This is a genomic window from Streptomyces sp. NPDC002787 (assembly GCF_053592095.1).
On sequence record NZ_JBSFVC010000043.1, the window covers coordinates 1 to 56,303 of the forward strand.

Below are 56,303 nucleotides of genomic sequence, written 5' to 3' on the forward strand. Positions count from 1 at the left end.
CCTTTATATGTTGTGTCTCGTTGCTCTATTTCCTCGTCCTCATCTGTTGGTTGGGGTGGCCGTGGCCCCCCAACACGCACCGCACCCCCCGAAGTGTTTGTATCAGATCATTCGTGGCCGTCTTTTGTGCGAAATCCGTTGATCCAGCGCTCGGAGTCCAGCGTGTACTCGTGGATGGAGAACCCGTCGGGGGCCAGGCTGAATCCGGGAAGTTGTCGCGCGCTCTCGATGCGCTGTTCGGCCAGTTCCCTGCTGGAATAGAGCCCCATAATCATGTAGCTGTCGTCGCGGTCATCCCAGAAGAGCGGTTCGCCGTCCTCCATGAAGTCGCTCGTGACCTGGTCTTCTTCCGACATGTGATGCCTGTGGACCAGGAGATGTACGGTCTTTTCCATGCCAACCTCTTGCCAGCGTGCGGTCCGGACGGTGTATGGGATCAGTCTTCCGTCGAGCCATCCGGACGCTCGGTGAAGTACCCGTCGGTCCACAGGTCCTCGTCGATCTCCAGAGGAGATATGGTGAAACAGTCCGGCTCTTCACAGAACCCTGGAAGCCGCCGCGCTCTTTCGAGGTGGGCCTCGGCCGCCTCCCGGCGGGAATAGATACCGAGAATCCTCCATTCCTCCTCATCCAGATGCAGGCTTCCGTCCGCGTCCCGGTGGATGATCCGGCCGTCCTCCTCCACTGAGAGGTGGCGGGCATGCCAGAGGACATGCGTCTCGATTCCGCTCATCAGCTCACGTCCGCTTGTTCTTCTGTATTGCATCGGCTTGGTCTTTTGACGCCCAGGATCTCCATGAACCCGAAGTCGAATCTTCCCAGGTACCGATCTTCCGGGGCAACCGCGCTGGCAGCGTGGACCCGATTCGGCGTGCCGTGTTCGGGGACCGGTCCCGAGCGGCCGTGGCTACCGTCGCCGGGACGACTGCGGGCGGGTACGCGGCGTGCCGGTTTCACGGGGAGAGTGGTGACATGGGCGAGCGAGCGGCTCACCCAGCGGTGGAGAACGACCCGTCACGGGGCGAGCAGTTGCGAGCCGAAGTAGATGGCCTCCGCGAGGAGGTGGCGCGGCTCAGGCTCCGGGCGAAGGGATCGCCGCCCGGTCCGCCGCCGGGTCCTGGGCGCGGCGTCTCCCGCCGCGGCCTGCTCGTTGGTGGGGGCGCTGCCGTGGTCGGCGTGGGCTTGGCCGCCTTCGCCCTCCTCGACCGCGGCGATGGCAAAGCCCCGAAGGAAGACGCCAAGGATGATCCGAAGGGCGTCGCGCCTTCCCGTTCCCGCCCCCCGGCGAGCATCCCCACCCGTCCAAGGCTCCGCCGCCTCGGAGTCCTCAAGGGTCACGCCGGCGGCGTCAGCGGGCTGTGGTTCAGCCCCGACGGGCGGACCCTCGTCTCCAGCGAGTTCGGTGTGGGGAACCTGCAGTTGTGGGACGTCTCTTCCCTCAAACCCCTCGGCGCCCCGCTGATCTCGCCCTACGTCATCTTCCTGTCCGCAGCGGTCAGCCCGGACGGTGGAACGCTCGTCACCGGCGGCGGGGACAGGGCGGCGTTCTGGAGCATTCCGCCTCGGCGCCCGAGCGGCACTCCGCTCACGCTGTCGTACAGCCACGACATGTTCAACGTCGTCGCCCTCAGCCCCGACGGCAAGACCCTGGCCACGGGTGGCGCGGGCGAAAGGGACATCACCGAAGGAGTGGCCGACGGCCAGGTCCGTCTGTGGGACATGGCGTCGCGCAGGCAGGTCGGCGGGGCGCTCACCGACCACGAAGGCGTCGCCACCGGACTGCGCTTCAGCCCGGACGGCCGGACGCTTGCCGTCAGCAGCGAGGTGCGCGAAGGAGCGGTGCGGTTGTGGGACGTGGCGTCGCGCAGGCCGCTGGGCCGGGCGCTGAGCCACGAAGGCGGCATCACCGACATGACGTTCAGCCCGGACGGCCGGACGCTGGCCACGGCCTCAGGAGGCGTCTCGGAATACGGAGTTCCAGGCGTCGTACGGTTCTGGGACGCGGCCGCCGGCGCCGAGCGCGGCAAGCCGGTGCCCCACGACAACTGGGGCGTCACCGCGCTCACGTACAGCGGGGACGGCAGGACCGTCGTCACAGTCGGCGCCTACGACACCCCCAGGATGCGTTTCTTGGATGCGGCCACGCACCGGCAACGCGCCAAGCCCCTGGATCCCCCATGGCCGAACGCGGTCGTGGCCTTCGCGCCGGACGGGGTGAGCCTGGCGGCCGAAGAGGCAGACGGGTCGATAAGTCTCTGGCGGATCGAGTAGGCGCGGCACGAGGGGCAGGCATGGACGATCGGGAGACCAAGGAATCAAGGGCCGAGGAAACAAGGGCCGAGCAAACAAGGGCCGAGGACCTCGACCGGCTCCGGGACGAACGCGACCGGCTGCTGGCCGAACGCGATCGCCTCCGCCAAAAAGTGATCGAGCCGGACCCGTCATCACCCTCCCGCCGTCGCCTGCTCATCGGCGCGGGCGCGGCCGTCGCCGCCACCGCCGTCGCCGTCCCCACCGGCATCGCGCTCCTCAGCGGCACGGACGACGGGAACAACGACGACGAACGGAAGGGAACCGCCCGTACGGGACCGGGCACCCCCACCCCGCTCCGCACACCCCCGCCTGTCACCATCCCCGCCAACCCCAGGCTGCGCCTGCTCACGACGCTCAAGGGGCACCAGTACGAGGTCGTCACGTTCCGCTTCAGCCCTGACGGCACATCTCTGGCCTCCAGTGACGGGGACGTGCGGCTGTGGCATGTGGCCACCGGCAAGGAGCGGGCAAAGCCCTTGTACTCCGGGACGGTCTTCATCGAGAGCCTGGGCTTCAGCCCCGACGGCAGGACGTTGGCGACCGGTGGCGGGGACCGGGTGCAGTTCTGGGACGCGGCCACGCTGCGTCCGCGGGGCCGGCAGATCACCAAGTCCGACGATGTGGCGGGCGCTGCCTTCCCGGAGGTCGCCTTCAGCCCGGACGGCAGGACCCTGGTCACCCACGGTGACCTGGGGGGCATGGGGATCCAGCTCTACGACGCAGCCACCCTCAGGGAGGACGGCAAACCCCTGGAGTGGGACGCCGTCGGCACGCTGGTGTTCAGCCCGGACGGCAGAACGCTCGCCGGCGTCGACGACAGCGGGTCGGACGGCGTACGGCTGTGGGACCTGACCAGCCGCAAGCAGCGTCCCTGGCAGGCGCACGATCTCGGCGGCGTCGAGGTCCAGGCCATGGCGTTCAGCCCCGACAGCCGGACGCTGGCCGTCACCGCCAACTGGACAGAGGTGTTCTTCTTCGACGCGGCCACCGGCAAGGAGAACGGCAGACCGCTCACCGGGCACTCCGTCGCCGTCACCGGCCTCGCCTACAGCACGGACGGCAAGAGCGTGCTCACCGCCGACTACGCGGGCTTCCGCGTCTGGAACGCGGCCACCCACGACAGCCGGGCCATCCTCAAGACTCCTGCGGAGGTGGACGCGATCAGCCAGTTCGCCTTGAGCCCCGACGGCCGCACCCTGGCCACCACCGGCTTTCAGGACCGAACGATCCGCCTGTGGCGCCTGGAGTAGCCGAGACCATGCGATGGATCTCAGAGCTGACCGGCTACTTGAGGTCGATCATTCGGACCGGCTGCCCGGTAGTGCGGGCGATGGTTTCGAAGTCGCGGTCGTAGTGCAGCAGCGTGAGTCCTGCTTCTTCCGCAGCTGCGGCCACGAGGAGGTCGACGGCTCCGGCACTGCGGTGCTCGCCCTTGGCGGTGAGCTCCCGCTGGACGACGCGGGCGCGCCGGTGGACGCCGTCGGGCATGGGGCACCAGGTGAACTGGTTCAGTCGTTCCTGGATGGCCTCACGATCTTTCGCGGACCGTGCGGAGTAGAGGAGCTCCAGTTCGGTCAGGTCGCACAGGGCGATCAGTCCTGCACCCATCCGCTGTTCCCAGTCTTCGGTTGCCTGGCGTAGCAGAACGCGAACCAGGGCCGAGGTATCGATGAGGTAGTCGGCTACGCTCACCGGGCGGAACCACCTCGATAGTTGCGCTTGTCCAGGAGAAGTTCGACATCGAGGGCGCCTTCGTCCGCGAGATCCTGCAGTTCATGCAGGGCGCGCAGGCGACGGTTGCGGGCCACGATTTCGCGTAGCGCGGTGTTGATGGTGTCCCGCTTCGTGGAAGTGCCCAGCTCCTTCGCTGCGGCTTCCAAGGCGTCGTCGTCGAGATCGATGACTGTTCTGCTCACGAGCCCCGCCTTCCATATACACCAGACAGTGTATCACTGTACATGATCGAATATATCGCGAGGGAGGGTCGGACCGTCCTCACCCAGTGGACCGACGGGCACGCCATGGCAGCAAGAACACGCAAGGCTCGGCTCAGCCTCATTACGACGGACCGCAGAGCGCGGCCCGCGTCGGCGACCACGTCGAGTGGGCTGCGGTCTCCCTTTTGAGACACGAGGTGATCACGATGGACGGACAGAGCCGGGCCTACCTGCTGTGGCATGTCAGGCACGCCGAGCCGGCCGATGGGTCGGAGATCCAGCACTTCACCGCGGACGACGACTTCTGGGCCGACGAGGAGGAAGGAGACGACGTCAAACTCCTGGGCGTCTACTCGAGCCGCGACAAGGCTCAGGCGCGCATCCTCCGGGCACGCCCGCTCCCGGGCTTCCGTGACGAGCCGAAGTGCTTCTACATCGAGGAGTTCACGGTGGACGCCGACGAGTGGAAGGACGGCTTCACGACCGTCATGACCGGTGGTGCGGGTTCCGAGGAGCCGGAGAAGACGGGGTGACCCACCTGGGCCGGGGTACAGCCGAGCGCTGCCCTGGGTCACTCGCGTGGCCCAGGAGCGAGATCCGCTGATGGACGAGCCGGGCAACTTGCCGCGGCTCGCCGATTCCCGAAGCCGGGTCAGCCTCATGCGCTGAAAACCTCATGCCGCAGCCGGGCTGAATCCGAGGGAGCCGCCGCAACCCCCCGTCACTGACCCGAGGTCGCTTGCCCTGACCTTGCCGCGCGCAGCCCCAGGAACACCAGCAGCCCAAGCGGTGACAGCAGGATCGTGAGGATCAGCAGCGGTCCCATCAGCAGGGCGGGGATCTTCAATCGCCTGGCCTCCCGGTACATCCACTGTCCGATCAGCAGATCCCACGCGATGACCTGTGCCCAGACGGCCCCCGCGCCGTCCGCGAGGGCCGTCAGATCGCGGAAGGTGCCGAGATCCGGGCTGCGGACCGCGGTCCACAGCTCGGGGAACACCGGGACCGCCAGTGCGAGATGGACCAGCAGGACAGGCACCACGGTCCACGGCGACCCGGCGATACGGACAGTCGGACCCCACGCCGGCGCGAAGATCATGAGCAGCCATACCGGCGCGGCGAGCCAGAAGGAGAGCTCGAAGAGGAATTCGGTCATGCCGCGAGATCCTTGGAAGCGCCGGCGTCTTCCGCGCCATTCGCTGTGAGTGGAGAGGGGGTCGGAGCCCTCAGGGATCCGTACGTCCCGAGAGCACCGGCCGCCAGAACCAGTCCGGCCGCCCCCAGCGTCGCGCTGTCCGGGTGGATCAGCGACTGGCCTCGCAGCGCCTGCCAGAGGACCAGTGCGAAGGCGGCGCCGTACGTCCCTGAGGCGAGCAGTACCAGGCGCAGCCGTATCCGGCCCTCGGCAAGGCGGGCGAAGCGTGGCCCGAGGGCGGTCAGCACCATGACCAGCAGCGGCAGGAGTTGCAGCGCGTGCATACCGACGAAGTGCGGGATCCGTAGATCGCCTCCCGTCGTCGACCAGCCGGTCAGCGGCATCGACGGACCGCCGTCCGGCACGCCCACGCTGTGCGCGCCGACCACCTTGGAGACGCCCCGCCGCTGCCCCGGCGCGGGCTGGGTCATCAGGAAGCCGACGCCGGCCCCGGCCAGCGCCAGGACGATGCCGGAGCGCATCGCCCAGGCGGATGCCCGGTCGGCGATTCGGGCGCGGAGCAGCAGCACGGCGACGGCGAGGGTGCCGAGCCACAGGATGACGACGGTGACGGCCATGGCGTTGAACAGCGCCTCGTCGAAGGGTGTCTCGTGGTTGAAGTGACTGCGTTTCCCGCGCACCACCTGCCCCGTGATGATCACCATTTCAACGAGGCTCGCCAGCGCGACGACTGTCCCCGCCCACCAGCCCACGCGTCGTCCGCTGGGGAGAAGCGACAGCATCCAGGCCAGGGAGAGGCAGTACGCCACGAACGAGACAGAGAACTTGAACGGCTTGAACCAGATGGGCGCACCCGCCAGGACGCGGTCGTCGATGGCGAGTCCCACCGCGGACAGGACCGCCAGCAGCGCCATCGCCGCCGAGAACAGCACCAACGGCCGGTGCCACGACCGCCACGGCGCCGACGACGACCACAGCGGCGCGGGCCAGGAGGACGGACGTGAAGAGAACTTGGCTACCAACGTGGCTACCCCCTCAGGAACGGATAGCGGCGCTATCCGCTATCCGATAGCCCAACTATCTATGATGGGGGCCGGGTCGGCAAGCGTCGACCGGCCTCAGAATGAAGACCGAGGGGTGAACCGGCAGTGCGCATCGGAGAGTTGAGCCGCAGGACCGGAGTGCCGGTACCGACGATCAAGTACTACGTCCGGGAGGGCCTGCTGCCTCCGGGTGAGCTCACGAGCCCGAACCAGGCGAGCTACGGCGAAGCACACGAGCGTCGGCTGCAGCTGATCCGAGCCCTGCTCGACGTGGGCGGCATGAAGGTCGCCGAGATCGCGGACGTACTGGCGGCCCTCGACGACCCGGAACGTCCGTTGCACAAAGTGCTCGGCGCGGCCGCGGACCGTCTCAGCAGCGGGGACGTCGAGCACGACGACGTCGAGTCGGCGGCCGCCCGGGACGTCGTCGCCGACCTCGTCGCCCGGCGTGGCTGGCGGACACACGAGTCGAGCCCCGCCGCCACCGACCTGGCCAAGGCCCTTGCCGCCATGGGCCGGTTGGGCCACGGGGCGTTCGTCGAGGTGCTCGACGAGTACGCCGACGCAGCCGAGCGGGTCGCCCGCGCCGACCTCCGTTACGTGGACCGGCGGGTGGCGGTCGAGGGCATGATGGAGTCCGTGGTGGTGGGGACCGTCCTGGGTGAGGCGGTGTTCAGCGCGCTGCGGAGGCTGGCCCATGTGGACGCCTCGGCAAAGCTGTACGGCCCGGACGGACCACAGGAGCGGAAGAGGAGCTGAGCGGTCCGCAGCCGACGAAGCGCGCGCCGTGCGGGGCGCGGTGATCCCCCTGATCGGCCGACCGGGCTCTTCTTGAAGCCCCAGGTCAGCGGCCTGAGGCTTGTTTATCGGTGAGCCGCTTCGACGGTTCGCGCGGCCGGAGCACGCAGCCTGCCATTCCCCGACGGGCGTTGACACCCGCCCGTGGTCACATCTCGGCTGGAGAGGGCCAAGTGACCTTGCGAGAGCGGCTACCGGCAGAGGACGTTGGTGTCAGCGCGGGCGGCTGTCGGGCAGGCGTTCGGAACGTCCTGTGGCGGCCGGAGGGACGTACGGCCCGGAAGCCCGTCGGTCGACGGTGAGGACTGCCGCCCTCCCCGACCTCACCACCCAGCAACTCTTCGACGACACCCTGCTCTTCGGTGCTGGTTTCGGCCAGACCCTCGCCCACGACCAGAAGCGAAAGGAGTCACACCGGGCGGGCGGTCGTGGCCGCAGCGTCCAGTTCGTGGTGGCCGTCGCTCTCGTCACCCGCTCCATGCGAAGCCCTCGGGTCAGAGACCTGGGGGTTTGGGGCGACCCTCCCACATAGGTGGCATAGGCCGCCTCCTCCTGTCAGTCGTACTCGGGCTGCCACATGGCGTCCTGGATCTGCTGTATCACGTCGTCAAGGCGGGTCCGGGCGACGCCCTCCTCGGCCGCGCGGCGGGCGACGGCCGCGGCGACCACGGCCGAAGAGGTGCGCAGGTTCTCCACCTCCGGCAGCAGGGCGGCGCCGGGCTCCGACAGTTCGGCGAGGCCGGCGACGGCCTCCGCCGCGGCCTGGAGCATGCCGTCGGTGATCCGCTCGGCGCGAGCGACCACGGCGCCCAGCCCCAGCCCCGGGTAGAGCAGGGCGTTGTTGGCCTGGCCGATGACGTACGTGGTGCCGTCCAGCTCCACCGGAGGTACCGGGATGCCGGTGGCGACCAGGGCCCTGCCGTCGGTCCACCGCAGCACGTCCGCCGGCATGGCCTCGATCTTCTCCGTGGGGTTGGACAGCGGCAGGACGACCGGCCGGTCCACGTGGCGGGCCATGGAGCGCACCACGTCCTCGGTGAAAGCCCCGTGCTGGGTGGACGTTCCCACCAGCACGGTCGGCCGTGCCTGGTCCACCACGCCCGGCAGGTCGGCCGGCCTGTCGTCGGGCCACTCGTCGTCGGGCCGCGCGTACGGCTGCTGGTAGTCGCGGAGTCCCTCGGTGGACTGCCGCAGCAGGCCCTGGCGGTCCACGCACCAGATGCGGCGGGTGGCCTCCTCGTGGTCCAGTCCGTCGCGGACCATGGCGTCACGCAACTGGTCGGCGATGCCCACGCCCGCCGTCCCGGCGCCGAAGACCACGATCCGCTGATCCCGCATGGGCGTGCCGGTGACTTGTGCCGCGTTCATGACGCAGGCCAGCGTGATCGCGCCGGTGCCCTGCATGTCGTCGTTGAACGTGCACGTCTTCTCGCCGTACTGCTGGAGGATACGGCGGCCGTTGCCGGGGCCGAAGTCCTCCCAGTGCAGCAGCGCCTGCGGGAACAGCTCACCCACCGCCTCCACGAAGGCGGCGACGAACGCGTCGTACGCCTCGCCGCGCACCCTGTTGTGACGGTTGCCGACGTACAGCGGGTCGTTGAGCAGCGCCTGGTTTCCGGTGCCGACGTCGAGCATCACCGGGATGGCCCGCCCCGGGTGGATGCCCGCGGCGGCGGTGTAGACCGCCAGCTTGCCGACCGAGAGCTGCATGCCGCCGACGCCCCAGTCGCCGATGCCGAGGAGTTGCTCCGCGTCGGTGGCCACCAGCAGGTCGACGTCGTCGGGGCCCAGGCCCAGCACCTGGAACGCCGGGCGGATGTCCTGGGGGCGGTCGATGGACAGGTAGACACCGCGCGGCCGCCGGTATTCGTGGCTGTAGCGCTTGACCGCCTCGCCCACGGTCGGGTCGTACACGATCGGCAGCAGCTCGGTGAGGTGGTCGCGGAGCAGCCGGAAGTAGAGGACCTCATTGCGGTCGTGGAGCTGCTCCAGGTACACGTTCTTCGCCAAGTCGTCCGGCTGCGCCCGCAGTTGCTCCCAGGCGCGGCGCGCCTGGAGCTCCAGCGAAAGCACTGCGGGCGGCAGCATCCCGACCAGGCCGTGGCGTTCCCGCTCCTCCTGGGTGAAGGCGACGCCCTTGTTGCTCAGCGGGTCCGTGAGCAGCGCGCGGCCGCTCAGCGCGCGACCGCTCGGTCCCTCACGGCCGGTGCGGCCATTTCCCTCTGGCTTGCGGGTGTCTTGTGCGCGATTCCGGGGCGGGGCCATCGGGTCTCCTTGCGTCGGGCGCCTGCCGTCAGGACTCCTTTGTCATGTCAGGACTTCTCAGTCCCGTCAGGACTCCTCAGTCCCTTCAGGACTCGTTTTTCCCCACGCACCCGGGTAACCCGCCCGACAGGACAGAGGCACCGTCGCCCTTCCTTTTTGCCGCTCCTTTGACGTGGCCGCCCCCTCACGTCCGACGGCACAACCGCCTGCTCCACGCGGAGACCGCCCCGCCGTCGGGCGGTGGGCAGCGTGACGGTGCCGTCGGCCTTCCCGCGGGGGGCGGGAGGGCCGACGGCACCTCATGGAGCCTCGTACGGGACGGGCGCTCCGCTAGGCGGCGTCACGTACCGTGCCGGTGAACTCCGGGCCCTCGACCGGTGCTCCGTCGGCGTCGTAGGTCCACAGGCGCAGGCGCAGCGACTCCGTGTCCTCGCTCAGTTGATCGGTGACGGTGGGCACGGACACGTCGACGCTCAGGCCGCCCGCGGGCACTTCGGACATGAGCAGCGCGCCGTCCGGCAGTGCGGACAGGGGGCGCTCGGGATCCGGCGAGGCCCCGAAGGTCTCGTCCAGCCACGTCGCGGGGACGTCCTTGGTGGACAGTTCGGTGCCGGCGGAGACGGGCAGCATCTGCAGGTCCGTCCACATGACGACGTCGGCGGCCTCGGAGAGGCTGATCCGCCAGACCAGTGGTCGGCCCTCGATGACCTGGTCGGCGACCGGTGTCACGGTCACCGCGGGCTGGGGGTCGTCGTTCTGCGCGGTGACGCCGCCCAGGTAGGAGCCGACCACCGCGCCGCGTACGGCCTTGACGGCCACCCGGTGGGGATCGTCGGAGCCGTAGCGGGTGTTGCCCTCGACCGTCACCGGCACGTCGACGCGGGCGCCCGGCCGGACCTTCACCGTGCGCGCGACCGGGTGGTCGCTGCCCGGCTCGTCCACGAAGAGCCGGACCTCGCCGCTGCCCGACCCGGAGACCTGTACCGGCACCTGGTAGGTGCGCGTGCCGGAGTCGCCTTCCTTGACGGTCAGGTGGCCGACGTCCACGCGCGCCAGCCGCGCGGGCTCGACGACGGGGGTGCCGGGGCGCCAGCCGTGGGCGTCCATCAGCCATGCCGTCCCGGATGCGGTACGAGGGGTCAGGCGCAGGGTCTTGACGTGGCCGAGGTCGAGGCGCTCCCGGGTCTCGGCGGACAGCGGTACGCGGACCTCACGCGCCCAGTAGGAGGAGGTGCGGGAGGTGCCCGGCAGGCCGTCGACGCGGACCCGGCCGAGGTCCGCCCGCTCGCCGGAGGTGTCGGTGAGGGCGACGTCCAGCTCGGTGCCGGTGGTGTTCGGCGGGACGATCACGCGCAGGCTCAGCGCCTTCGCGCCGGACAGGGAGACCGGGCGGGCGGGGCTGAGTTCGGTGGCGGTGCCGGCGCGGCTCCAGTTCATGGCCAGCGCGTACCGGTCCGGCTCCTTGCCGGGTGTCACCCTGCGCCACTGGGTGAAGTGCGGGGAAGCGGTGGTGAGTTCGGGGTCCAGGCAGGAGACGTTCGGGTCCGGGTCCACCTGGGCGCACAGCCGGCCGCCGCCGACCGTGGCGGAGGGAGCGGGGAGGAACGCGCCCGAGCGGGCGGCGCCGACGGCGTGGGTGAGGACGCGGGCGGGTCCTGCGGAGGCGGCACGGGCGGGGGACCCGTCGAGCAGCGGGCGGGCCCGGTCGTCACCGGCGACGAACAGCCGGGCCGCGGTGGCTATGTACGTCGAGCCCGCCTTCTGCTGCTGCTCGGCGGTGAGCCGGGTGGCGGTGCCCGGCGAGCACACGGGGTCGTGCTCGTCGCCGCCGTAGGAGAAGTCGTCGTCGGCCGGTGCCGTGGCCTGGCCGGGGGTCCACTCGCTGTTGAAGTAGTTGTGGTTCGCGCCGGTCATGTAGACCGCGCTGTGCAGGGCCTTGCCGCGGCTGACCCCCCGGGTGCCGTCGACGTAGTACTCGCCCTGCAGGTCGATGACGTCTCCGTCGCAGCCCGGCAGGATCGTCACGGACGGAACGTCGGGGGCGGGGTTCTGGCCGAAGATCGTGGGGCCTATGAGGACGGTTCCGCGTATCGTCCAGCGGGTCTCGCCGTGGTAGCCGTCCTGGTCGGCGGGCGGCGGGGTGAGGCTGTCCAGCGCGGCCCTGTCGGCGCCCTCACCGCCACGGGAGTGGCCCACCAGCAGCACCCGGCCGAGGTCGGCGCGGGGCGCCCGTCGTACGACGTCGGGGGCCGTGGAGGGGTCGGCGGCCCAGTCCGCCCAGTGGGCCAGGTGCAGCCGTATCAGCGAGGAGCGGGCCTGGGCGCCGGCGTCGTCGGCCTGCCAGTCCTGGGCGTTGACGGAGTTGGCCGAGATCGAGACCGTCACATAGCCCTGGGAGGCGAGGAGTTGCTGGTCGTGCAGGTAACCGCGGTAGCTCGGCACCGGCTCGTGGCCGGCCGGGCAGGGCCACTCCAGGGTCAGGTCGTCGCCCTTGAAGCAGGTGGCGTGGCGCCCGTGGAGGAACAGTGCCAGCGGGCGGCTGCCTGTGGCGCCCTCCGGCGCGACGACCACGGCCTTCATCTCCACGTCGGTGTCGTAGCCGGGGAGATGGACCGACGGCAGGGAGTACTCGCCGCTGGTCGTGCGGAACGAGCCGGGCACGCCGGGGTCGACCTTGTTCACGGTCGCCGCCTGGGGCAGGCGCGAGGGATCCGGCGAGCTGTCCAGCTCGCGGCGCGCACGTGCGTCGGCCTTCGCTCCGGCCGCGTCCAGCCGGCGTCCCGCGGCCTCGACCCGCAGGTCGTCGGTCCTGCCGAGGCGCACCCCGTCGAGCGGAAGCCGGAAGGTGCGTCCGTCGGCGGCGGGTCTGGGGGTTCCCAACAGGCGTTCCCCGCTGCGGAATTCGATCTGGGCGTCGCCCACCGGCACCTTCTCGGGCGAGCGCCACACCAGCTCCGCGGACTCCCCGGAGCCGGTGGTCAGCCAGCCCTCGGGAAGCCCTGGGGACGCGGGGGCGGACGGCCGCCCGGGCGCCGGTTCCGGCGCGGCCTGCGCCGCCCCCGGTGACGCGAGCGCCAGCGCGAGGGCCGCTGCCACGGCGGCCGTCACGCGCGAGACATGGATCACTTCTGTTCCTCCTCATGGTCAGTGCCCCGAGAACCCCACGGGCCCCGGGCTCCCCCGACGCACCAAATGCAACACGTCCGATCACCCTGTCACCCCCTCGCACAGCATTCGCACAACTCCCGCCCCTTCCGCACAACAAGACACGTGCAACCAGGGGGAGTTGGTCTGTCGGTACGCCAACGCCCGTGCACGTGACGGTTGTTCACTGATCACAGCGTGCGATAGCACCGCCCAAGCGCCGTCGCTTCCCAAGCTGAGAGCGCGAGTTCGATTCTCGTCACCCGCTCCAGCAGAAACCCCCAGGTCATGGACCTGGGGGTTTCGAGGGCCGGGCGTAGACGACAGCTTGCTCGTGCCGCGTTTCCGCCGGCGGCGGATGTGGTGAGTTCTCCGAGGGCCGTACCGAGGACGCCGCCCCGAAGCCTGACCGGCCCGTTCCGCCTCCGGGCCCCGCGTTCCGGGCGACGGCTCACCCGATCGGACCGCCTGCGATGCCGCTCGCATCCGCGCCGCCGACGATCGGAACATGCCGGAAACCACATCCAAGGCACGTCTCGTCGGTGAGCTTTCGGCCGAGTTCGCCGGCACCATGATCCTCCTTCTGTTCGGCTGCGGTGTCGTCGCGCAGGTCGTCGCCGGTGGTGCGCTGACCGACGGCGGCCTGGGCGACCACGACAGCATCGCGTGGGCCTGGGGCCTCGGCGTCGTCCTCGGCGTCTACGTGGCGGCGCGGGTCAGTGGCGCCCACCTCAACCCCGCGGTCACCCTCGCGCTCGCGGCCTTCAAGGGCTTCCCTTGGAGCAAGGTCCTGCCGTATGCGCTGGCCCAGACAGCGGGCGCCTTCGTGGCCGCCCTGCTGGTGCGCTGGAACTACACCGAAGTGCTGGCCAAGGCCGACCCCGGGCACACGGACAAGACGGAGATCGTCTTCTCCACCCTGCCGGGCAACGGCGGCCTTCCGATCAGCCAGCTGGGGGCCTTCCGTGACCAGATCATCGGCACCGCACTCCTGGTGCTGCTGATCTTCGCGGTCACCGACCTGCTGAACACGCCGCCGGGCGCGAACATGGCCCCGTTCATCATCGGCCTCATCGTCGTCGCCATCGGCATGGCTTGGGGAACCAACGCGGGCTACGCGATCAACCCGGCCCGTGACCTCGGACCCCGGTTGGCCGCGTTCCTCACCGGCTACGGAGGCGCTTGGCGTGATCAGTACGGCGACCTCTACTTCTGGGTGCCGATCGTCGGACCCCTGATCGGCGGCCTGGTCGGTGCGCTGCTCTACCGCCTGTTGATCAGCCCGCACCTGCCGGTCACCGAGCAGGAACCCGGCCGGGTGCCCGCGCCGGACGAGTGAGAGGGAAGACCATGCCCGAATTCGTCGGTGCGGTGGACCAAGGCACCACCAGCACCCGCTTCATGATCTTCGACCACGACGGCAACGAGGTCGCACGCCACCAGCTCGAACACGAGCAGATCTTCCCCCGCTCGGGTTGGGTCGAGCACGACCCCGTGGAGATCTGGGAACGTACGAACTCCACGATGCAGAACGCCCTCCGCCAGGGCGACCTGTCCGCCGCCGACCTCGCGGCCATCGGGATCACCAACCAGCGAGAGACCACGGTCATCTGGGATCCCAGCACGGGTCAGCCGTACTACAACGCCATCGTCTGGCAGGACACCCGCACCGATTCGATCGCCGCGGCGCTGGAGCGGGAGCACGGCGACCTCATCCGGCGCAAGACAGGGCTGCCACCGGCGACGTACTTCTCCGGCGGCAAGATCAAGTGGATCCTGGAGAACGTCGACGGGGTCCGGGAGGCCGCCGAGGACGGCCGGGCCCTCTTCGGGAACACGGACGCCTGGGTGCTGTGGAACCTCACCGGCGGTCCGAACGGCGGCATCCACGCCACGGACGTCACCAACGCCAGCCGCACCATGCTGATGAATCTCGAGACCCTCGACTGGGACGACGAACTGCTCGACGTCTTCGGCGTACCGCGCGCCATGCTTCCGGCCATCAACCCGTCCTCGCACCCGGAGGCGTTCGGGGCCACCCGCACCAGCCGTCCGCTGCGCACCGCCGTACCCGTCACGGGGGTCCTCGGAGACCAGCAAGCGGCCACAGTCGGCCAGGTCTGCTTCCGCCCGGGCGAGGCCAAGAACACCTACGGCACCGGCAACTTCCTGGTCCTCAACACGGGCACGGAGATCGTCCGGTCCAGCAGTGGCCTGCTGACCACGGTGGCGTACCAGTTCGGGGACGCCCCGGCGGTGTACGCGCTGGAGGGGTCCATGGCGGTCACCGGGTCCGCCGTGCAGTGGCTCCGCGACCAGATGCGGATCATCTCCTCCTCCTCCGAGGTCGAGACACTGGCCCGGCAGGTGGAGGACAGCGGCGGCATCTACTTCGTACCGGCCTTCTCCGGCCTGTTCGCGCCGTACTGGCGTTCCGACGCCCGGGGCGCGATCGTCGGTCTCGCCAGATTCCACACCAACGCACACCTCGCCCGGGCGACCCTGGAGGCAATCTGCTACCAGAGCCGCGACGTGGCCGATGCGATGGAGCAGGACTCCGGTGTGACACTCGACGTGCTGCGGGTCGACGGCGGTGTCACCGCCAACGACCTGTGCATGCAGATCCAGGCCGACATCCTCGGCGTACCGGTCAGCCGCCCGGTCGTCGCCGAGACCACCGCGCTCGGCGCCGCCTACGCGGCGGGGCTCGCCACCGGCTTCTGGGAGAGCACCGACGAACTGCGCCTGCACTGGCACGAGTCGAAGCGGTGGGAGCCGCAGTGGAGTGATGAGCAGCGGGAGAAGGGCTACGCGGGATGGAAGAAGGCGGTGGAACGCAGTCTCGACTGGGTGGAGGTCGAATAGCACGGGCGGCGGGCTCTCGCGTGTCCCGCTACTCCGATGGGTAGGAGCCCTTACCGGTTCGTTGTCGAGTCTTGGGAGAGAACAAACATGGCCGGTCTGATGAATCGGATCAGGGCGTTCGGGCGCAGCCCGGAGGGGCGCCGTCTGGTGGCTCGGGGCAAGCGGATGGCGTCCGACCCGAGGACGAGGAGCGAGGCCAAGCGGCTGTTCGGCAAGCTGCGCAAACGGCCGCCGCACTGAACGAGGGCGCCGCGGCCGCAGGCACCGACGCCTTCCGTGTAGTCGCGCAGAGCAGGCGAGGCGGTTCACCTGCCGGCGTTCTCGGCAAGCGTGTGAGCCACGAGCGCGTTGGCGTGGCCGTGCCCCAGGCCGCGTTCGCTCTTGAGCCAGGAGACCAGGTCCATGTACCTGGTGAGCGGCGAGGCGCGGATCCCTTCCTTCCACTCCGCAATCGGACGGCCGTACTTTTTCGAGCACCCTTGGGAACTCCCACGCCGTGCCCCCAGCGTGCCCCCGCGCCTTGCGCCGCTTCCGCCGCTTCCGCCGCTTCCGCCTGAAGGTGCTGCGCCGGAAGGGCGCCCCCTTCTCGCCGACGAAAGAGCAGACCGTCAGGGCCCGGCTCGACTCAGCTCTCGTCCACGGCGGTCTCCGTGATGGCCTTGAGGAGCCGGTACGCCTTGGCCGTCATCGTCTTCGCCCCGCCTGGTTTCAGCCCACGCATGTTCCGGCTCGCGAATCCTGTGAGAGGTATTGACGCCTTTCACCGGAACCTTATGATCCAGTTGATCGACACTTCGACCCTTGTTCGACATAGCGAACATGCCAGGGCCGCACCACACCGGCATCCGAGCAGCCTCCGACGGGGCAGGCCGGAGCCGCTTGCTCAAGGATGACGAGGTCCTTATGCGCAGACGCAGTTTCAGCCGCAGACATCCGTCTGCGGTGCTCGCCGCCTCGGTTGCGGCCCTGGCCGCGTTGGCGGCGATGCTCGTCACCGGCCCGGCTCAGGCGGCCACCACCAGCGCCGTGCGCGGTGTCGCTTCCGGCCGGTGTCTCGATGTGCCGGGCGCCAACCAGACCGACGGCACGAACGTGCAGATCTGGGACTGCCACGGCGGGACCAACCAGCAGTGGACGCTGACGGACAACAACCAGCTCACCGTGTACGGCAACAAGTGCCTGGATGTTCCGGGTCACGCCAACACGGCCGGTACCCGGCCGGTGATCTGGTCCTGCAACGGCGGTACCAACCAGCAGTGGCGGGCGAACGCCGACGGCACGATCGTCGCCGTGGAGTCCGGGCTGTGCCTGGACGTCAGCGGCGGCGCCACGGCCAACGGCACGGCGGTGCAGCTCTGGAACTGCAACGGCGGCAACAACCAGAAGTGGACAGGTCTCTCCGGGACGCCGACCACGTGTGCTCTTCCGTCGACGTACCGCTGGACCTCGACGGGTCCGCTGGCGGAGCCGGCGAACGGGTCGGCCGCGTTGAAGGACTTCACCACCGTGACGTACAACGGCCAGCACCTGGTCTACGCGACCACCGCGAGCGCATCCGGGTGGCGCGCGACGGGGTTCCGTCCCTTCACCAACTGGTCGGACATGGCGACGGCCCCCCAGACCGCAGTGAGCGGAGCCCCCATCGCGCCCACGCTGTTCTACTTGGCGACCAAGAACATCTGGGTGATGGCCGCGAACGGGTGGGACACCGGCTGGGCCTTCACCTACCGCACGTCCACCGACCCGACCGACCCCACCAGCTGGTCCGCGCCGCAGCCGCTGTTCACCGGCAGCCTCCCCGTCGGCGGCCCGATCGACCCGACCCTGATCGCCGACGACCAGAACATGTACCTGTTCTTCGCCAATGACAAGGGCAGCATCTTCAAGTCGACCATGCCGCTTGGGAACTTCCCCAGCAGCTTCGGCTCGTCGTACACGACGGTCATGAGCGACACGGAGGACAACCTGTTCGAGGCGCCGGAGGTCTACAAGGTCCAGGGCCAGAACCAGTACCTCATGATCGTTGAGGCGAAGGGTAGGAACGGGCGCTTCTTCCGGTCCTTCACCGCCTCCAGCCTGAACGGTTCGTGGACCGTCCAGGCCGGCAGCGAGAGCGCCCCCTTCGCGGGCAAGGCCAACGCCAACGCGACGTGGACCAACGACATCAGCCACGGTGACCTGGTCCGCAACAACCCCGACCAGACCAAGACCATCGACCCCTGCAACCTGCAGTTCCTCTACCAGGGCAGGAACCCCGCATCGGACGGCACCGACTACCTGTTGCTGCCGTACCGGCCGGCCCTGCTCACCCTGCAGCGCTGACCCGCCCTCCCCTCACCGCCTCGAGGAACCCCAGCCGCGCGTCGCCTGGGGTTCCTCTCTGTCTCGCCGGGGGCCCGCTTGCCGTTCGTCCGCTCCGGCGCCGCGACGCGGACGGCAGCGGGGTGGGAACCGTCCCGGAGCGGCCGGGTCTGCACCCCGGCCCTCCGTGGCCGAGCCGAACAGGCCGCCCGCGACTCCGCGAGCGGCCTGCTGCCTGAGTCGGCTTTACTGACTATCCGTCAGCTCTCCTCGCTCGTACGGCGCCTGCGCGCGAAGTAGACCGCGGCGGTGCCGACCGCCACGACCGCGAGGCCCGCACCCGCGAGAACGGGAGTGCTGCTCGACCCGCCGGTCTCGGCGAGATCACCGTTCGTGGTCGGGTCGTTCGCCCCCGTGTCCTCGCCGGGCTCGGGCGTAGCCGACTCGCTCGGGGACGGGGACGGGGTCGGGGACGCGTCCTCACCGGGCGCGTCGTTCTTGGCGAGCACCGCCGCGAAGGCACCTGCGATCACTTTGTGGCCTTCGGCGTTGGGGTGCGGGTCCTTCTTCGTGCACGCCCAGGTCAGCTGACAGATCTTGGCCACGTTCGCCGGCACCTCACCCGCGCCGGGCACGTTCACCATGGTGGTGAAGTCGTCGGAGGAGAAGACCCCGGCCACGTCCGCCACCTTGAAGCCGGTGGACTTGTACACCTGGGTGATCCCGCTGTTGGCGGCCGCGAGCAGGGGTGCCGACTCCTTGGCGGCCTGCTGCCCCGCGGCGCCCTGCAGCCAGGCCCCCAGGAACGGGTTGTGGTACGTCGAGCCCACGAACTGGGTGTTCTCCGTGCCCGCCTTGCGGAGCGTGCCCGCGATCTGGGCGAGGTTCTTCGCCATGGTCTGGCTCGAGCTGTTCAGGCATGCCGCGTCGAGGGTGCCGGCCGGGCTGACGCAGTTGAGCAGGATGTCGTTGGCACCCACGCTGAGGGTGACGTAGGCGACCTTGCCGTTGTGCTCGGCCATGGCCTTCAGGGCGGCGTCCAGTTGGGACTTCGCGTTCGGGTAGTCGCACTTTCCGCCGTTGATCAGGGACTCGGTGGTCTCAGCCGTGCAGCCGAGACGTATGTGCTTCAGTCCGGGGGTGCGCTGCTTGAGCTGCGCGTACAGCTGGTCGGTGTAGGCGAGGTCGGTGTCCTTGTCGACGTCCGGCTGGTAGCCGGTGGTCATGGAGTCGCCGAGCGAGATGTAGTACGTGGTGTCCTTGCCGTTGGCCGCCTCGTCGGCGGCGGCAAGTCCGGGCGTGCTCAGCACGATCGCCATGGCGGAGATGGCCAGCGGGGGGCCGAAACGCTGAAGGGATCTCATAACTTACGTAGGCTTTCCAGTTGTTGGGGGTTGGATGCCGAAAAGCATTGGCGTGAGAGGTGGTTGGAAGCAGCGAAACTCGTCCGCAGCGGTTTCCGGGCACCCGAAGAAGGCCTTGGTGAAGGCATAGGGGGGTTTCCGCCTCCGTGAGACTGCGGGATTCGCCCGACTTCGCTTCGGAGACGCGGGCGCCAATTTAGCAGGATGAAAACCGACTTGGGTGTGGGAGGCCCACAAAACGACGGTCACGACGACACGTGTAAGCATCAAAAGGGCTCGGTCGGTCGGGAATTGGTGACCGGACCCGTTGGTAGTCATTCGCTGAGTGATCAACAGGGTTGAAGGGGCAAGTCCAACTGCCGGTTGGGGCGGGTGTTGAGCGCAGTAGTTGGCTTCGTGTTCGGCGGGCCGAATAGCACCGGGCCTCGTGTTCGGCGGGCCGAATAGCACCGGGCCTCGCGTTCGGTGGGCCGAATAGTGCCGATCGCAGAATGCAGAAGCTGGACGCTAATCCGGTCCACCCATTCTGCGGAGTTGGACAACACACGGCACACGGCAGATCGGCTCCGACCCATGTGCTACCCGGCGGACCCACCGCGCTTTGAAGGTTCACCGCGCCCCTGGCAAGCCGCACCGACAAGCGCGCCTGACGCCCGCCCGCCGACGAAGTACCGGCCCGGCGGGCCCGAGCGGCCGTCGTCTCAGTCGAAGAACTTCGCGTCCGTGAAAGCCGCGACCTGCTCGGTGCCGCCTTCGAGCACCCACCATCTCGACGGCCCCGTGCCGCCTCCCCACTCTCCTTCGGGGGACCAGCCGAACACGACCTCGGCGCGCCCGTCCCGGTCGAAGTCCCGGACAGCCGTGAAACGGGCCGGTCGTGCCGAGGCGGGCACCTCCTTGCCGGCGCCGTCGTGGCGCAGGGTGGCGGAGCGGTCCGTCGTCAGTCCCTCGGCGCTGCCGCGCAGGATCCTGACGCCCCCCTCGGAGGAGATCAGCAACTCGTCGCTGCCGTCGGCGTCGAGGTCCGCGGTGGCGTAGTCGCCGGCCGCGCCCGGCTTAAGGCGCCTGTCCGGGCGGTCGCCGCCGTAGTGGACGGTGACGGTGTCGTGGACCGTGGGGTCCTGGGCGTCGGCCCCCGGCTCCCCGTTGCGCGTGCCGTTGTCGCCGACGGCTGTGTCGCCCTTGCCGTCGCCGTCGAAGTCGCCGAACGCCACCGCGCTGCCGGTCCGCAGGTACGGTGCCCGCGCCGCGAATCCACCCGGCCCGCCCCCGCCGCGCAGGAGCACGGCCGGTTCCTGCTCGTCATCGCCTTGGGGCGAGGCGACGAGGTCGGTGGCACGGTCGCCGTCCGCGTCACCCGCGGTGAGCGAGAAGTCGGAGTTCTCGTAACCGAGCCCGGCCTCGACGATCGGGTTCGGGCGGGCGGCACCCGTACGCCGGGGCTTCCCTTCGCGGGTGAACGGCCCGTACAGCACCCGGAGTTGGTACCGCTCGGCGTACTTCTCCCCTACGGCCTCGGTCACCGCGAGATCCTGTCGGCCGTCGCCGTCGAAGTCGCCCGGCACGCCTGCCTGCTCGGCCGCGGGCACTTGGTCGCGCGGACCGGCGGGGCCGCCCCAGATGACGTGCCCTGCGGCCAGGATGTCCGCGTAGCCGTCGCCGTCGAGGTCGGCGGAGGGGAGGGTCCCCGGGGTCAGGTACGGGGGAAGGCGGCTGTCGTCGGGCTCGATGACGGTACGGGTGGCCGGGTCGAGCCCCCGCGCGGAGCCGTAGACCACGCCGAGATAGACGGACCGCTCGTCGTCCCCACCGGCGCCTCCCGCGCCGATGGCGGGCGCCGCGAAGACCAGGTCGGCGTAACCGTCCCCGTTCACGTCGTCGGCGGCTCGGCTGCCGCCGCCGCGCGGCACGGGCGCGGACGCCGTCGGTGTGGTCACCGGACCCAGCGCGGGTGTGGCGGGCGGGTCCGCCGAGGAGGAGCCGGATCCGTTCACAGGGCGTAGAGCCAGGGCGGCGATGAAGAGGAGCACACACACGGCGATCGCCACATTGGCTTTGACCATGTTCCGGTTCTCGTTCAAGCTCCCCCTGGTGCACCTCAAGCTCCGGGCTGTGGCGGCACAGCCTACGGTCAGGTGCGCGGCGGATCATCCCCGCTGTCGGCAGTAAAGGGCGTCGGGGGTGCGCGACGAGCCCACCCGGCCCGTGAAGGCGATCCCCGCCGCGTACTCGTCGTCGGCGCACTGGCCCTTGTGGTGGCCGTGCGCGAAGTCGCCGCCCTTGGGGGCCGAGCCCCTGTTGTCGCCGCGGTCGAACCAGACGGTCCGGCCGCTCGTGCCGACGATCGAGCCGGGCGGGGCGGCCGCGCACAGGACGGCGGAGACGGCCGCGCCACGGACGCTGTAGCCGGTCACGAAATGGCCGCCGGGGCACTGGAGTTTGGTGTACCCGCTCGCCCAGTCCCGGCCCGGTGTGACGTGCCGCTCGTCGACGACCACCTCGTGTCCGGCGGCCGGGTCCCACACGGGGCCGGCGGACACGTTCGAGCACAGGCCCCGGTTGCCGGTGTGGCTGAGGCCGAGGAGGCGCTGACCGTCGGAGCAGACGGCCTTGCGGGCTCCGGAGTCCCAGTCGGGCAGGGCGCGCATCCGCCGCGACTGGACGAAGTCGCCGTGGTCGGGGCTGAGCATCGACCAGGCCGTCACCGGGGCCACGCGGCCGGTGCGGCCCTGGGCACCGATGAGCCGGGTCCAGGCGGAGGCACGCCAGTCGTCACCGTCGTACAGGCCCATACGACGGCCCGCCGCGTCCCAGTGCAGCAGGGCCCAGCCGTTGCCGGTGCGGTCCTCGTGCCAGCCGACGAGCGGCCAGTACGCGAAGTCGGCGTCGGTGCGGATCAGGTGGTCCACGAAGTTCCCGAACCAGGCGCGCTGCCGGGTGCCGGTCTCCTCGCGGCCCCCGATGCCGAACTCGCTGATCCAGACGGGCGCGGTGAAGTGCTGGTCCTGTTCGGCGGTGACGAAGAACGCCTGGCGGTTGAGTACGTCGATCAGTTCGGCGGGGGTCAGGTCGCGGTAGCGGGGGTCGGTGGTCTCGCCCGTTCCGGTGGCGCCGCTGTGGTGGGGGCCCGTGTAGTCGTAGAAGTGGGCGGAGTACACGAGCTTGCCGGAGTCGACGAGTGTGTGCGAGAGGCGGCGTACGGGTTCCAGGGTGGGACGTTCGTGCGCGAGGCCGTCGACGGGGATGCCGGTCCAGTTGATGCCCTCGACGATGATCAGCGAATCGGGGTTGGCCTCCGCCAGGATGCGGTCGCCCACGTGCTGTGAGGCGGTGAACCAGTCGTGGTCGTCGCCGAGGCCCCAGTTGGGGTCGTCCCAGATGTCGCGGCGCACCTCGTTGTAGAGGTCGGCGCCGACGACGCGTTTGTTGTCCTTGTAGCGGCGGGCCATGAAGAGCCAGTCGTTCGCCCAGGTCTCGGTGGTCCGGCTCGCGTTCCAGCGTTCGTTGCCGTCGACCGAGCAGCACCAGCGGGTGGTGTTGGTGTGGTTGTTGAGGATCACGGCGAGGCCGGCGGCGGTGAGTTCGCGGACGACGGCGTCGTACACCTGCAGTGGGGTCCTGCCGCGCAGGGAGGGGTTGGCGGCGACGGCGTCGGCCGTGACGGGGACGCTGTCGTGGATCATCTCGTTGGAGAAGGGCAGTCGGATGCTGTTGATCCCGATCTCCCGGAAACCGGCGATGATCTCGGCCATGGGGGCACGGTCCAGGCCGAGCGGTATCCGGCCGGAGTTCTCGCCCGCGTGGTGGTTGGCGTCCTCGTCCACGCTTCCTGAGCCGTTCCAAGTGCCGCTGGCTCCGTGCCAGTTGCCGGACCGCAGCTTGAAGCGGTCGCCGTCCGCGTCGACGATCCAGCGGCCTCGCGTGCTGAGCGGTGCCGTCCAGTCCGCTGCGGGCGCGGCCGACACGGCCTTCTCGGACGGAGCCGCGGCCTCGGGGGCGGGATCCTGTGCGGCTGCGGGGAGCGGCGTCAGGGGCACCAGGAGGAACACGACGGCCAGCGTGGCTCTGGTGAAGGATCCGCGCACGGTCACCATCCAGGAGACAGTGGTGCATTGCAGTGGCGTCATGACAGGGGCGCCATGGCAGGGGCGCCATGGCAGTTTTGTCATGGCGGCGTCATCATGGCGGATGGTGCGGGAAAGGTCCAGTCCTGCACGTACACGTACACGTACCGCACCGGTCCCCGGTCATCAACGGCCCGCGGACGCCTCCGGGATCGAGCAGTCGCGTGGCAGGATGTCGGCCGTGACCGGATCGTCGTCCTCGCCCGTCGCCGGGAGCACGCCCCGCGACCACGGCCTGGGTCCCCGTGCCGCTGCCGTGCTCGTGTTCGGCTCCTCGGCCGCGGTCCTGGTGGTCGAGATCGCCGCTCTGCGGCTGCTGGCTCCCTACCTCGGCCTGACCCTCGAGACCAGCACCATGGTGATCGGCATCGCCCTCACCGCGATCGCCCTCGGCTCCTGGCTGGGCGGGAGCATCGCCGACCAGGTCGACCCACGCCGGCTCCTGGGCCCCTCGCTCGGGGTGTCGGGAGCGGTCGTGGCGCTCACCCCGGCCGTGCTGCGCACCACCGCGGAGTGGGCGCCGGCGATGCTCTTCCTGACCGCGTCGCTGACCATCCTCGTGCCGGGCGCGCTGCTCTCGGCGGTGACGCCGATGGTGACCAAGCTGCGTCTCACCAGCCTCGCCGAGACCGGAACGGTGGTCGGCCGGCTGTCCGGCGTCGGCACCGTCGGTGCCATCGTCGGCACCGTCCTCACCGGTTTCGTCCTCGTGTCACGGTTACCGGTCAGCGGCATCCTGATCGGCCTCGGCGTCCTGCTGGTGGTCGGCTCGGCGCTGGTCGAGTGGCGAACGCGCGGGTGGAGCGGCACCCCTGCCCTGACACTCGTGGTCGTGGCCGGCGGCCTCGCCACCGTGGTCGCGCCCGGTGGCTGCGACGCGGAGACCAGGTACCACTGCGCACGGGTCGTCGCGGACCCCGACCGGGGCAGCGGCCGCACACTCGTTCTGGACGGCGTGCGGCACTCCTACGTCGACCTCGACGACCCGACCTTCCTGGAGTTCGCGTATGTGCGCGCCATCGCGTCGGTGGTCGACACCGCCTTCCCCGAAGGTGAGCCACTCGCCGCCCACCACCTGGGCGGCGGCGGACTCACCTTCCCCCGTTACCTCGCGGCCACTCGGCCCGGGACGCGCAGCCTCGTCTCCGAGATCGACAGCGGGGTCGTACGCATCGACCGCGACCGACTCGGTCTGAGGTCGGAAGCCGGTATCGACGTACGCGCCGAGGACGGCAGGCTCGGCCTGCGGCGACTGGACACCGGCAGCCGTGACCTCGTCGTCGGCGACGCCTTCGGGGGCGTCAGCGTGCCGTGGCACCTCACCACGGTGGAGGCGATTACGGACGTACGGCGGGTCCTCGACGAGGACGGTCTCTACATCGCCAACCTCATCGACCACGGTGACCTGGCCTTCGCACGTGCCGAAGCGGCCACCCTCCGCGAGACCTTCGAGCACGTCGCCCTCGTCGGCGAACCCACCGATATCGGCCTCGACCCGACCGCCACGCCCGAGGGCGGCAATCTGGTGGTGCTCGCCTCCGACCGACCGGTCGACCTGCGCGCGGCCCAGAAGGCGCTGGACGCCCGGCGAACCGGCTGGAAGATCGCCACCGGCGACGACCTCACCTCCTGGATCGGCGACGCCCGGCCGCTCACCGACGACTACGCACCCGTCGACCAGCTCCTCCAGCCCTACAGCCCACCCGGCGGCCGGTGAGACGTCCTGGCCCGGCCGAACCGCGCTGCCCTGCGCGCCTGCCGCCCGGCCTGCGGCAAGGCGGCGGCCTGATCGTGTCGGGGAGCGGGTCGGTGGGAGCGGTGAGGGGGCCGCTGCAGAGGGCCCCGGCGCCACTGGGTGACGCGGTCGCCGCTGCCACGGGCCCACTCCGGTTCCGGGTCGGCGGAGGTCGGCTGAGTTCCGCGTGGACGAGGGCGGGATGATGGGCGGTATGCGCATCCGCATCGACGCCGTCGACCTGCCCGGCCTCACCCGCCCCGCCCCTGCCGACGGCAAGGCGCCCGCCTACGGCAACATCCACGTCGCCGTGCAACGCCGTGACCGTCCGGCCGAACTCCTCGCGCCGCAGCCCGGTGACGCACCGTCCGCGACCTGGACCCTGGAGTGCGCCACGAGCGTCTCGCCGACCGGCGTCGAGGTCAAAGGCCCCTACGTGCAGGACCGTCTGGGCCGGCGGTTCATCTACCTGTCGTGGGGCACGGTCGACGAGTCGGGCACCTTCACGATGTTCCGCCGCGCCAAGCTGATGCTCGACGTCATCCCCGTCGACGTACTCGCCGCCGCCGCACGCGACGGACTGCTGGTCGGACGCCTCGGTCTGACCGACGCGCAGGGCGGGCCGCTGTGCGCACGAGTCGAGCCCCCGGACATCACCTGGACCGCCGAACGCGCCGACGGCCACTGACCAGCACACCCACCACGGCTGCTTCCTGCCGAGTGAGGGTGACAGGGACATCGCCGACGTGAACTGGGGGCTCGTGACACCCGCTGCGTCAAGCGGTCGGGAGGTGCGGGGTGCGACCCCACCGCGCGGCTGTGCGCAGTGCCGCGACGACGGCCGTGGTCGTCGGGTTCGCGGTCTCGGTGTGGCGCGTCGCGGCGAACAGCAGGCGCAGGATCGGGCGATCCTCGATGGGCGCTGTGCGGATTCCGGGTGTGGCCGGATCGATGGCCGTCCGGGGGACGAGCGCGGTGGCGAGGCCGGCCCGTGCGAGGGCGAGCTGGGCGGCGATGTCCGCGGTGACGTAGCGCGTCGTGGGTGTGAAGCCGGCCTGGTGGCAGGCGTGCAGGACGGCCTGTCCGCAGTCCGTGGTCGGCGGCGGCACGGCGAGGCTGTGTGCGGCCAGTTCCCGCAGGGCGACGGGCCGCTCGTCGCCCCGGTCGGCCGCGGTGACGACGAGCAGCGGATCGTCGAGCAACGGGGAGACCTCGACGCCCCGGGGTGTGGCATCGGGCAGGTGGTGATACCGCTGCCCCAGCACCACGTCGACCGTGCCGAGCGTGAGTTCCCGCAACTGCGCCTGGTCGGTGACAAGACAGGTCACGGTGAGCTGCGGATGGTCCGATCCCAGTGCGGTCAGTGCGGGGGCCACGATCCGGGTGACGGTCGACGGCAACGCGGCGAGGGTGGCGGTGGCTCCGACGGTGCCCTTGACCGCCGCGACGGCGCTCTCGGCCTCCCGTACGGCGGCGAGGATCCGGTCGGCGTGTCCGAGGAGCACCCGGCCCGCCTCCGTCAGTGCCACGGTTCGCCCGTCGGGGCGCAGCAGGTCGACCCCCACGTCGTGCCGCAGCGCGGAGAGCTGTTGGGACACGGCGCCGGCGGACAGCCCCAGTGACTGGGCGGCCGCGGCGATGGAGCCGCGGGCGGCGACGGTCCTGAGCATGTGCAGACGGCGGACATCCAACATGACTCGATAGATTACCTAAAGGGTTTCATCAGAAATCATCCCCTTGACCTGTTGAGTCCCGGTGAGCGACCTTCAGCGCATGGAGATCTTCGACTGCATCGCCGCGGTTGCCCGGCCCATCCACGATTTCGGTGACGAGTTCATGTCCGACGAGGCGACCGCCGCCGAGGGTCTGCGGGCCGGGTTCGCCCCAGGACGCGGCTTCTACTGCCGCGGCCGGTTCGGAGTGCTCGGCGAGGCACCGGTCGAGGTGGTCCAAGCCGTGCAGGGCTTCCTCAGCCCCCGTCTGGTCGCCACCGGCTGGCTGGCGGGACGCCCCGTGATGCCGGCCGGGGAAGCCGCCGCCCGGTATGCACGGGCCGTCCGGATGTGGGGGCGCGCCCACATCCCCGCGGACGTCGACGTGGAGCACTTCAACCGCCTGGCGCAGCAGCTCATCGATGCCGCCGACGCCGACGCACTGCCGTTGTTCGCCGGGTGGCGCGCGCAACCCTGCCCCGCCGACGACCCGGTCGGTGCGGCCATGCAGCGCCTGCACGTACTGCGGGAACACCGTGGCGCCAGCCATCTGGCGGCGGTGCGCCTGAGCGGGCTGAGCGCCCGGGAGGCGATGGTCGTCAACCTCGGCGTCGAGCAGGCGGCCCACTACGGCTGGCAGGAGCCACATCCCGTTGCCGCGTCGCTGATCCCCCGATGGCGGCGTGCCGAGCACCTCACCGACGAACTGCAGGCGCCGCTGTACGCCACGCTGGCCGGCCGGCAACGTACCGAATTCGCCCGGCTCGTCGACGTGTTGACCGCCTCCCCGACCCCGTGAGCGGACGCCGACGGCACGCCTGTCATCCGGGAAGGCCACGCCGCGCCGCTGCTCGGGTTGGCCGAGGTGGATGCGGAGCTTGGCGCGTGCCAGGGTCATCCTTCGAAGCGGTAGCCCATGCCGGGCTCGGTGATGAGGTGGCGGGGGTGGGCGGGGTCCGTTTCGAGTTTGCGGCGCAGCTGGGCCATGTAGACGCGCAGGTAGTTGGTCTTGTTGCTCCGGGAGGCGCCCCAGACCTCCTGGAGCAGGTGCTTCTGTGTGATCAGCCGTCCCGGGTTGGTGACCAGGATCTCCAGCAGGTGCCACTCGGTCGGGGTGAGGCGTACGTCGTGACCGTCCCGCACGGCCTTCTTGGCCAGCAGGTCGACGGTGAACCCGTCGGTCTCGACGAGCGTCGTCCCGGGGGCGAGCGGTACCTCCTCGGTACGGCGGACCGCCGCCCGGAGCCGCGCGAGCAGCTCGTCCATGCTGAACGGTTTGGTGAGGTAGTCGTCGCCGCCGGCGTCGAGCGCGGCGACCTTCTCCTCGGACGCCTGGCGGGCGGAGAGCACCACGATCGGCACCCGGGTCCTGGCACGCAGCGCCTTGATGACGTCGATCCCGTCCATGTCGGGCAGCCCGAGGTCGAGCAGGACCACATCGGGCTGCCGGGTGGCGGCCAGCCGGAGCGCGGTGGCACCGTCGGGGGCCGCGTCGACCCCGTACCGGCGTGCCTGGAGATTGATGATGAGGGCCCGTACGAGCTGTGGATCGTCCTCCACCACCAGCACCCGTGTCATGGGTGTGCGCCTTCCTGTCGTACGTCGGGCCATGAACGCCGGGGCGCCGTGCGATCGGCGCCAGGACGGCGGGAGCCGGCGGCCTCCGGCTCCCTCCCGGACCGCCCGGCTCCCGGCTCCCTCCCGGACCGCCCGGCTCCCGGCTCCCTCCCGGACCGCCCGGCTCCCCCGTGGGCCGGGCGCTGCCGTCAGCTCCTGGTCAGGAGGTCCTTGAGCGCGATGTTGAGTTCGAGGACGTTCACGCGGGGCTCCCCGATGAAGCCGAGGGTGCGGCTCTCCGTGTGCTCGTCGACGAGCTTGCGCACCTGGGCGACGGACAGGCCGTTCCGCTCGGCGACCCGGTGCACCTGGATGTCGGCGTAGGCCGGGGAGATGTCCGGATCCAGGCCGGAGCCGGAGGACGTCACCGCGTCGGCCGGCACCTCGGACGGTCTGACCTCGTAGTCGGTGGTCGAGTTGTCCCTGACGACCGCGGCCTTGGCGGCGGTCACCCAGTCGATCAGCTCCTTGTTGTCGGCGGACCGGTTGGTGGCGCCGGAAAGGATCAGCTTGTACCGGGTGTTGACGCTGTTGGTGCCGAGGCCGTTCTGGGGGCGGCCCTGGAACCACTTCAGGTCGGGCTCCGGGGTCTCCTGGCCCTCCTTCAGCGGCAGGTGGTACGCCTGCCCGATCAGCGAGGAGCCGACGACCCTGCCGGTGTGGTCCTTGATCTCGGAGCCGTTCGCCTTGTCGTTGAACAGCGCCTGGGCGAAGCCGGTGACGGCCAGCGGATAGAGGACGCCCGTCACCAGGGTGAGGACGAGGAGGGCGCGCAGGCCCGCCCCGAGCAACCGGGCGGTGTTCGTGACGGAGTTGTTCATGGTCCCTTCACCCGATCCCGGGGATGGCTGAGATGAGCAGGTCGATGAGCTTGATGCCGATGAAGGGGGCGATCAGTCCGCCGAGGCCGTAGACGGTGAGGTTGCGGCGGAGCAGCTTGTCCGCGCTGACCGGCCGGTACCGCACGCCCTTCAGGGAGAGCGGTACGAGCGCGATGATGATCAGCGCGTTGAAGACGACGGCGGACAGGATCGCGGAGTCCGGTGAGGACAGGCCCATGATGTTGAGCTTGTCGAGGCCCGGATAGACGGCGGCGAACAGCGCCGGGATGATCGCGAAGTACTTGGCGACGTCGTTGGCGATGGAGAACGTCGTCAACGCGCCCCGGGTGATGAGGAGTTGCTTGCCGATCTCGACGATCTCGATGAGCTTGGTCGGGTTGGAGTCGAGGTCGACCATGTTGCCGGCCTCCTTGGCGGCCGACGTGCCCGTGTTCATCGCGACGCCGACGTCCGCCTGGGCGAGGGCCGGCGCGTCGTTCGTGCCGTCCCCGGTCATCGCGACGAGCTTGCCGCCGGCCTGCTCCCGCTTGATGAGGGCCATCTTGTCCTCGGGGGTGGCCTCGGCGAGGAAGTCGTCGACGCCCGCCTCCTCGGCGATCGCCTTGGCGGTCAGCGGGTTGTCGCCGGTGATCATGACGGTCTTGATGCCCATGCGCCGCAGTTCCTCGAACCGCTCGCGCATGCCTTCCTTGACGACGTCCTTGAGGTGGATGACGCCCAGCACCCGGGCGCCCTCGGAGTCCTCGACCGCGACCAGCAGCGGGGTGCCACCGGCCTCGGAGATCCGGTGGGAGACCGTGTCCGCGTCGTCGGCGGCCGTGCCGCCCCGCTCCCGCACCCACGCGATCACGGAACCGGCCGCGCCCTTGCGGATCCTGCGTCCGTCGACGTCGACACCGGACATCCGGGTCTGGGCGGTGAACGTGATCCACTCGGCACCGACGAGCTCGCCCTGGTGGCGCTCGCGCAGGCCGTACTTCTCCTTGGCGAGTACGACGACGGAACGGCCCTCGGGCGTCTCGTCGGCCAGCGAGGAGAGCTGGGCGGCGTCGGCGACCTCGGCCTCGGTGGTGCCGTTCACCGGCACGAACTCGGCGGCCTGACGGTTGCCGAGGGTGATCGTGCCGGTCTTGTCGAGCAGCAGCGTCGACACGTCACCGGCGGCCTCGACGGCACGGCCCGACATGGCGAGCACATTGCGCTGCACCAGGCGGTCCATGCCCGCGATGCCGATCGCGGACAGCAGGGCGCCGATGGTGGTCGGGATGAGGCAGACCAGCAGCGCCACCAGCACGACCATCGTCAGATGCGTGCCCGCGTAGTCCGCGAACGGTGGGAGCGTGGCCACCGCCAGCAGGAACACGATGGTGAGCGACGCCAGCAGGATGTTCAGCGCGATCTCGTTCGGTGTCTTCTGCCGGGCCGCGCCCTCGACGAGGTTGATCATCCGGTCGATGAACGTCTCACCGGGCTTCGTCGTGATCTTGATGACGACGCGGTCGGAGAGGACCTTCGTACCGCCGGTGACGGCGGACCGGTCACCGCCGGACTCCCGGATCACGGGGGCCGACTCACCGGTGATCGCCGACTCGTCGACGGAGGCGACGCCTTCGACGACGTCACCGTCGCCGGGGATGATGTCGCCGGCCTCGCAGACGACCAGGTCGCCGATCCTCAACTCGGTACCGGGGACGCTCTCTTCGGAGTCCCGGACGAGCCGCCGGGCCACGGTGTCGGTCTTGGCCTTGCGCAGGGTGTCGGCCTGCGCCTTGCCGCGCCCCTCGGCGACCGCCTCCGCCAGGTTGGCGAAGACGACGGTCAGCCAGAGCCAGGCGCTGATGGTCCAGCCGAACCAGTCGGTCGGGTCCTTGAAGGAGAAGACGGTCGTCAGCACCGACCCGACGAGGACCACGAACATCACGGGCGACTTGACCATCACGCGCGGGTCGAGCTTGCGGAAGGCGTCCGGCAGCGACGTCAGCAACTGCTTGGGGTCGAAGAGGCCCGCGCCCACGCGGCCCTCGGCGGGTTTGTGCCCGGTGGGGACGTCGCTGTGCGGCGCCCGGGCCGGAGTGGTGGCTGTGGACATCGCGTCCTCTTGCTTCTCCGTACGGGTGGTCATGACGCCAGCCCCTCGGCCAGCGGGCCCAGCGCGAGCGCCGGGAAGTAGGTCAGCCCGGTGATGATCAGGATCGCGCCCACCAACAACCCGGTGAACAGGGGCTTCTCGGTGCGCAGGGTGCCCGCCGTGACCGGCACCGGCCGCTGCTCGGCCAGCGAACCCGCCAGCGCGAGCACGAACACCATCGGCACGAACCGCCCGAGCAGCATCGCGATGCCGAGGGTGCTGTTGAACCACTGGGTGTCCGCGTTCAGGCCGGCGAAGGCCGAACCGTTGTTGTTCGAGGCCGAGGTGTAGGCGTAGAGGATCTCGGAGAAGCCGTGCGCGCCGGAGTTCGTCATCGAGTGGCCCGGTGTGGGCAGCGCCATGGCCGCCGCCGTGAGGACGAGGACCAGCGCCGGGGTGACGAGGATGTAGCAGGCAGCGAGCTTGATCTCGCGGGTGCCGATCTTCTTGCCCAGGTACTCGGGGGTGCGGCCGACCATCAGCCCGGCGATGAACACCGCGATGACCGCCATGACCAGCATCCCGTACAACCCGGAGCCGACGCCGCCGGGCGCGATCTCGCCCAGCATCATGCCGAGCATGGTGATCCCGCCGCCGAGGCCGGTGAAGGAGGAGTGGGAGGAGTCCACCGCGCCGGTCGAGGTGAGCGTGGTCGAGACGGCGAAGATCGACGAGGCGCCGATCCCGAACCGGACCTCCTTGCCCTCCGTCGCCCCGCCGGCGATCTCGAAGGCCGGGCCGTGGTGGGCGAACTCGGTCCACATCATCAGGGCGACGAAGCCGACCCAGATGGTGGCCATGGTGGCGAGGATCGCGTAGCCCTGCCTGACCGAGCCGACCATGACACCGAACGTGCGCGTCAGGGCGAACGGGATCACCAGCAGCAGGAAGATCTCGAAGAGGTTGGTGAACGGGGTCGGGTTCTCGAACGGGTGGGCGGAGTTGGCGTTGAAGACGCCGCCGCCGTTCGTGCCGACCTCCTTGATGGCCTCCGTCGACGCGACGGCGCCGCCGTTCCACTGCTGCGAGCCGCCCATGAACTGGCCGACCTCATGAATCCCGGAGAAGTTCTGGATGACCCCGCACGCGACGAGCACGATCGCGGCGACCACGGAGAGCGGCAGCAGGACGCGGGTGACCCCGCGCACCAAGTCGGCCCAGAAATTGCCGAGTTCGCCACTGCGGGCGCGCGCGAAGCCCCGTACCAGGGCCACGGCCACGGCCATCCCGACCGCCGCCGACACGAAGTTCTGCACGGCCAGCCCGGCGACCTGCACCACATGGCCCATGGCCTGCTCGCCGTAGTACGACTGCCAGTTGGTGTTGGTCACGAAGGACGCGGCGGTGTTGAACGCCTGGTCCGCGTCGATGGAGGCGAAGCCGAGCGAGCCGGGCAGGACGCCCTGGAGCCGCTGGAGCAGGTACAGGAACAGGACACCGACCGCCGAGAAGGCCAGGACGCCGCGCAGGTACGCGGGCCAGCGCATCTCGGTGTCGGGGTTGGCGCCGATGCCCTTGTAGATCCACTTCTCGACGCGCCAGTGCTTGTCGGAGGAGTAGACCTTGGCCATGTAGGTGCCGAGGGGGACGTAGGCGAGCGCCAGCGCCGCCATGAGGGCCAGCAGTTGGAGCACGCCGGCGAGTACGGGACCCATTTCCTGTCTCAGAACCTCTCCGGGAAGAGCAGGGCGAGGACGAGATAGCCCAGCAGGGAGACGGCCACGACCAGGCCGACGACGTTCTCGACGGTCACAGCTTCGTCACCCCCTTGGCGACGAGAGCCACCAGCGCGAACACCGCGATCGTGGTGACGACGAAGGCCACATCGGCCATCGCGAACTCCTGGAGTGAGGTTCGGAAACAACGGACGAAAGAACTGCCGAAGGATCGGACGAAGGAACGAACGGACGGACGGGCGGACGAAGGAACGGACGATTCGAGGAGACCGCGCCTCCGGCCGGATCCGGCCTCCCGTTGACGGCTCCCTTACGGCGGCCCGCACACCTTTGACGGGATCCATACGGCCCTGATCCTCGACGGCGGCGAAGGCCACGTGACGATGCGGAGCGTCGTGCGGATCCCCGGGGACACGGCCCGGGACCAGCCGCTCGCCGGTGCGGGCGCAGGCGGGTCGAGGAGGTCTCTACCGGATGGTGAGAACTGCGCCGTACTCATCCGGCCGGCGGCCTTCACGGGCTCCACCCCGGCCGCCGCCTCGGCCGGCCGGGCCCGCTCCACGACATGAAAGCGGCGTGCCGGGAACCCCCGGCCGGCGGGGTTTCGCCGTGGCTGCCTCGTAGTCCTGGGGGCGGCATGAGGCCGGGTGTCCGGCGCCGGCCTGGTCTTAACGGAAGTTTGACGCCGTCGCGTGACCTATCCCATGGGCCCCGGCGTCACGCTCTGCTTACGTTGACGCGGCCGTCAAGGTGATGGCTCGAAACCAACGCTGAGCCGCACACCGGGAGAGCACGTCGATGGCCACCACCGAGCACCCGCCGCCGAGCCGACTGCGGACCTGGATGCTTCAGGGCCTGTCCGACATGGGCAAGCCCGGCGGCCACAAGGGTCCGCACGCCGAACCGGAACCGCCGCACAAGGGCCAGCCCTGGTGGCGGGTGATGTGCCTGACGGGCGTCGACTACTTCTCCACCCTCGGCTACCAGCCCGGCATCGCCGCCCTCGCCGCCGGCCTCCTCTCCCCCGTGGCGACCATCGTGCTCGTCGTCGTCACCCTGGCCGGCGCCCTGCCGGTCTACCGCCGCGTGGCCGAGGAGAGCCCGCACGGCCAGGGCTCGATCTCCATGCTGGAGCGCCTGCTGACGTTCTGGAAGGGCAAGCTCTTCGTCCTGACCCTGCTGGGTTTCGCGGCGACGGACTTCCTGATCACCATCACCCTCTCCGCCGCGGACGCCTCCACCCACCTGGTGGAGAACCCGCACCTGAACAGCGCCCTGCACGACAAGCAGCTCCTGATCACCCTGATCCTGATCGCCCTGCTCGGCGCGGTGTTCCTCAAGGGCTTCCTGGAGGCGATCGGCGTCGCGGTGGCCCTGGTGGGCGCCTACCTCGCGCTGAACGTCGTCGTCGTGGCGGTCGGCCTCTGGCATGTGCTCACCGAGGGTCACGTGGTCACCGACTGGACCAGCGCGCTGACCGCCGAACACGGCAACGTCCTCGTCATGGTCGGCGTGGCGCTGATCGTCTTCCCCAAGCTCGCGCTCGGCCTCTCCGGCTTCGAGACCGGGGTCGCCGTCATGCCCCATGTGCGGGGCGACGAGGGGGACACGGAGGAGCACCCCAGGGGCCGTATCCGGGACACGAAGAAGCTGCTCACCGCCGCGGCGATCATCATGAGCGTCTTCCTGATCAGCACGAGCTTCATCACCACCCTCCTCATCCCCGAGAAGGAGTTCGAGGACGGCGGCGACGCCAACGGCCGCGCCCTCGCCTACCTCGCCCACGACTACCTGGGCAACGCCTTCGGCACCGTCTACGACGTCTCGACGATCGCCATCCTCTGGTTCGCCGGCGCCTCCGCCATGGCGGGCCTGCTCAACCTCATGCCGCGCTACCTCCCCCGCTACGGCATGGCCCCGCACTGGGCCCGCGCGGTCCGCCCCATGGTCATCGTCTTCACCCTCGTCGGCTTCCTCGTCACCTGGATCTTCGACGCGGACGTGGACGCGCAGGGCGGCGCGTACGCGACGGGCGTCCTGGTCCTGATCAGCTCGGCGGCGATCGCGGTGACGATAGCCGCGCACAAGGCCGGCCAGCGGAACCGGCGGATCGCCTTCGGAGTGATCTCGGCGGTGTTCCTCTACACCACCGTCCTCAACGTCATCGAGCGCCCCGACGGCGTGAAGATCGGCGCCTGCTTCATCGCGGGCATCATGCTGGTCTCCTTCCTCTCCCGGCTGGCCCGCGCCTTCGAGCTCCGCGTCACCGGCGTCGAGCTGGACGACATGGCGGAACGGTTCGTCCGTGACATGTCCCACCGCCGCATCCGGTTCATCGCCAACGAGCCCGACCGGCGTGACAAGGCCGAGTACCGCGACAAGATCGAACAGATCCGGCAGGACAACGACATGCCGGAACAGGAGGACTTCGTCTTCGTCGAGGTGACGGTGACGGACCCCTCCGAATTCGAGGCCGGCCTGACCGTACGCGGCGCGGTCCTGCACGACCGCTACCGGGTCCTGACCCTGGAGTCGTCCTCCATCCCCAACTCGCTCGCCGCCCTGCTCCTCCACGTCCGCGACACCACGGGCCGCACCCCGCACATCTACTTCGAGTGGACCGAGGGCAACCCCTTCGCCAACTTCCTGCGCTTCCTCCTCTTCGGCCAGGGCGAGGTCGCCCCGGTCACCCGCGAGGTCCTGCGCGAGGCGGAACCGGACCGGGCCCGCCGACCGCGGGTCCACACCGGCTGAGACCGGCGCGTCCGTCAAGGCAGTACGCCGGCCAGTACACGGGCATCACCGGCCCGCCTGATCCGGCCCCGATCCGGCCCGATCCGGCCTGATCCGGTTTGATCGGGCCTGATCCGGCCCCGTGGCCACTACCGCCGGGGACGGATCAGGATGCCCATGGTTCCGTCACGTCGTCTGAGGGTGCAGGAGGCGGGCCAGCAGGTCGTCCAGCGTGACCAGGCCGGTCAGCCGTCCGCTGTCGTCGAAGACGATGGCGAGGGAGGCTCGGCGTCGGCGCAGTTGCTCGATGGCGTGCCCGACGGTGTCCCGGGCGGTCAGCTCCGGTACCGGGCGGGCGAGCTCCCGGGCAGTCGTGGTGCGGCCCCTGCCTCGGGCGATCAGGGCGTCCCGGGCGTGGACCGAGCCGATGACCAGCGGACCGTCGCGCACCAGCAGGCGGTTTCGGTCGTGCTCGGCCGCTGTCGCGAGGATGGCGTCGAGGTCGGCCTCCGCCGGTACCGAGGTGATCTCGCCGGCCGGGATCTGGAGGTCGCCCACCGGGGACTGCGGTTCGGTGAGCGTGTTGGTGATCAGTTCGGAGTCGTCCTTGCTGATCAGCCCGAGCCGCTCGGACTCCTCCACGAGGTGGGTGAGCTGCTCGCGGTTGTGAACCGAGGTGAGTTCGTCGCGCGGGGTGACCCGGCACAGGCGGACCAGGGCGTTGCTCATCGTGTTGAGGACCCGGATCAGCGGGCGCACGGCCGCCACCACGCCCCGGAAGGGCGGGGAGAGCAGCATCGCGGAGCGCTCGGGGTGGGCGATGGCCCAGGACTTGGGGGCCATCTCACCGACCACCATGTGCAGGAACACGACCACGGTCATGGCCACGGCGAACGCGACGCCGTAGCTGAGCGCGGTGGGCAGGCCCAGGTCGTGCAGCAGCGGGTCGAGTTCGTGGGAGATCGCGGGTTTGGACACCGAGCCCAGGCCCAGTGTGCAGATGGTGATCCCGAGCTGGGCGCCGGCGAGCATCAGCGACAGTTCGCGCATGCCGGCGAGCGCGGCCTTGGCGCCGCTCCGGCCCTCGGCCGCCGCCTTCTCCATGCGGTGCCGCTTGGCGGCGACCAGTGCGAACTCGGCGGCGACGAAGAACCCGCTGCCGATCAGCAGCAGCACGGTGACGAAGAGTGCCATCGGGAAACTCATGCCTGCTCCTCCTCGGGTTCCGCCACGGCCATCCGCTCCAGTCGCACCCGTTCGGGCACGTGCCGGTCGAGGGTGCGTACGTCGATCCGTACGCGGCCTCCGTCGGGCAGCTCCACGGTGAGCCGGTCGCCGATGGCCGGGAAGCGGCCCAGTCGGTCGACGATCAGGCCGGCCACGGTGTCGTAGTCCTCTTCCTCGGGCAGTTCGATGCCGGTCGCGTCGGCCACCTCGTCCAGACGGCGTCCGGCGTCCACCAGCCAGCCGTTTCCGTCTCCGCCCCTGTTGCCGTTCCCGTCCGCGACGGCGATCTCGGTGATGGTGTCGGTCTCGTCGGCGATGTCGCCGACCAGTTCCTCGGCGATGTCCTCGTAGGTCACGATGCCCGCCACGCCGCCGTGCTCGTCGAGGACCACGGCGAACTCGTCGTCCCGGTCCCGCATCTGCTCCACGGCGTCCGGCAGCGGCAGGCTGTCGGGCAGCAGCAGGGGGCGGCGGGCGAGCGCGCCCGCCGTGGTGCCGGTGAACAGGCCGGCGGGCAGCCGCATCAGCTCCCGTACGCCGAGCACGCCCGCGACGTCGTCCGGGTGGTCGCCGAGTACGGGGTAGTTGGAGTGGCCGTACTTGGCGATCAGGTCGACCGCCTCTGCGGCGGTTGCGTCCTTGCGGACGAAGACGGCGTCGGCGCGCGGCACCATCACCTCGTCCAGCGTCCGGTCGGAGAACTCCAGGGCGTGGTCGAGCAGCTCGGCCGTCTCGCGCGGCAGCTGGCCCTGCTCGTGGGACTCACCGATCAGGTGGCCCAGCTCCTCCAGGGTGGCGCCGTGGTGCAGCTCCTCCACGGGCTCGATGCCGACCTTGCGCAGCAGCTTGTTCGCCGCGCCGTCGAAGACGTGGACCACCGGGCCGACGACCTTCAGATACGCCAGTGTGGAGGCGGCCAGTGACTTCGCCAGGCGCTCCGGGATCGCGATGGCGAGGTTCTTCGGGGCCAGTTCGCCGATCACCATCTGCACGACCGTGGCCAGCACGAAGGCCAGCACGACGGAGATGCCGGAGACGGCACCGTCGGGGATGCCGATACCGGTGAGGACCGGCTTGAGCAGCGCCGACACGGACGGCTCGGCGATGAAGCCGACGACCAGACCGGTCACGGTGATGCCGAGCTGGGCGCCCGAGAGCATGAACGAAAGACGCTCCAGCACCGTCAGGGCGCGGGCGGCCTTCCTGTCCCCGGCCTCGGCCTGACGGGCCAGGGCGAGCCGGTCGGCGGAGACGTACGCGAATTCCTGGGCGACGAAGTATCCGGTGCCGGCGGTCAGCACGAACACGGCCAGCACGCCCAGCCAGGCTTCCACGGCACTCATCGAACACCACCCCGCCGTGTGCCGTGCTCAGGAAAAGCCTGGCGGGGTGGTCGGGGACTGTGCCCCGAAGGGTCCGTCGAACTGGCGGACACGAGCGGTACTCCTCTGATAGCAGTGGGAACAAGGGAACGATTCTGGCCACATCCGGGTTCCCGGCGCATCCGGGGACTGTGCGACGGCGAAGGGTTCCGGGCTCGTCCGGTGGGAGCGGTGGTGCCGGCCTCGTGGCGGGGCCGTGGAGCGGATCGGGGCGGCGTTCCTCACCGGCTTCGGGCTGGTGCGGTGGCCGACGCGTACGAGCGCTCCCGGGGAGCCGCTGTGGCCGGTGACGGCCCTCGTCGGCTTGGCTCTGGCGGCAGGGGCAGGGGCAGGCGCACCGGACGTGTCTGGGGGAGGTCCGGCGCGGCTCCCCCGCCCGACTGGGGTCCCGCTGGTCGCGGCCGGTGCCGCGGGCTGCGCCGCCGGCCCAGCCGGCGGTCCGGCGGGGCCCGAACGGCTGGCGTTGGATTCGCGGCCGCGATCATCCCGTGGGGCACAGCGGGGCAGAGCGAGGCCGGGCGGACCGGAGCGAGGCAGAGCGGAACACCGTGAGCCGGGCCTGACACCGGCGGCGCGGGATCATGCCGGGGCCGGGGCCGGGCCGACCAGCTCGGTCAGGACACTGTCGCCCTGGGCCGGGATGCGGGCGAGCCAGGTGGCGATCAGACCGGCCACCGTCTCGTACGGCCCCTCCGGCGCGGCCAGCCCTATCCGGGCCAGCTCGTCGATGCGCACCCCGCCGTCCGCCTCCCACACCGCGCGTCCGTCCGCGCGCCCGGGCGCGGGCGGCAGATCGGGGGCCTCGACCGGATCGTGCTCGTCAGGAGCCGGTCGGCGGGCAGGCTGTCGGGCACCAGGAGCGGTGCGGTGGCCAGCTCGGTGACCTGGGTGAGCCGCCGCTTCTCGGGCTCCAGGGCGAGGACGTCACGGATGTGGACGGTGCCCACCACCTCGTCCAGGGTGTCGCGGTAGACGGGGAAGCGGGACAGACCGGTGGCGTGGGTCAGGTGAGGGTGCGGACGAACAGTTCGGCGGAGTCCGGCTCCAGAGCCATGATGAACACCATCACGACGGCCACCGCTCCGGCCCCGGCATGGGCACCGCCGTCGCCGCGGGCGCGGCCGGGCTCGCGGTCGGTGTCGTCGGCGGCATGGTCGCGGCGGAGGTCGTCGACTACGTGGGCGACTTCTTCGAGGGCGACGAGGAGGACGAGGGGGAGGAGGGCTGACGTCCCGCCTCTGACGAACCCGTCGGAAAGGGCCGGAACCCATGTCCTGTGGGACCGCCCCAAGGAGTCCGCATCGACCCGGCCGGGCGCCGCCGCGTCGCCCAGCTCGTCGCCACCGACGAGGCGTTGCGGAACTTCCCCGCCGACGACCTCCAGCGCCGGTTCGACGACAACCTCGACAAGCTGACCGCGGACTTCGGCTTCGGCTTCGGCTTCGCTTCGGCTTCGGCTTCGCTTCGGCTTCGGCTTCGCTTCGGCTTCGGCTTCGGCTTCGGCTTCGGCTTCGGCAAGGTCAGCGTGTCGCAGGAGGTCGCCAAGGTGGAGAAGAAGCCCGCGGAGGCGCACGCCGTCATCCGGATCGGCATCGTCATCGTCATCGTCATCGGCGGCGCCGTCGGCGACTTCGACAAGACCGAGCAGGCCGTCGTCCGCGAAGCCTGCTTCATCCTCGGCCAGCCGCCGCACGAGTTCGACCCGTGACCGGCTCAGGGAGACGCGTGCCGGGCCGGGCCCTTCGCGGGGCCCGGCCCGGCGCACCGGCCTTCGTGAGAGCACGACGGATGACCTTCGGCCGGTCCTTCCGGGTCCGTTCCCTCCGGCTGGGCGCGGCGATCAGGGCACCGCATCATCCACCAGCGTGCGATGGATCCCAGGCCCGGGGCAGCCTGTCGTCAGTGGCCGGTGGTGTTGACGTGCAGACCCGCCGCGACACCCTCGGCCGAGGCGGCACCGACCACGCCGGCGCAGACGCCACCGACCGGGGTCTCGGCCTGGAGGTGGCCGGCGAGAACGCCGGAGAGGTTGCCCGCGAGGGCACCGGAGGCGTCGGCCGCGAGACCACCGGAGACGTTGTCCAGGTCGGCTTCGGACAACTCGGCCGTGTTCACCTGGGAGTTGAGGTTCATGGGAGAGCGGTTCCCTTCGAGTGAGCTCGTGTCAAGGGTGGTGTCCGCCCGGTTCCCAGGACAAGGAACCGTTCCCGGCGGCCCCACCAAGCACGTGATCCAAGCACGCCGCAGGGGAGCCGGTCACTGAGAGGAAACGGGGTGAGGCCGCATCACGAGGACCGGGCTCACCGATGTGATGATCCGGCCCAGAAATGCGTCAATACCCTCACACATCCCGCCGTCCCGCTTCGCGCACCAGGGTTGCGCCCCGGTTCCCGGAGCGGGCAGACCCACGCCAAAGCTGCTGGCACGCGGGTGAACATGACAGCTGCTCATGTCTCATACGACCCCTGGGTGAACGGTGTGCAGGTTCGCCGGATCTTCCGCCACAGCGCATCGGATCGGGGGCGAGGGAGCGAGCAGCACAGCCACCACGGTCACCTCTCAGAGGGGTGTCGCGGCGTACAGGATGAGGCCCATCGTCACCGCGGAGTTGGCGGAGGACATCGCCCACACGGCCGTTCCCGCGGCCGCACCCCAGGCCGCCAGGCCCACCGAGGTGAACACCGACGGCCAGCTGCGCGCGGCGGGAGCAGGCCCGAGCAGGGCCGCCACTCGGCGCGGCACGGGCCCCGGCGCCGCGAAACCCGCAAGCGTGGCCGGGGGCGTCGCGGTTGCTGTGCGCTGCGGTCGTCGACGAGGGTGGCGCGACGGCCGGCAGCGCTCAGTCGTCGGACGTCCGCCCCCGGCGCGGCACTTGGGGCGACTTCGCCGCCTCGGCCTCCGCCTTGGCGTCGCTCACCGCGGCGGCGGCCTGCCTCCCGGCCTCGTCAGCGGCCGTGGCGGCGTCGAGGGAAACCGTCGATCCCGCATCGAGCTGCGGCATCCGGATCTCGCCCGGCGTGTCGTCGGCGGCTGCTGCTGCTTCGTCGGGTTGCGCAGGGGTGGGAGGGCCTGCCGTCGGCTGGTCACCGAACGCACGGGTGACGGTCCGAACCGCCTCGGTCAGCTCGCCCGGGATCACCCAGAACGTGTTGTTGTCGCTCCTCGCCAGGTGCGGGAGCGTCTCGAGGTACTTGTAGGCGAGGATCTTCGGGTCGGCGTTGTTGCGATGGACGGCCTGGAAGACGAGCTCCACCGCCTTGGCCTCGCCGTCCGCCCGCAGGATCATGGCCTGCTGCGTGCCCTGTGCCTCCAGGATGTCCTTCTGCTTGGTGCCTTCCGCGGTGAGGATCTTGGCCTGGCGCTCCCCTTCGGCGTGCAGGATGGCCGCGCGCTTGTCACGCTCGGCCCGCATCTGCTTCTCCATCGCCTCCTTGATGGTGTGCGGTGGATCGATGGCCTTGATCTCGACGCGGTTGACCCGGATGCCCCACTTGCCGGTGGCATCGTCGAGGACGGCGCGGAGCCGGGAGTTGATCTCCTCACGCGAGGTGAGCGTCTCCTCCAGGTCCATGCTGCCGATGACGTTGCGCAGCGTCGTCACGGTGAGCTGATCGATCGCCTGCAGATAGTCGGCGACCTCGTAGGCCGCCGCCCGCGGGTCGGTGATCTGGTAGTAGAGCACGGTGTCGATGTTCACCACGAGGTTGTCCTCGGTGATCACCGGCCTGGGGTCGGACGAGTAGACCTGCTCGCGCACGTCGAGTTTGGTGTTGATGCGGTCCGCCACCGGCAGGACCAGGTTCAGGCCGGGCTGCAGCGTCCGGCGGTAACGGCCGAACCGCTCGATGTTGTAGCGGCGCGCCTGCGGGACGATCCGCACGGTGGAGGCCACGAGGAAGACGACGACGAGGGCCGCCACGAGAAGGGGGACGACAACTGGATCCACAGTGCCTCCGTTGCTATGTGTTCAGCCGCGCCGGTGTCCGGCCGATCACGGAAGGAGTTCTCGGGGATAGACGATGGCCGTGGCGCCTTCGATCTCCATGACGTCCACCAGCGCGCCCACCGGGATCACCAGGCTCTCGTCGAGGGCGCGGGCGGACCATTCCTCGCCGGAGAGTTTGATCAGGCCGCGGGTCGCGGTGACCTCCTGCATGACCTCGGCCCGCTTGCCGATCAGCGCGTCGGTGCCGTCGCGTGTGAGGGGCTGCTGTGCCATGTGCCGCATCGCGACAGGACGGACGATGACCAGGCCCGCTGCCGCTGCCGCTCCGAGGGCCACGAGCTGGCCGAGAACGCCGATGCCCACACCGGCGACCACGGCGGCGACCAACGCGGCGCCCGCCAGCAGCCCGAAGACCAGTGTCAGGGTGAAGAATTCCGCGGCACCCAGCGCCGCGGCGGCGAGCAGCCAGAGGTACCACGGCATCGAATCGCCCTCCGTCAGGGGCCTTCTCCACCAAGTTACCTCCCGGAACGCCGGGCCGAACAGACACGGGAGCCGTGGTTGCCGATCGTGGGGGCCCGTGGCGGTGAGCACCGGGAGACAACCCGCCGCCGCATGCCCCAGACTCGTAAGAAGACCGCCGGTCGATCGCGCTGGAGAGGTCGGAACCGTGCATGACGTGCCGCTGTGGATGTGGGTGGCGTTCGCCGTCACCGTGCTGGTGTCGCTGGCGGTCGATCTCCTCGCGCACCGGCAGGAACACGTCATCGGTTTCCGCGAGGCCGCCGCCTGGAGCGGTGTCTGGGTGGGCCTGGCGATCGTCTTCGGTGGTGTGGTCTTCGCGGTGGTCGGCACGACCGCCGGAGTCGAGTACACGACCGCGTGGCTCCTGGAGAAGAGCCTGTCGGTCGACAACCTCTTCGTCTTCGCCCTGATCTTCGGCTACTTCAACGTGCCGCGTGCCTACCAGCACCGTGTGCTGTTTCTCGGTGTCCTCGGCGCCCTGGTCTTCCGCGGCATCTTCCTCGCCGCCGGTGTGGCGGTGGTCAGCCGCTTCACGGCCGTCCTGTACGTCTTCGCCGCGATCCTCTTCTACAGCACCTACAAGATCTTCAAAGAGGAGGACGACAGCTTCGACCCCGGCAAGAGCATCGCCGTGAAACTGCTTCGCAAGGTCGTCCCGGTACGGGACGAGTACGTGGGGACCCACTTCTTCGTCAAGGAAGCCGGGAAACGCGTCGCCACGCCGCTGCTCGCCGTCGTGGCCGCGATCGAAGCCGCCGACCTCGTCTTCGCCGTCGACAGCGTGCCCGCCGTGCTGGCCGTCAGCAGTGACGCCTTCATCGTCTACACCAGCAACGCCTTCGCCATCCTCGGACTGCGCGCCCTGTACTTCATGCTCGCCGGGCTGCTCGACCGCTTCCACTACCTGAGCAAGGGACTGGCTTTCATCCTCGCCTTCATCGGGGTCAAGCTCATCCTCCAGGCGTCCCACAAGACGATCAGCCCCTCCGTGCCCGAGATCCCCTCGCCGCTCAGCCTCGCCGTCATCGTCGCCGTTCTCGCCGTTTCCATCGGGCTGAGCATGGCTCGGCCCCTGCCCTCCGGCCCACCTGATGACCGTCCGCGGACGGACGCCGGCAGCGAGCCGCCCGACACCTGACGCCAAGCGGCCGCCAAGAGATGGCAAATGCGTAGTAAAGTACGATTATGGGTGCAAGTAAGCAGAGGAAGAGGGCTACCGCGTCGTCGTCCGGGTACTTCTGCCCCTCGTGCGAAGGGCCCGTGGACGCCGTCGTGCAACGACACAAGACCATGGGCGTCTACGTTCCCGTCTGGACCGCGGGCCCGTGCCACGACCCCCTGTGTCCGGAGTACGTGCCCGAGCCACGGGTGACCACCTCGGCCCACGGCGGCACCAGGCACCAGCCGACGGGCCGGGAAGACGACTGAGGATGACGGCAGCCCCCGTAGCCGTCGCGGCGATGGCCGTCGTGGCGATGGCCGTGCCGTGTCGTTACTCCGTGGTCTTCTCGATCCTCTCGGTACCCACGCTCACGACCGTGCCGCGCTTGTTCACCAGGCGCACCTCACCGAGGAGATCGCGGCCCTCGGGCGGGGTCGTCGCGGCCTTCAGCCGCGCGGAGACCGTCCTCGACGTACCCGTGCCGAGCTTCACCGCCGCCGAGCCGTCGATCGTGGTCGAGCCGAGCGCGGGGGAGAAGCAGGCGTCGCCGTAGTCGAAGGCGGCCGATCCCGACGGGACGGAGAAGCCGAACACCTCGATCGTGTACGTGCCGGCGGCCGGGTCGGGGATGGAGACGGACTCCTCGGAGTCACCGTCCGCGTCCTGGGCGACCAGGTGTTCCCAGGCATGCGCGGCCGCGGAGATCCAACAGAAGGGCCCTGAGGCCCGGGTCGGAGACCCGGGCCTCAGGGCGTTCGCCGTGAATCAGTCGCCGGAGCGCCGAAGTGAGGGAGTCGAAAGGGGTCACGTCATGTCCAGGGCGCAGCGGAACCCCACGTTGCCGGTTGCCGGGTCCGGGAGGAGTCCCTGCCGCGCGGCGACCCGGTAGCGGCGGCAGCAGGAGGCGTGACAGAGGTAGGAACCCCCTTTGGTGACACGCTGCTCTGAGCCGACGGAGGGCGCGAACGGGTCCTCGCACCACTCCCAGACGTTGCCGGTGACGTTGTAGAGGCCGAAGCCGTTGGGGTCGTAGGCGTCGACGGGGCAGGTGCCGTACCAGCCGTCGGCCGTCGGGTGGCGGTTCGGGAACTCGCCCTGCCACACGTTCATCCGGGGACGGCCGCCCGGCTCGAACTCGTCGCCCCAGGGGAACACCTTCGCGTGCAGGCCTCCCCGGGCGGCGCGTTCCCATTCCGCCTCGGTGGGCAGGCGTGTGCCGGCCCACGCGCAGTAGGCGCGGGCGTCGTCCCAGTCGACGTGGACGACCGGATGATCCGCACGGTCCCGCCAGGTGGGGTGCGGTCCGTCGGGACGGCGCCAGTCGGCGCCCTCGACCGCCGTGGACAGGTCGCGCAGGACCTGCCGGGCCGGCCGGACCAGCGCCTCACCGGCGGCGGTGAGGGCGACACCGTGCGGGAGTCGGTGGAAGAGTCTGCCGCCGCATTCGCGTTCCAGGGACCGGATCGCATGCGACAGCGACGGTTGCGCGACATGGAGCGCCATGGCCGCGGCGGTGAATCCGCCGTGCTCGACCACGGCGATGAAGTATTCCAACTGGCGTCGTTCCATCAGGTCTCCACCGGGTCTCCGTCGGTCTCTGACTGTCTCCGTCGGTCTCCGTCGGTCTCCGTCGGTCTCCGTCGGTCTCCGTCGGTCTCCGTCGGTCTCCGTCGGTCTGGCGGGCGCTGCGGGGGGGCAGAGAGAAGCGGGCGCGGTCAGTCCACTTGGGCGGGGATCCGTAGGTTCACCTCGTAGCCGCCGGCCGGGGTGGGCCCGGAGTCGAGGGTGCCGTCCAGGAGTTCGGCGCGCTCCCGGAGGCCGATGAGGCCCTGCTGGGAGCTCGGGAGGGGCAGGGCGGGGCGGGTGGGGGGCGTGTTCGTGACCGTCACACCGTAGGTGTCGCCGTCGCGCCAGAGCCGTACGGCCGCGGTGGCGCCGGGTGCGTGTTTGCGGACGTTGGTGAGGGCTTCCTGGACGGTGCGGTAGACGGCGCGCTGGGCGGTCGTGCTGATGTCCGCCGGTAGTTCCCCGGTGAGTTCGGTGGGGATGCCGCTGGTCGCGACGAGTGTGCGGAGGTCGGCGAGGGTGGGCTGCGGGGTGAGCTCGGTGGCTCGCCCCCCGGAGGCCCTGAGCAGGGTGACCATGTGCCGCAGTTCGTCGAGGGTGTCGACGCTGAGGGAGCGGATGGTGCCGACGCCCTCCTTGAAGTCCGGGTCCTTGGCGGCGACTTGGAGCGCACCGGCCTGTACGGCGATCAGGCTGACCTGATGGGACACGACATCGTGCATCTCGCGGGCCAGCTGGGCGCGTTCGCGCGCGAGTACGGCCTGGGAGTGAAGCAGGCGTTCGTGTTCGCGGGCTTCCTCGATCTCGACGAGCCGCCGGGACAGGTCCCGGTGGGCCTGGACGAGCTGGCCCAGCAGCACGGGCGCGGCGGCCATGGCGAGGGTGTAGAAGAAGGTGACCAGGGTCCAGGTGCGCTCGTGCGGGCTGAGCTCGTTCAGCGGCCAGGGGGTGGCCGAGGCGGAGGCGAACAGCACGGCGCACACCGCGAGCAGACGGCGGTCGCGGGACCGCTCGGCGAGGGTGAACAGCGCGGCGAACGGGGCGACGACGACGTCCTGCGTCAGCGCGGCCGGCAGCGTGCAGGCGAAGACGGCGAGCGGGAAGCGCCGGCGGAGGGCGAGGGCGGCACAGCTTGCCAGGGACAAGGCGACCGCGAAGTCGGACTCGTCCCACAGTCCGATCCAGACGTCCGCGAGCGCGACCACGACGACGACGGCGTCGAGGACCGGCAAGGGAACGCGGACCCACCAGGCCCGGACCTCGCTCACCGCCCCACCCCCGGCCACTGCGCCTGCCCACCGCGCGGGCCGTCCCCACCGCGCGGGCCGTCCCCACCGCGCGGGCCGTCCCCGTCGTCGAGCAGCCCGGCCCGCTGGGCCAGCAGCGCGGCCTCGACCCGACTGCTGACGCGCAACCTGGTCAGGATCGCGCTGACGCGGTCCTCGACGGCGTCGAAGACCGGCACAGGAAAGCGGACCCACCCAGCCCGGACCTCGCTCACCGCCCCACCCCCGGCCACTGCGCCTGCCCACCGCGCGGGCCGTCCCCACCGCGCGGGCCGTCTCCACCATGCCGCCCGTGGGCGCCGTCTCCGCCGTCGAGCAGCCCGGCCCGCTGGGCCAGCAGCGCAGCCTGGACCCGGCTGCTGACGCGCAGCTTCGTCAGGATCGCGCTGACGTGGTCCTTGACGGTGCCGGCGCTGAGGTGGACGCGGGCGCCGATCTCGCCGTTGGACAGCCCCTCGGCGATCAGCACGAGGACCGCGCGTTCGCGCTCGGTGAGCCGTCCCACCCGTGTGGTCTCCTCGCTGTCGGCGGCCGGGCCGGCGCCGGGGTGGCTCTGCCAGACGGCGCGGGAGGCCTTCGGTGACATGACGACCCCGCCGGCGGCCAGCGTCCGTACGAGCTGGGCGAGTTGATCGGGCTCGGTGTCCTTCAGCAGGAAGCCGGCCGCACCGGAGCGCAGTGCGGTCAGGACGTACTCGTCGGCGTCGAACGTCGTCAGCATCGCCACCACCGGAGGCGTCGGCAGGGCGCGCAGGTGCCGCAGCACGGTCAGCCCGTCGACGTCCGGCATGCGGATGTCCAGCAGCACGACGTCCGGCCGCTCCCGCCGTACGGTGTCGACCGCCTCCGCGCCCGCCGTGGTCGCGACGACCTCGATGTCGTCGGCCGCACCGAGGATGAGCTTGAAGCCGGACCGCACCAAGGCCTCGTCGTCGACCACCACTACCCGGATCACGTGCGTTCCGCCTCGTCGTCGTTGTGCGTACGCCTCTGATCGCACGCCGATGTCGATTGTCACCGTTCCGGCTCCGACCGTAGAACGGGCGGTCGCCCGTGCGGCGGCCGGACGGGACACTCCCCCCGCCCGGGGGGGGGAGCGGTCCCCCCGAGCGGGGGGGCAGGCCCGCCCGGACGGCGGGGACCCGAGGGACCGGACGGTCGCCGGATACTCCGCGTCCGGGCCGCTCTCCAGCCTGGGAGACATGACCCAGAACGCAGCCGGCACGGTGTTCGCGACGCCGGCCACCACCGTGTCCGAGACGCCCGCGAACGAACCGGCCGTGGCGCCGCGAAGGGGCGGACCCTCGACGGGACGCCTGATCGGGGTGGATCTCGCCCGAGGGCTCGCGGTCTTCGGGATGTACGCCGCCCATGTCGGCCCCGACCCGTCGGAAGGCGGCACCACCGGCTTCCTCATGGAGCTGGCGCACGGCCGGGCCTCCGCTCTCTTCGCCTTCCTGGCCGGGTTCTCGATCATGCTGATCACCGGCCGCCGTACCCCGAAGACGGGCCGGGCGGGCCGGCAGGCGGTCGCCAGGGTGGTGATCCGGGCGCTGATCCTGCTGGTGGTCGGCACCGTGCTGACCCTGTCCGGCACACCGGTCGAGGTGATCCTCGCCTTCTACGGCCTGTACTTCCTGCTGGTCCTGCCGCTGTACCGGCTGAGCGCCGGCCCGCTGGCGGCCATCGCCGCGGGGAGCGCGCTGGTCATGCCGCAGCTCCTGTACGTCATCAAAGGCGCCCTGAACTCCGGCGGCGGCCCGGGCGGCATCTGGGCCTGGCCGGCGGACGCCGACGGCCTCGTCTCACTGCTGTTCACCGGCGGCTACCCGGCCCTGACCTGGATCCCCTTCGTGATCGCCGGTATGGCGGTGGCCCGCCTGGACCTGGCCTCCACGGTCGTACGCACACGCCTCGCCGTCACGGGCGCGGCTCTCGCCGTGCTCGGCTACGGCGGCTCCTGGCTGGCGCTGCGCCTGGTGCCCGGCACGATGTCCGCGCTCAGCGCGTCCGGGTGGGCCGACGGCGGCTCGGCCGCGTCGGCCTGGTGGTCCGACACCTGGGGCTACCCCAGCGGCGACACCCCGGCCGGGCTGCTCGTGGCCTCACCGCACAGTGAGACGACCTGTCGATCCTGGCCAACACCGGTGTCGCGCTCGCGGTCCTGATCGGCTGCCTCGCCGCCGTGGACGCCTCCCCCCCTTCCACCGCCTCGCCCGCCCGGTCATCGCGGTCGGCTCGATGTCGCTCACCGCGTACGTCTTCCACGTCGTCGGCATCCGCCTGCTGGGCATCGAGGAACTGCCCGGCTCCCCGCTGCACGTACTGCTCGGCTTCGTCGTCGCGATGACCGTGTTCGCCGCGCTCTGGTCCCGCCGCTTCCGGCGCGGCCCGCTGGAGTGGCTCCTCGGCAAGGCCACCAGGCCCGCGGAGTTCGTGCGGTGAACGGGCTCCCCCGTGGCCGCAATGCCGGGCAGGAAACGCCGTGCCCGCGAGGAGCAATATCTGTGTTCGCCACATGAGAAATAGGTGATGCGCACGGCGAGTATTCCCTCGCCCGCCACCCGATCGGAATTATCGACCGCACAGGGCCGATCGCGCCGTGCTACTGTCGATGTCAGTTGCAGGTGTGGTTGCCAGAGGGTTCATTTTCCGACGGGGTAATCATCACGGCGACACCAGGAATTCACACAGGGTGGATTTCTGACACCGCCTCCGAAGGAGAAACAAAATGGCTACTGGCACCGTGAAGTGGTTCAACGCGGAAAAGGGCTTCGGCTTCATCGAGCAGGACGGCGGCGGCGCCGACGTCTTCGCCCACTACTCGAACATCGCCACCCAGGGCTTCCGCGAGCTGCTGGAAGGCCAGAAGGTGTCGTTCGACATCGCGCAGGGCCAGAAGGGCCCGACGGCCGAGAACATCGTCCCCGCCTGACACCGGCACCGACGCGCATACTTCGCAGCTGGGGCCCGCACCTTGGGGTGCGGGCCCCAGCTCGTCGCATTTCAGGGCGCGGCCCGCATCGCCGTCGGCTCGTTCTCGAGATTCTCTGCGCCGCTCATTCGCTGCGGGAATTCCTTGCCACGCGCCGCATCAAGGAAGGTTCCGCATGAATCGCGCACAGAAAACCCGCACATACGATCGCTTCGGGGGAGGCGCTGCCGCCGGCCGCTCCGATGCCCGGCGCCGCTCCAAGGCCCAGGGAAATCGACAGGCCGCACGAAGTGATTTCGCACCCCCGAAGACGATCACTCCCCCGCTGCCCGCGGTCGAGTCGTTCGCCGATCTCGCCCTGCCGGCGCCGCTGACGGCCGCGCTCGGCCACGAAGGCGTGAGCGTGCCGTTCCCGATCCAGGCGGCGACCCTGCCGAACTCCCTGGCCGGCCGTGACGTGCTCGGCCGTGGCCGCACCGGGTCGGGCAAGACCCTCGCCTTCGGGCTCGCGCTGCTGGCCCGTACGGCGGGGCGGCGCGCCGAACCCCGGCGGCCGCTCGCCCTCGTCCTCGTCCCCACCCGGGAACTGGCCCAGCAGGTCAGCGACGCGCTCACCCCGTACGCGCGTGCCGTGAGTCTGCGCGTGGCCACCGTGGTCGGCGGGATGTCCCTCGGCAGGCAGGCCGGTGTGCTGCGCGCCGGGGCCGAGGTGATGGTCGCCACACCCGGACGGCTCAAGGACCTCATCGACCGGGGCGACTGCCGGCTCGACGACGTCGCCATCACGGTCCTCGACGAGGCCGACCAGATGACCGACATGGGCTTCATGCCCCAGGTCACCGCCCTGCTCGACCAGGTGCGCCCGGACGGGCAGCGGATGCTCTTCTCCGCCACCCTGGACCGCAACGTCGACCTGCTGGTCCGCCGCTACCTGACCGACCCGGTGGTCCACTCCGTCGACCCGTCGGCCGGAGCGGTCAGCACGATGGAGCACCACGTCCTCCATGTGCACGACGCCGACAAGCACCGCACGACCACCGAGATCGCGGCGCGCGACGGCCGCGTGATCATGTTCCTGGACACCAAGCACGCGGTGGACCGGCTCACCAGGCATCTGCTGAACAGCGGCGTCCGCGCCGCGGCCCTGCACGGGGGCAAGTCCCAGCCGCAGCGCACGCGGACGCTGGCCCAGTTCAAGAGCGGGCAGGTGACCGCGCTGGTGGCGACCAACGTCGCGGCGCGCGGGATCCACGTCGACAACCTCGACCTCGTCGTCAACGTCGACCCGCCCGGCGACCACAAGGACTACCTGCACCGCGGTGGCCGTACGGCCCGCGCCGGGGAGTCCGGCAGTGTGGTCACCCTGGTCACTCCCGACCAGCGCCGCGGCGTGAGCCGACTGATGGCATCGGCCGGGATCACGCCCCGGATCGCCCAGGTACGTTCGGGTGAGGCGGAGCTGAGCCGCATCACAGGCGCGCAGGCCCCTTCCGGTGTCCCGGTCGTCATCACCGCCCCGGCCGCGGAACGTCCTCGTCGCGTGCCCTCCCCGTCCCGGAGCCGCGCCGTCCGGGGCCGGCCCGCCGCCGAGGCGGCGCGTGGGAGCAGGGGACGGCGGCAGCGCGCGTTCGACTCGGCCGCCTGAAGCCGCTGTTCACCACCCGCACCTTCCCCTGGGAGACACCTTTGACATCGGCTCAGACGTGGCACCGTATGGCGGATCCCGCCTCCATGACCGTGGTCGACGACACGGGCACGTCAGGACCCGGACCTCGGGTCCGTGACGACATGACCGTCGAAGTGGCGTTGGCCGTCATGGCCGGTGCCCGTGTCGAGTACCTGACCCTGTGCGACGGGGACGACCAGTCCACAGGCGTGATCAGCCGGGCCCAGCTCGCCGTCCTCCACGACAGCCCCCTGTACACGGACCGGATCCGGCTGCGGGACGTCCTCGGCGGGCCGTTCGGCTCGCCCGGTCAGCCGTCCCCCTTCTCCCTGTGAGGCACCATGCACTGCGTCATCGCCCGGTACCCGTTCGAACTGACCAAGAGCGGAGTGCTGGCCCTGATGAAGGGCGTCAGGCCCGAGCTCCTCACGGGTGAGTCCGTCACCATCGGCCGCCGCCGCTATCCCGTCAAGCAGGTCGGCCAGGTCATCACCCGGCAGGACCGCCGCGACTTCACCAGCGGCGAAGTCACCCGTGCCATGAGCCGCCTCGGCTTCACCTGCCACACCGGCCCCCAGGCCGCACCCGTGAGCGCGCCCGATCCGCTGGGGACCGCGTCGGCGCTGCTCGGTGGCACGGACGGCCGGACGGATGAACCCAGGCGGTAACCGCCGCCGCACAAGACAGCTGTGAGGGCCCTGCCGAAGCGCTTCGGCAGGGCCCTCACAGCTGTCTTGTCGTGCGCTCGGACGAAAATCTATCTTCGCCAGAGTAGACATTCGCGCACAGCCGGTCTACGCTCTTTCTCATCGACAGAGTCGAGTGAGACCTGGCAGACACGAACTGCCGGGTAACCGCAGTACAGCAAGACCGCAGTACAGCAAGACCGCAGTACCCGTTCGTACAAGTGGTTGGAACTGAGCAAGAACGGAGGAGCAGACGCCATCAGGATCGCCCGGCCCGAGACCACTCGGCCCGGGTACCGCAAGACCCCGGATTGGATGGTGGTCCCCGGTCACGCAGCCGCGATCCCCGCACCCCGCCCGTCGGCCGGGTAGCGGAAACAGAAGGTCGGCACAGCAGTAGGGCCGACAGATGGTGTTGAATTTCCTTCGGGGCCCTGGTGCCGTACGGCACCAGGGCCCCTCGACGCGTTGCACTACGAGGTGACATGACAGCAGACACACCCCTGAACGATCGTCTGGACGACGACGACTACCCCGCCTACACGATGGGCCGGGCCGCCGAGATGCTCGGCACCACCCCGGGCTTCCTGCGCGCCATCGGCGAAGCCCGTCTGATCACTCCGCTCCGTTCGGAGGGCGGGCATCGCCGGTACTCCCGCTACCAGCTGCGCATCGCCGCCCGCGCCCGTGAGCTCGTCGACAGGGGTACCCCGATCGAGGCTGCCTGCCGCATCGTCATCCTCGAGGACCAACTCGAGGAAGCGCAGCGCATCAACGCCGAGTACCGCCGTGCCGCGAACGAGGCGCCGGGCGGTCCCACTCCGTGAACGAACCGCCGCACGGGAGCTGACGCTGGGGCGACCGGTGGTGATGTGCGTGCCCGCGCCGGTGGTGCGGCGCATGCGCGCGAGCTCCCCGCCGGTGCAATGCGGCGCGTCGGTGAAGTGCCCTCCGCGGCCGATGTGTTGCCGTGTCACGGCTGTGCCACGGCGGTGTCCTGAAGAGAAGACGGGCGTGACCTGAGGGCTCTGGGGCTCCTCATAGTCAGCACAGAGCAAGAGACCGGCGGAGAACGCCGCCGGCCCCTGCCACCCCGCCTCGGAAGGAACCTCCCGTGATGAACCGCCACCTGCGCAAGGCCGTCACCGTCGCCGCCGCGATCACCGCCGGCCTGCTGATGACGGCGTGCCAGAACGGCACCGACGACCGCTCGTCCGGCACGAGCGGAACGGACACGACGGCGGTCGCGGAGAAGGCGTCGGACGCCAAGAACGCCGGCGGCTCGAAGAGCTCCGACGGCTCGGGGAACTCGACGAGCGCGGAGAACGCGAAGAGCTCCAAGGGCGTCAGCGGCTCGTTCAGGAATGGCCAGGTCACCTATCTCGCCCCGGGCAAGTTCATCGTGTCCGTGCCGGGCAAGGGCGACCAGCAGTTCCTGGTCGCCGACGACACCCAGGTCTACGGCGTCGGCACGATATGCGGCGAGGTGGGGTCCAAGGTGGACGCGCCGTGCACGCTGGACCAGCTGGAGGCGGCCACGAAGAAGAAGGCCGTGGGCGCCGACGTGGAGATGAAGAACGGCATCGCAACCCTGGTGACCGAGCGGCGCGCCGCCCAGCAGGGCTCCGACTCCGGCTCCCGCGAGACCGTCGTCGAGGGCATCAACAACGGCAAGGGCGTCAACGGAACCTGGTTCGGCAACGTCTCCTACCTGGCTCCGGGCAAGTACACGGTCTCCGACATGAAGGGCGTCGAGCAGCAGTTCCTCGTCGCCGAGGACACCGAGATCTGGGGCTACGGCGACATCTGCGGTGACACGAACACCGGTGAAGGCGGCCAGGGCGGCATCGAGTGCACCGAGGCCGAACTGGAAGCGGCCGCCAAGAAGGGCTTCACCGCCGAGGTCGTGATCAGCAACGGCATCGCGACCACCATCCGCGACGACCACTGAGCCGCGGGACGGCCGCGCGGAGACCCAGGGGCCCGCGTCACTGGCACCGCGGACACCACACCGTGCCCCGGCCCGCCGTACGGGACCGGCGCAGGGGGGTGCCGCAGCGCGGGCAGACGGGGACGGGGTCGTCGCGGTGGCCGGTGAGCCAGGAGTCGCGCGGCGGGACGCGGCCGGCGGTGACCGCGGAGCGCAGGGTGCGGCGCATATGGGTGTACAGGCGACGGCGATCGGCCTCGGTGAGGTCGCTCGCCCGGCTCGTGGGACGCAGTCCCGCCCGCCACAGGATCTCGTCGGCCAGCAGATTGCCGAGTCCGGCCAGGACGGACTGGTCGGTGAGGGCCGTTTTGACGCTGCCACGGCGGGCGGAGAGCGCGGCCTCGAACTCCGCCCGGTTCACCGCCATCGCGTCGGGCCCCTGGCGTCCCAGGAGCCGGGCGACCTCCGACTCGTCGTCGGCCAGCCACAGGCCCTGCAGCTTGCGCTGGTCGCGGTAGCGGAGCTGACGGTCACGGGCGACGGTGAACAGGACGCGGTCGTGCGCCTCGACCTCGTCGTCGGGACGGCAGCAGACCAGTTGGCCGGTCATGCCGAAGTGCAGCATGACGGTGGGGCCGCCGGTGCGGGCGAGGAGCCACTTGCCGTGCCGCTCCGGCGCGGTGAAACGCCGGCCCTCCAGCGCGTCCCGCAGTCGCCGGGCGCTCACCCCGCGCAGGACGCCCGGGTCGCGGACGTCGACGCGCTGGATGACCCTGCCCTTCGCGCAGGACTCGAGCACCTTCCGGAACCCCTCGACGTCTGGCAGCTCAGGCATGGGGTGCGTCCCCTCTCCCGCCGAGATCCACGCGCGCTCGGTCCGGCCGCGGGCCCGCCCCCTGCGAACATGGTGTCCCCTGAGCGGGCCGCGCGCAGCCCGGCACCCGTCGACTCGTCGTGACCGCCACGGCCGGGCGGGCGGGGGCGGCGCCGATTCCTCCGCGTACGCGCTGCCCGTGCGGGAGCGGAAGGGGGCGATCAGTCGAGCCCGATGGCGTCGTAGCGGTCGCTGACGGCCAGGACGGACTCGTAGTTGGTCTTGTCGACGCTGATCGGCTGGAGCAGGTAGGCGGGCACGGCCTTGACCCCGTTCTTGTAGGCCCTTCTGTTGTTCAGCTCCGGTGTCCTGCCGACGAGTATGTCGTCGGCCATGACCGCCGCGGTCTCGGCGAGTTGGCTGAGGTCCTTGAAGATGGTCTGCGACTGCTCACCCGCGATGATCGACTTCACCGAGGCCAGTTCGGCGTCCTGGCCGGTGACGACCGGGAGGGGCTGGGCGTCGGAGCCGTAGCCGTCCTCCTTCAGCGCGGACAGGACGCCGAGGGAGATGCCGTCGTACGGCGACAGGACCGCGTCGACCCTCTCCGTCCCGTACGACTCCGCGAGGATGCCGTCCATGCGCTTCTTCGCGGTGGGGCCGTCCCAGCGCAGCGTGGTGATCTCCTCGAGCGCCGTCTGGCCGGACCGGACGACCAGCTGCTCGCTGTCCAGGAACGGCTGCAGCAGGTGCATCGCGCCGTCGAAGAAGAACCGGGTGTTGTTGTCGTCGGGGGAGCCGGCGAACAGCTCGATGTTGAACGGGCCCTTGCCCTTCTCCAGGCCGAGCTTGTCGATGATGTGGCGGGCCTGGAGCCGGCCGACCTGCTCGTTGTCGAAGGAGACGTAGTAGTCGACGTTCTTGGTGCCGAGGATGAGCCGGTCGTAGGAGATCACCGGGATGTCCGCGGCGGCGGCCTGCTCAAGCGCGCCGTTGAGCGACTTGTTGTCGATGGCCGCGATGATCAGCGCGTCGACGCCCTGCTTGATCAGGTCCTCGATCTGGGAGACCTGGGTCGCCGGGTCGTCCTCGCCATAGACCAGCTCGGTCTCGTACCCCTTGGCCTTCAGGCTGTCGACGACGCTCTTGCCGTCGGTGAGCCAGCGCTCGGAGGCCCGGGTCGGCATGGCGATGCCGATGGTGCCGCCCTCGGGGCCGGCCGCGCTGGTCTCGCCGCCGCAGGCGGACAGGGTGAGGGCGAGGGAGGCCGCTCCGGCGAGGGAGGCGAGGGCGGCTCTTCGGTTGAGCATGGTGATCGTTCCTTGTTCTTCTCGTCGTTGAGAGAGAGGGGGGTGTGACGGTGTGCGGCTGTGCCGGGATACGGCGTGAGGGCATACCGGGCGGACGGCGTGACGGCGTACCGCG

At 70.3% G+C, this 56,303-nt stretch carries 50 protein-coding genes and 4 pseudogenes; 22 read left to right on the plus strand and 32 right to left on the minus strand.

Annotation, left to right across the window (positions count from 1 at the left end; translation table 11 throughout):
* Positions 1-107: 107 nt before the first annotated feature.
* Together ACWD26_RS38975 and ACWD26_RS38980 are read right to left on the minus strand one after the other, a co-directional pair.
* A complete protein-coding gene (locus ACWD26_RS38975) occupies positions 108-395 on the minus strand; it encodes a hypothetical protein (protein WP_451277621.1) in 288 nt (95 codons plus the stop codon).
* Positions 396-436: 41 nt separating this feature from the next.
* Positions 437-733 carry a DUF7336 domain-containing protein gene (locus ACWD26_RS38980; RefSeq protein WP_451277623.1) on the minus strand — a complete coding sequence of 99 codons (297 nt, stop codon included), beginning with the start codon at positions 731-733 and terminating at the stop codon, positions 437-439.
* A 443-nt stretch (positions 734-1,176) separates the two neighbouring features.
* On the opposite strand from ACWD26_RS38980, the gene ACWD26_RS38985 reads away from it, so the two are divergent.
* Positions 1,177-2,271 (plus strand): WD40 repeat domain-containing protein, encoded by a 1,095-nt coding sequence (locus ACWD26_RS38985; RefSeq protein ID WP_451277625.1) that lies wholly within the window; start codon positions 1,177-1,179, stop codon positions 2,269-2,271.
* A gap of 20 nt (positions 2,272-2,291) precedes the next feature.
* Positions 2,292-3,563 carry a hypothetical protein gene (locus tag ACWD26_RS38990; protein WP_451277627.1) on the plus strand — a complete coding sequence of 424 codons (1,272 nt, stop codon included), beginning with the start codon at positions 2,292-2,294 and terminating at the stop codon, positions 3,561-3,563.
* 34 nt (positions 3,564-3,597) lie between these two features.
* Here ACWD26_RS38990 and ACWD26_RS38995 read toward each other — a convergent pair whose 3' ends face one another.
* Entirely contained in the window at positions 3,598-4,005 is a 408-nt protein-coding gene (locus ACWD26_RS38995; RefSeq protein WP_451277629.1) for a PIN domain-containing protein, read from the minus strand.
* Positions 4,002-4,229 (minus strand): type II toxin-antitoxin system VapB family antitoxin, encoded by a 228-nt coding sequence (locus ACWD26_RS39000; protein WP_151785147.1) that lies wholly within the window; start codon positions 4,227-4,229, stop codon positions 4,002-4,004. Before ACWD26_RS39000 ends, ACWD26_RS38995 begins: the two co-directional genes overlap by 4 nt.
* A 227-nt stretch (positions 4,230-4,456) precedes the next feature.
* Here ACWD26_RS39000 and ACWD26_RS39005 point away from each other — a divergent pair, with 227 nt between their 5' ends.
* A complete protein-coding gene (locus tag ACWD26_RS39005; RefSeq protein ID WP_451277631.1) occupies positions 4,457-4,783 on the plus strand; it encodes a DUF7336 domain-containing protein in 327 nt (108 codons plus the stop codon).
* A 188-nt stretch (positions 4,784-4,971) separates the two neighbouring features.
* On the opposite strand, the gene ACWD26_RS39010 is transcribed toward ACWD26_RS39005, so the two are convergent.
* Both ACWD26_RS39010 and ACWD26_RS39015 read right to left on the minus strand, forming a co-directional pair.
* Positions 4,972-5,406: an ABA4-like family protein gene (locus tag ACWD26_RS39010; protein ID WP_451277633.1), complete on the minus strand. Its 435-nt coding sequence runs from the start codon at positions 5,404-5,406 to the stop codon at positions 4,972-4,974.
* A complete protein-coding gene (locus ACWD26_RS39015) occupies positions 5,403-6,320 on the minus strand; it encodes a hypothetical protein (protein ID WP_451277713.1) in 918 nt (305 codons plus the stop codon). Before ACWD26_RS39015 ends, ACWD26_RS39010 begins: the two co-directional genes overlap by 4 nt.
* Before the next feature lie 234 nt (positions 6,321-6,554).
* On the opposite strand from ACWD26_RS39015, the gene ACWD26_RS39020 reads away from it, so the two are divergent.
* Positions 6,555-7,208, plus strand: a complete 654-nt coding sequence (locus ACWD26_RS39020) for a MerR family transcriptional regulator (protein ID WP_451277635.1) — start codon at positions 6,555-6,557, stop codon at positions 7,206-7,208.
* A gap of 594 nt (positions 7,209-7,802) precedes the next feature.
* On the opposite strand, the gene ACWD26_RS39025 is transcribed toward ACWD26_RS39020, so the two are convergent.
* Both ACWD26_RS39025 and ACWD26_RS39030 read right to left on the minus strand, forming a co-directional pair.
* Entirely contained in the window at positions 7,803-9,512 is a 1,710-nt protein-coding gene (locus ACWD26_RS39025) for an NAD-dependent malic enzyme (protein ID WP_451277637.1), read from the minus strand.
* A gap of 330 nt (positions 9,513-9,842) precedes the next feature.
* Entirely contained in the window at positions 9,843-12,638 is a 2,796-nt protein-coding gene (locus ACWD26_RS39030) for an alpha/beta hydrolase family protein (protein WP_451277639.1), read from the minus strand.
* A gap of 526 nt (positions 12,639-13,164) precedes the next feature.
* On the opposite strand from ACWD26_RS39030, the gene ACWD26_RS39035 reads away from it, so the two are divergent.
* From ACWD26_RS39035 to ACWD26_RS39045, 3 genes are all read left to right on the plus strand, one after another.
* Entirely contained in the window at positions 13,165-13,995 is an 831-nt protein-coding gene (locus tag ACWD26_RS39035) for an MIP/aquaporin family protein (RefSeq protein WP_451277641.1), read from the plus strand.
* Between the two features lie 11 nt (positions 13,996-14,006).
* Complete coding sequence (glpK, locus tag ACWD26_RS39040; protein WP_451277643.1) at positions 14,007-15,521, plus strand: glycerol kinase GlpK; 1,515 nt, start codon at positions 14,007-14,009, stop codon at positions 15,519-15,521.
* 87 nt (positions 15,522-15,608) lie between these two features.
* The gene (locus ACWD26_RS39045; RefSeq protein WP_451277645.1) at positions 15,609-15,761 is read left to right on the plus strand and encodes a hypothetical protein; all 153 of its coding nucleotides are present in this window, start codon (positions 15,609-15,611) and stop codon (positions 15,759-15,761) included.
* Between the two features lie 65 nt (positions 15,762-15,826).
* Here ACWD26_RS39045 and ACWD26_RS39050 read toward each other — a convergent pair whose 3' ends face one another.
* Positions 15,827-16,027: a DUF4287 domain-containing protein gene (locus ACWD26_RS39050; RefSeq protein ID WP_451277715.1), complete on the minus strand. Its 201-nt coding sequence runs from the start codon at positions 16,025-16,027 to the stop codon at positions 15,827-15,829.
* 397 nt (positions 16,028-16,424) lie between these two features.
* Here ACWD26_RS39050 and ACWD26_RS39055 point away from each other — a divergent pair, with 397 nt between their 5' ends.
* Positions 16,425-17,843 (plus strand): non-reducing end alpha-L-arabinofuranosidase family hydrolase, encoded by a 1,419-nt coding sequence (locus ACWD26_RS39055; RefSeq protein ID WP_451277647.1) that lies wholly within the window; start codon positions 16,425-16,427, stop codon positions 17,841-17,843.
* 239 nt (positions 17,844-18,082) lie between these two features.
* Here ACWD26_RS39055 and ACWD26_RS39060 read toward each other — a convergent pair whose 3' ends face one another.
* From ACWD26_RS39060 to ACWD26_RS39070, 3 genes are all read right to left on the minus strand, one after another.
* Positions 18,083-19,141, minus strand: a complete 1,059-nt coding sequence (locus ACWD26_RS39060; protein ID WP_451277717.1) for a GDSL-type esterase/lipase family protein — start codon at positions 19,139-19,141, stop codon at positions 18,083-18,085.
* Between the two features lie 746 nt (positions 19,142-19,887).
* Positions 19,888-21,267 carry an FG-GAP repeat domain-containing protein gene (locus ACWD26_RS39065; RefSeq protein ID WP_451277649.1) on the minus strand — a complete coding sequence of 460 codons (1,380 nt, stop codon included), beginning with the start codon at positions 21,265-21,267 and terminating at the stop codon, positions 19,888-19,890.
* Between the two features lie 66 nt (positions 21,268-21,333).
* Entirely contained in the window at positions 21,334-23,280 is a 1,947-nt protein-coding gene (locus tag ACWD26_RS39070) for a glycoside hydrolase family 5 protein (protein WP_451277719.1), read from the minus strand.
* Positions 23,281-23,482: 202 nt separating this feature from the next.
* Between ACWD26_RS39070 and ACWD26_RS39075 the strand changes: the two genes are divergently transcribed.
* Entirely contained in the window at positions 23,483-25,027 is a 1,545-nt protein-coding gene (locus tag ACWD26_RS39075) for a fused MFS/spermidine synthase (protein WP_451277651.1), read from the plus strand.
* A gap of 232 nt (positions 25,028-25,259) precedes the next feature.
* Positions 25,260-25,733, plus strand: coding sequence for a DUF5990 family protein (locus ACWD26_RS39080; protein ID WP_451277653.1), 474 nt, complete (start codon positions 25,260-25,262; stop codon positions 25,731-25,733).
* Between the two features lie 88 nt (positions 25,734-25,821).
* Here ACWD26_RS39080 and ACWD26_RS39085 read toward each other — a convergent pair whose 3' ends face one another.
* Positions 25,822-26,739 carry a LysR substrate-binding domain-containing protein gene (locus tag ACWD26_RS39085; RefSeq protein ID WP_451277655.1) on the minus strand — a complete coding sequence of 306 codons (918 nt, stop codon included), beginning with the start codon at positions 26,737-26,739 and terminating at the stop codon, positions 25,822-25,824.
* 61 nt (positions 26,740-26,800) lie between these two features.
* Between ACWD26_RS39085 and ACWD26_RS39090 the strand changes: the two genes are divergently transcribed.
* Positions 26,801-27,556 (plus strand): SCO6745 family protein, encoded by a 756-nt coding sequence (locus ACWD26_RS39090; RefSeq protein WP_451277657.1) that lies wholly within the window; start codon positions 26,801-26,803, stop codon positions 27,554-27,556.
* Between the two features lie 95 nt (positions 27,557-27,651).
* Here the strand turns inward: ACWD26_RS39090 and ACWD26_RS39095 are convergent, their stop codons facing one another.
* From ACWD26_RS39095 to kdpF, 5 genes are all read right to left on the minus strand, one after another.
* The gene (locus ACWD26_RS39095; RefSeq protein WP_451277659.1) at positions 27,652-28,335 is read right to left on the minus strand and encodes a response regulator; all 684 of its coding nucleotides are present in this window, start codon (positions 28,333-28,335) and stop codon (positions 27,652-27,654) included.
* Positions 28,336-28,523: 188 nt separating this feature from the next.
* A complete protein-coding gene (locus ACWD26_RS39100) occupies positions 28,524-29,195 on the minus strand; it encodes a potassium-transporting ATPase subunit C (protein WP_451277661.1) in 672 nt (223 codons plus the stop codon).
* A 7-nt stretch (positions 29,196-29,202) separates the two neighbouring features.
* Positions 29,203-31,338 carry a potassium-transporting ATPase subunit KdpB gene (gene kdpB, locus ACWD26_RS39105; RefSeq protein WP_451277663.1) on the minus strand — a complete coding sequence of 712 codons (2,136 nt, stop codon included), beginning with the start codon at positions 31,336-31,338 and terminating at the stop codon, positions 29,203-29,205.
* Positions 31,335-32,999 carry a potassium-transporting ATPase subunit KdpA gene (gene kdpA, locus ACWD26_RS39110; RefSeq protein ID WP_451277665.1) on the minus strand — a complete coding sequence of 555 codons (1,665 nt, stop codon included), beginning with the start codon at positions 32,997-32,999 and terminating at the stop codon, positions 31,335-31,337. Before kdpA ends, kdpB begins: the two co-directional genes overlap by 4 nt.
* A gap of 8 nt (positions 33,000-33,007) precedes the next feature.
* On the minus strand, positions 33,008-33,097 hold the full coding sequence (gene kdpF / locus ACWD26_RS39115; RefSeq protein ID WP_032746149.1) for a K(+)-transporting ATPase subunit F: 90 nt from the start codon (positions 33,095-33,097) through the stop codon (positions 33,008-33,010).
* A gap of 721 nt (positions 33,098-33,818) precedes the next feature.
* Here kdpF and ACWD26_RS39120 point away from each other — a divergent pair.
* Positions 33,819-35,774 (plus strand): amino acid transporter, encoded by a 1,956-nt coding sequence (locus tag ACWD26_RS39120; protein WP_451277667.1) that lies wholly within the window; start codon positions 33,819-33,821, stop codon positions 35,772-35,774.
* A 165-nt stretch (positions 35,775-35,939) separates the two neighbouring features.
* Here the strand turns inward: ACWD26_RS39120 and ACWD26_RS39125 are convergent, their stop codons facing one another.
* The 3 genes and pseudogenes from ACWD26_RS39125 to ACWD26_RS39135 form a co-directional block, all read right to left on the minus strand.
* The gene (locus ACWD26_RS39125; RefSeq protein WP_451277669.1) at positions 35,940-36,959 is read right to left on the minus strand and encodes a hemolysin family protein; all 1,020 of its coding nucleotides are present in this window, start codon (positions 36,957-36,959) and stop codon (positions 35,940-35,942) included.
* The gene (locus ACWD26_RS39130) at positions 36,956-38,323 is read right to left on the minus strand and encodes a hemolysin family protein (protein ID WP_451277671.1); all 1,368 of its coding nucleotides are present in this window, start codon (positions 38,321-38,323) and stop codon (positions 36,956-36,958) included. Before ACWD26_RS39130 ends, ACWD26_RS39125 begins: the two co-directional genes overlap by 4 nt.
* 618 nt (positions 38,324-38,941) lie before the next feature.
* A pseudogene (locus ACWD26_RS39135) lies at positions 38,942-39,372 on the minus strand (transporter associated domain-containing protein); the annotation flags it as partial.
* A gap of 83 nt (positions 39,373-39,455) precedes the next feature.
* On the opposite strand from ACWD26_RS39135, the gene ACWD26_RS39140 reads away from it, so the two are divergent.
* Both ACWD26_RS39140 and ACWD26_RS39145 read left to right on the plus strand, forming a co-directional pair.
* On the plus strand, positions 39,456-39,590 hold the full coding sequence (locus ACWD26_RS39140; protein WP_451277722.1) for a hypothetical protein: 135 nt from the start codon (positions 39,456-39,458) through the stop codon (positions 39,588-39,590).
* A gap of 72 nt (positions 39,591-39,662) precedes the next feature.
* Positions 39,663-40,070, plus strand: a pseudogene (locus ACWD26_RS39145) (TerB family tellurite resistance protein); the annotation flags it as partial.
* A gap of 191 nt (positions 40,071-40,261) precedes the next feature.
* Here the strand turns inward: ACWD26_RS39145 and ACWD26_RS39150 are convergent.
* From ACWD26_RS39150 to ACWD26_RS39165, 4 genes and pseudogenes are all read right to left on the minus strand, one after another.
* Entirely contained in the window at positions 40,262-40,495 is a 234-nt protein-coding gene (locus ACWD26_RS39150) for a type A2 lantipeptide (RefSeq protein WP_451277673.1), read from the minus strand.
* 426 nt (positions 40,496-40,921) lie between these two features.
* A pseudogene (locus ACWD26_RS39155) lies at positions 40,922-41,146 on the minus strand (M56 family peptidase); the annotation flags it as partial.
* A 55-nt stretch (positions 41,147-41,201) separates the two neighbouring features.
* Positions 41,202-42,308, minus strand: coding sequence for an SPFH domain-containing protein (locus ACWD26_RS39160; RefSeq protein WP_451277675.1), 1,107 nt, complete (start codon positions 42,306-42,308; stop codon positions 41,202-41,204).
* Positions 42,309-42,353: 45 nt separating this feature from the next.
* Positions 42,354-42,791: an NfeD family protein gene (locus tag ACWD26_RS39165; protein WP_451277677.1), complete on the minus strand. Its 438-nt coding sequence runs from the start codon at positions 42,789-42,791 to the stop codon at positions 42,354-42,356.
* 187 nt (positions 42,792-42,978) lie between these two features.
* Between ACWD26_RS39165 and ACWD26_RS39170 the strand changes: the two genes are divergently transcribed.
* The gene (locus tag ACWD26_RS39170; RefSeq protein ID WP_451277679.1) at positions 42,979-43,971 is read left to right on the plus strand and encodes a TerC family protein; all 993 of its coding nucleotides are present in this window, start codon (positions 42,979-42,981) and stop codon (positions 43,969-43,971) included.
* 354 nt (positions 43,972-44,325) lie between these two features.
* On the opposite strand, the gene ACWD26_RS39175 is transcribed toward ACWD26_RS39170, so the two are convergent.
* The 5 genes from ACWD26_RS39175 to ACWD26_RS39195 form a co-directional block, all read right to left on the minus strand.
* Positions 44,326-44,589: a hypothetical protein gene (locus ACWD26_RS39175; protein WP_451277681.1), complete on the minus strand. Its 264-nt coding sequence runs from the start codon at positions 44,587-44,589 to the stop codon at positions 44,326-44,328.
* 210 nt (positions 44,590-44,799) lie between these two features.
* The gene (locus tag ACWD26_RS39180; RefSeq protein ID WP_451277683.1) at positions 44,800-45,564 is read right to left on the minus strand and encodes an SUMF1/EgtB/PvdO family nonheme iron enzyme; all 765 of its coding nucleotides are present in this window, start codon (positions 45,562-45,564) and stop codon (positions 44,800-44,802) included.
* A 146-nt stretch (positions 45,565-45,710) separates the two neighbouring features.
* Positions 45,711-46,829: a sensor histidine kinase gene (locus ACWD26_RS39185; RefSeq protein WP_451277685.1), complete on the minus strand. Its 1,119-nt coding sequence runs from the start codon at positions 46,827-46,829 to the stop codon at positions 45,711-45,713.
* Positions 46,826-47,062 (minus strand): hypothetical protein, encoded by a 237-nt coding sequence (locus tag ACWD26_RS39190; RefSeq protein WP_451277687.1) that lies wholly within the window; start codon positions 47,060-47,062, stop codon positions 46,826-46,828. Before ACWD26_RS39190 ends, ACWD26_RS39185 begins: the two co-directional genes overlap by 4 nt.
* Positions 47,059-47,802, minus strand: coding sequence for a response regulator (locus ACWD26_RS39195; protein WP_451277689.1), 744 nt, complete (start codon positions 47,800-47,802; stop codon positions 47,059-47,061). Before ACWD26_RS39195 ends, ACWD26_RS39190 begins: the two co-directional genes overlap by 4 nt.
* A 247-nt stretch (positions 47,803-48,049) precedes the next feature.
* On the opposite strand from ACWD26_RS39195, the pseudogene ACWD26_RS39200 reads away from it, so the two are divergent.
* From ACWD26_RS39200 to ACWD26_RS39230, 7 genes and pseudogenes are all read left to right on the plus strand, one after another.
* Positions 48,050-49,292: pseudogene (locus ACWD26_RS39200) on the plus strand (DUF418 domain-containing protein).
* Positions 49,293-49,578: 286 nt separating this feature from the next.
* The gene (locus ACWD26_RS39205) at positions 49,579-49,782 is read left to right on the plus strand and encodes a cold-shock protein (protein WP_028799214.1); all 204 of its coding nucleotides are present in this window, start codon (positions 49,579-49,581) and stop codon (positions 49,780-49,782) included.
* 175 nt (positions 49,783-49,957) lie between these two features.
* On the plus strand, positions 49,958-51,427 hold the full coding sequence (locus ACWD26_RS39210; RefSeq protein ID WP_451277691.1) for a DEAD/DEAH box helicase: 1,470 nt from the start codon (positions 49,958-49,960) through the stop codon (positions 51,425-51,427).
* Between the two features lie 68 nt (positions 51,428-51,495).
* On the plus strand, positions 51,496-51,783 hold the full coding sequence (locus tag ACWD26_RS39215; protein ID WP_451277693.1) for a CBS domain-containing protein: 288 nt from the start codon (positions 51,496-51,498) through the stop codon (positions 51,781-51,783).
* Between the two features lie 6 nt (positions 51,784-51,789).
* Positions 51,790-52,116, plus strand: a complete 327-nt coding sequence (locus tag ACWD26_RS39220) for an SCO5918 family protein (RefSeq protein WP_451277695.1) — start codon at positions 51,790-51,792, stop codon at positions 52,114-52,116.
* A gap of 503 nt (positions 52,117-52,619) precedes the next feature.
* A complete protein-coding gene (locus ACWD26_RS39225) occupies positions 52,620-52,961 on the plus strand; it encodes a helix-turn-helix domain-containing protein (protein ID WP_451277697.1) in 342 nt (113 codons plus the stop codon).
* Between the two features lie 290 nt (positions 52,962-53,251).
* Positions 53,252-54,085, plus strand: a complete 834-nt coding sequence (locus ACWD26_RS39230; protein ID WP_451277720.1) for a hypothetical protein — start codon at positions 53,252-53,254, stop codon at positions 54,083-54,085.
* Between the two features lie 37 nt (positions 54,086-54,122).
* Here ACWD26_RS39230 and ACWD26_RS39235 read toward each other — a convergent pair whose 3' ends face one another.
* Together ACWD26_RS39235 and chvE are read right to left on the minus strand one after the other, a co-directional pair.
* Positions 54,123-54,899, minus strand: a complete 777-nt coding sequence (locus ACWD26_RS39235; protein ID WP_451277699.1) for an Fpg/Nei family DNA glycosylase — start codon at positions 54,897-54,899, stop codon at positions 54,123-54,125.
* A gap of 200 nt (positions 54,900-55,099) precedes the next feature.
* A complete protein-coding gene (chvE, locus tag ACWD26_RS39240) occupies positions 55,100-56,188 on the minus strand; it encodes a multiple monosaccharide ABC transporter substrate-binding protein (protein WP_451277701.1) in 1,089 nt (362 codons plus the stop codon).
* Between the last annotated feature and the right edge of the window lie 115 nt (positions 56,189-56,303).

What these genes read in the sequence shown, in the direction of transcription:
- ACWD26_RS38975 (WP_451277621.1), bottom strand. Translation starts at nt 395, where the DNA reads ATGGAAAAGACCGTACATCTCCTGGTCCACAGGCATCACATGTCGGAA.
- ACWD26_RS38980 (WP_451277623.1), bottom strand. Translation starts at nt 733, where the DNA reads ATGAGCGGAATCGAGACGCATGTCCTCTGGCATGCCCGCCACCTCTCA.
- ACWD26_RS38990 (WP_451277627.1), top strand. Translation starts at nt 2,292, where the DNA reads ATGGACGATCGGGAGACCAAGGAATCAAGGGCCGAGGAAACAAGGGCC.
- ACWD26_RS39005 (WP_451277631.1), top strand. Translation starts at nt 4,457, where the DNA reads ATGGACGGACAGAGCCGGGCCTACCTGCTGTGGCATGTCAGGCACGCC.
- ACWD26_RS39010 (WP_451277633.1), bottom strand. Translation starts at nt 5,406, where the DNA reads ATGACCGAATTCCTCTTCGAGCTCTCCTTCTGGCTCGCCGCGCCGGTA.
- ACWD26_RS39015 (WP_451277713.1), bottom strand. Translation starts at nt 6,320, where the DNA reads ATGGCGCTGCTGGCGGTCCTGTCCGCGGTGGGACTCGCCATCGACGAC.
- ACWD26_RS39025 (WP_451277637.1), bottom strand. Translation starts at nt 9,512, where the DNA reads ATGGCCCCGCCCCGGAATCGCGCACAAGACACCCGCAAGCCAGAGGGA.
- ACWD26_RS39035 (WP_451277641.1), top strand. Translation starts at nt 13,165, where the DNA reads ATGCCGGAAACCACATCCAAGGCACGTCTCGTCGGTGAGCTTTCGGCC.
- glpK (WP_451277643.1), top strand. Translation starts at nt 14,007, where the DNA reads ATGCCCGAATTCGTCGGTGCGGTGGACCAAGGCACCACCAGCACCCGC.
- ACWD26_RS39045 (WP_451277645.1), top strand. Translation starts at nt 15,609, where the DNA reads ATGGCCGGTCTGATGAATCGGATCAGGGCGTTCGGGCGCAGCCCGGAG.
- ACWD26_RS39055 (WP_451277647.1), top strand. Translation starts at nt 16,425, where the DNA reads ATGCGCAGACGCAGTTTCAGCCGCAGACATCCGTCTGCGGTGCTCGCC.
- ACWD26_RS39060 (WP_451277717.1), bottom strand. Translation starts at nt 19,141, where the DNA reads ATGGCGATCGTGCTGAGCACGCCCGGACTTGCCGCCGCCGACGAGGCG.
- ACWD26_RS39070 (WP_451277719.1), bottom strand. Translation starts at nt 23,280, where the DNA reads ATGGTGACCGTGCGCGGATCCTTCACCAGAGCCACGCTGGCCGTCGTG.
- ACWD26_RS39075 (WP_451277651.1), top strand. Translation starts at nt 23,483, where the DNA reads ATGTCGGCCGTGACCGGATCGTCGTCCTCGCCCGTCGCCGGGAGCACG.
- ACWD26_RS39080 (WP_451277653.1), top strand. Translation starts at nt 25,260, where the DNA reads ATGCGCATCCGCATCGACGCCGTCGACCTGCCCGGCCTCACCCGCCCC.
- ACWD26_RS39085 (WP_451277655.1), bottom strand. Translation starts at nt 26,739, where the DNA reads ATGTTGGATGTCCGCCGTCTGCACATGCTCAGGACCGTCGCCGCCCGC.
- ACWD26_RS39095 (WP_451277659.1), bottom strand. Translation starts at nt 28,335, where the DNA reads ATGACACGGGTGCTGGTGGTGGAGGACGATCCACAGCTCGTACGGGCC.
- ACWD26_RS39100 (WP_451277661.1), bottom strand. Translation starts at nt 29,195, where the DNA reads ATGAACAACTCCGTCACGAACACCGCCCGGTTGCTCGGGGCGGGCCTG.
- kdpB (WP_451277663.1), bottom strand. Translation starts at nt 31,338, where the DNA reads ATGACCACCCGTACGGAGAAGCAAGAGGACGCGATGTCCACAGCCACC.
- kdpA (WP_451277665.1), bottom strand. Translation starts at nt 32,999, where the DNA reads ATGGGTCCCGTACTCGCCGGCGTGCTCCAACTGCTGGCCCTCATGGCG.
- ACWD26_RS39120 (WP_451277667.1), top strand. Translation starts at nt 33,819, where the DNA reads ATGGCCACCACCGAGCACCCGCCGCCGAGCCGACTGCGGACCTGGATG.
- ACWD26_RS39125 (WP_451277669.1), bottom strand. Translation starts at nt 36,959, where the DNA reads ATGAGTTTCCCGATGGCACTCTTCGTCACCGTGCTGCTGCTGATCGGC.
- ACWD26_RS39130 (WP_451277671.1), bottom strand. Translation starts at nt 38,323, where the DNA reads ATGAGTGCCGTGGAAGCCTGGCTGGGCGTGCTGGCCGTGTTCGTGCTG.
- ACWD26_RS39140 (WP_451277722.1), top strand. Translation starts at nt 39,456, where the DNA reads ATGGGCACCGCCGTCGCCGCGGGCGCGGCCGGGCTCGCGGTCGGTGTC.
- ACWD26_RS39150 (WP_451277673.1), bottom strand. Translation starts at nt 40,495, where the DNA reads ATGAACCTCAACTCCCAGGTGAACACGGCCGAGTTGTCCGAAGCCGAC.
- ACWD26_RS39165 (WP_451277677.1), bottom strand. Translation starts at nt 42,791, where the DNA reads ATGCCGTGGTACCTCTGGCTGCTCGCCGCCGCGGCGCTGGGTGCCGCG.
- ACWD26_RS39180 (WP_451277683.1), bottom strand. Translation starts at nt 45,564, where the DNA reads ATGGAACGACGCCAGTTGGAATACTTCATCGCCGTGGTCGAGCACGGC.
- ACWD26_RS39205 (WP_028799214.1), top strand. Translation starts at nt 49,579, where the DNA reads ATGGCTACTGGCACCGTGAAGTGGTTCAACGCGGAAAAGGGCTTCGGC.
- ACWD26_RS39210 (WP_451277691.1), top strand. Translation starts at nt 49,958, where the DNA reads ATGAATCGCGCACAGAAAACCCGCACATACGATCGCTTCGGGGGAGGC.
- ACWD26_RS39215 (WP_451277693.1), top strand. Translation starts at nt 51,496, where the DNA reads ATGGCGGATCCCGCCTCCATGACCGTGGTCGACGACACGGGCACGTCA.
- ACWD26_RS39220 (WP_451277695.1), top strand. Translation starts at nt 51,790, where the DNA reads ATGCACTGCGTCATCGCCCGGTACCCGTTCGAACTGACCAAGAGCGGA.
- ACWD26_RS39225 (WP_451277697.1), top strand. Translation starts at nt 52,620, where the DNA reads ATGACAGCAGACACACCCCTGAACGATCGTCTGGACGACGACGACTAC.
- ACWD26_RS39230 (WP_451277720.1), top strand. Translation starts at nt 53,252, where the DNA reads ATGAACCGCCACCTGCGCAAGGCCGTCACCGTCGCCGCCGCGATCACC.
- ACWD26_RS39235 (WP_451277699.1), bottom strand. Translation starts at nt 54,899, where the DNA reads ATGCCTGAGCTGCCAGACGTCGAGGGGTTCCGGAAGGTGCTCGAGTCC.
- chvE (WP_451277701.1), bottom strand. Translation starts at nt 56,188, where the DNA reads ATGCTCAACCGAAGAGCCGCCCTCGCCTCCCTCGCCGGAGCGGCCTCC.